The organism is Streptomyces sp. NBC_00096 (assembly GCF_045041305.1).
Taxonomy (GTDB): Bacteria; Actinomycetota; Actinomycetes; order Streptomycetales; family Streptomycetaceae; genus Streptomyces.
In genome coordinates this window covers 3,032,520-3,089,638 of record NZ_CP108221.1, presented here as the reverse complement: position 1 = coordinate 3,089,638, position 57,119 = coordinate 3,032,520, and the positions used below count along the sequence as shown (strand labels likewise).

General features: G+C 68.5%; 46 protein-coding genes, 6 rRNA genes and 1 pseudogene (2 of these 53 cut by a window edge). 26 read left to right on the top strand and 27 right to left on the bottom strand.

Annotation, left to right across the window (positions count from 1 at the left end):
- From OG904_RS13425 to rrf (OG904_RS13410), 4 genes are all read left to right on the top strand, one after another.
- On the top strand, nucleotides 1–532 hold the 3' portion of the coding sequence (locus OG904_RS13425; RefSeq protein ID WP_405490619.1) for a MarR family winged helix-turn-helix transcriptional regulator. Its footprint begins 5 nt before the window's first position; only the last 532 of its 537 coding nucleotides appear in the window; its start codon lies off the left edge, out of view; it ends in the stop codon at nucleotides 530–532.
- Nucleotides 533–1,123: 591 nt separating this feature from the next.
- Nucleotides 1,124–2,648, top strand: a 16S ribosomal RNA gene (locus tag OG904_RS13420).
- A gap of 286 nt (nucleotides 2,649–2,934) precedes the next feature.
- A 23S ribosomal RNA gene (locus OG904_RS13415) occupies nucleotides 2,935–6,058 on the top strand.
- A 73-nt stretch (nucleotides 6,059–6,131) separates the two neighbouring features.
- Nucleotides 6,132–6,249, top strand: a 5S ribosomal RNA gene (gene rrf / locus OG904_RS13410).
- Together the 16S, 23S and 5S rRNA genes form the textbook arrangement of a ribosomal RNA operon.
- Before the next feature lie 60 nt (nucleotides 6,250–6,309).
- Here rrf (OG904_RS13410) and OG904_RS13405 read toward each other — a convergent pair.
- Nucleotides 6,310–7,152, bottom strand: a complete 843-nt coding sequence (locus OG904_RS13405; RefSeq protein WP_405490617.1) for an alpha/beta fold hydrolase — start codon at nucleotides 7,150–7,152, stop codon at nucleotides 6,310–6,312.
- 113 nt (nucleotides 7,153–7,265) lie between these two features.
- On the opposite strand from OG904_RS13405, the gene OG904_RS13400 reads away from it, so the two are divergent.
- Both OG904_RS13400 and OG904_RS13395 read left to right on the top strand, forming a co-directional pair.
- Nucleotides 7,266–7,622: a hypothetical protein gene (locus OG904_RS13400; protein ID WP_405490615.1), complete on the top strand. Its 357-nt coding sequence runs from the start codon at nucleotides 7,266–7,268 to the stop codon at nucleotides 7,620–7,622.
- Nucleotides 7,619–7,912 (top strand): hypothetical protein, encoded by a 294-nt coding sequence (locus OG904_RS13395; protein WP_405490613.1) that lies wholly within the window; start codon nucleotides 7,619–7,621, stop codon nucleotides 7,910–7,912. The genes OG904_RS13400 and OG904_RS13395 overlap by 4 nt, the downstream gene beginning before the upstream one ends.
- On the opposite strand, the gene OG904_RS13390 is transcribed toward OG904_RS13395, so the two are convergent.
- Complete coding sequence (locus tag OG904_RS13390) at nucleotides 7,902–8,603, bottom strand: Fic family protein (protein WP_405490611.1); 702 nt, start codon at nucleotides 8,601–8,603, stop codon at nucleotides 7,902–7,904. The two genes, OG904_RS13395 and OG904_RS13390, sit on opposite strands and share 11 nt — an antisense overlap.
- Nucleotides 8,593–9,282: a hypothetical protein gene (locus OG904_RS13385; protein ID WP_405490609.1), complete on the bottom strand. Its 690-nt coding sequence runs from the start codon at nucleotides 9,280–9,282 to the stop codon at nucleotides 8,593–8,595. The genes OG904_RS13390 and OG904_RS13385 overlap by 11 nt, the downstream gene beginning before the upstream one ends.
- Nucleotides 9,283–9,894: 612 nt before the next feature.
- Here OG904_RS13385 and OG904_RS13380 point away from each other — a divergent pair.
- From OG904_RS13380 to OG904_RS13365, 4 genes and pseudogenes are all read left to right on the top strand, one after another.
- A 16S ribosomal RNA gene (locus OG904_RS13380) occupies nucleotides 9,895–11,419 on the top strand.
- Between the two features lie 285 nt (nucleotides 11,420–11,704).
- Nucleotides 11,705–14,828, top strand: a 23S ribosomal RNA gene (locus OG904_RS13375).
- Between the two features lie 73 nt (nucleotides 14,829–14,901).
- A 5S ribosomal RNA gene (gene rrf / locus OG904_RS13370) occupies nucleotides 14,902–15,019 on the top strand.
- Nucleotides 15,020–15,137: 118 nt separating this feature from the next.
- A pseudogene (locus tag OG904_RS13365) lies at nucleotides 15,138–15,617 on the top strand (GNAT family N-acetyltransferase); the annotation flags it as partial.
- Nucleotides 15,618–15,692: 75 nt separating this feature from the next.
- Here the strand turns inward: OG904_RS13365 and OG904_RS13360 are convergent.
- The 8 genes from OG904_RS13360 to OG904_RS13325 form a co-directional block, all read right to left on the bottom strand.
- Nucleotides 15,693–16,646 (bottom strand): IS481 family transposase, encoded by a 954-nt coding sequence (locus OG904_RS13360; protein ID WP_405487595.1) that lies wholly within the window; start codon nucleotides 16,644–16,646, stop codon nucleotides 15,693–15,695.
- A 170-nt stretch (nucleotides 16,647–16,816) separates the two neighbouring features.
- Complete coding sequence (locus tag OG904_RS13355; RefSeq protein ID WP_405490607.1) at nucleotides 16,817–18,463, bottom strand: type VI secretion protein; 1,647 nt, start codon at nucleotides 18,461–18,463, stop codon at nucleotides 16,817–16,819.
- A gap of 1 nt (nucleotide 18,464) precedes the next feature.
- Nucleotides 18,465–19,880, bottom strand: coding sequence for an ATP-binding protein (locus OG904_RS13350; RefSeq protein WP_405490605.1), 1,416 nt, complete (start codon nucleotides 19,878–19,880; stop codon nucleotides 18,465–18,467).
- A 19-nt stretch (nucleotides 19,881–19,899) separates the two neighbouring features.
- The gene (locus tag OG904_RS13345) at nucleotides 19,900–21,462 is read right to left on the bottom strand and encodes an SCO6880 family protein (protein ID WP_405490603.1); all 1,563 of its coding nucleotides are present in this window, start codon (nucleotides 21,460–21,462) and stop codon (nucleotides 19,900–19,902) included.
- Nucleotides 21,459–22,742: a hypothetical protein gene (locus OG904_RS13340; RefSeq protein ID WP_405490601.1), complete on the bottom strand. Its 1,284-nt coding sequence runs from the start codon at nucleotides 22,740–22,742 to the stop codon at nucleotides 21,459–21,461. Before OG904_RS13340 ends, OG904_RS13345 begins: the two co-directional genes overlap by 4 nt.
- A 19-nt stretch (nucleotides 22,743–22,761) precedes the next feature.
- Nucleotides 22,762–23,601, bottom strand: a complete 840-nt coding sequence (locus OG904_RS13335; protein ID WP_405490599.1) for a hypothetical protein — start codon at nucleotides 23,599–23,601, stop codon at nucleotides 22,762–22,764.
- Nucleotides 23,602–23,686: 85 nt separating this feature from the next.
- Nucleotides 23,687–23,995: a hypothetical protein gene (locus tag OG904_RS13330; RefSeq protein ID WP_136213834.1), complete on the bottom strand. Its 309-nt coding sequence runs from the start codon at nucleotides 23,993–23,995 to the stop codon at nucleotides 23,687–23,689.
- Nucleotides 23,996–24,424: 429 nt separating this feature from the next.
- Nucleotides 24,425–25,261 (bottom strand): pentapeptide repeat-containing protein, encoded by an 837-nt coding sequence (locus OG904_RS13325; protein WP_405490596.1) that lies wholly within the window; start codon nucleotides 25,259–25,261, stop codon nucleotides 24,425–24,427.
- A 115-nt stretch (nucleotides 25,262–25,376) separates the two neighbouring features.
- Here OG904_RS13325 and OG904_RS13320 point away from each other — a divergent pair, with 115 nt between their 5' ends.
- From OG904_RS13320 to OG904_RS13305, 4 genes are all read left to right on the top strand, one after another.
- Nucleotides 25,377–25,985, top strand: coding sequence for a LysE family translocator (locus OG904_RS13320; protein ID WP_405490594.1), 609 nt, complete (start codon nucleotides 25,377–25,379; stop codon nucleotides 25,983–25,985).
- Between the two features lie 214 nt (nucleotides 25,986–26,199).
- Complete coding sequence (locus OG904_RS13315) at nucleotides 26,200–27,015, top strand: thioesterase family protein (RefSeq protein ID WP_405490593.1); 816 nt, start codon at nucleotides 26,200–26,202, stop codon at nucleotides 27,013–27,015.
- Nucleotides 27,016–27,306: 291 nt separating this feature from the next.
- Nucleotides 27,307–28,326, top strand: a complete 1,020-nt coding sequence (locus OG904_RS13310; RefSeq protein WP_405490592.1) for an NlpC/P60 family protein — start codon at nucleotides 27,307–27,309, stop codon at nucleotides 28,324–28,326.
- A gap of 213 nt (nucleotides 28,327–28,539) precedes the next feature.
- Nucleotides 28,540–29,265 carry a phosphatase PAP2 family protein gene (locus OG904_RS13305; RefSeq protein WP_405490590.1) on the top strand — a complete coding sequence of 242 codons (726 nt, stop codon included), beginning with the start codon at nucleotides 28,540–28,542 and terminating at the stop codon, nucleotides 29,263–29,265.
- A gap of 166 nt (nucleotides 29,266–29,431) precedes the next feature.
- Here OG904_RS13305 and OG904_RS13300 read toward each other — a convergent pair whose 3' ends face one another.
- Nucleotides 29,432–29,686 carry a hypothetical protein gene (locus OG904_RS13300; protein WP_405490572.1) on the bottom strand — a complete coding sequence of 85 codons (255 nt, stop codon included), beginning with the start codon at nucleotides 29,684–29,686 and terminating at the stop codon, nucleotides 29,432–29,434.
- A 71-nt stretch (nucleotides 29,687–29,757) separates the two neighbouring features.
- A complete protein-coding gene (locus tag OG904_RS13295; protein WP_405490570.1) occupies nucleotides 29,758–29,937 on the bottom strand; it encodes a hypothetical protein in 180 nt (59 codons plus the stop codon).
- 412 nt (nucleotides 29,938–30,349) lie between these two features.
- Between OG904_RS13295 and OG904_RS13290 the strand changes: the two genes are divergently transcribed.
- Together OG904_RS13290 and OG904_RS13285 are read left to right on the top strand one after the other, a co-directional pair.
- Nucleotides 30,350–31,189, top strand: coding sequence for a hypothetical protein (locus tag OG904_RS13290; protein WP_405490568.1), 840 nt, complete (start codon nucleotides 30,350–30,352; stop codon nucleotides 31,187–31,189).
- A gap of 150 nt (nucleotides 31,190–31,339) precedes the next feature.
- Nucleotides 31,340–31,486 carry a hypothetical protein gene (locus tag OG904_RS13285; RefSeq protein WP_328304365.1) on the top strand — a complete coding sequence of 49 codons (147 nt, stop codon included), beginning with the start codon at nucleotides 31,340–31,342 and terminating at the stop codon, nucleotides 31,484–31,486.
- 23 nt (nucleotides 31,487–31,509) lie between these two features.
- Here the strand turns inward: OG904_RS13285 and OG904_RS13280 are convergent, their stop codons facing one another.
- Complete coding sequence (locus OG904_RS13280; RefSeq protein ID WP_405497981.1) at nucleotides 31,510–31,956, bottom strand: metal-sensitive transcriptional regulator; 447 nt, start codon at nucleotides 31,954–31,956, stop codon at nucleotides 31,510–31,512.
- A gap of 261 nt (nucleotides 31,957–32,217) precedes the next feature.
- Here OG904_RS13280 and OG904_RS13275 point away from each other — a divergent pair, with 261 nt between their 5' ends.
- Both OG904_RS13275 and OG904_RS13270 read left to right on the top strand, forming a co-directional pair.
- Nucleotides 32,218–32,838 carry a DUF47 domain-containing protein gene (locus OG904_RS13275; RefSeq protein ID WP_073920857.1) on the top strand — a complete coding sequence of 207 codons (621 nt, stop codon included), beginning with the start codon at nucleotides 32,218–32,220 and terminating at the stop codon, nucleotides 32,836–32,838.
- Nucleotides 32,839–32,843: 5 nt separating this feature from the next.
- A complete protein-coding gene (locus tag OG904_RS13270; protein WP_405490566.1) occupies nucleotides 32,844–33,842 on the top strand; it encodes an anion permease in 999 nt (332 codons plus the stop codon).
- A gap of 124 nt (nucleotides 33,843–33,966) precedes the next feature.
- Here OG904_RS13270 and pstB read toward each other — a convergent pair whose 3' ends face one another.
- From pstB to mshD, 7 genes are all read right to left on the bottom strand, one after another.
- A complete protein-coding gene (gene pstB, locus OG904_RS13265; protein WP_328299559.1) occupies nucleotides 33,967–34,743 on the bottom strand; it encodes a phosphate ABC transporter ATP-binding protein PstB in 777 nt (258 codons plus the stop codon).
- A 29-nt stretch (nucleotides 34,744–34,772) separates the two neighbouring features.
- The gene (pstA, locus tag OG904_RS13260; RefSeq protein WP_405490564.1) at nucleotides 34,773–35,855 is read right to left on the bottom strand and encodes a phosphate ABC transporter permease PstA; all 1,083 of its coding nucleotides are present in this window, start codon (nucleotides 35,853–35,855) and stop codon (nucleotides 34,773–34,775) included.
- Nucleotides 35,855–36,844: a phosphate ABC transporter permease subunit PstC gene (gene pstC / locus OG904_RS13255; protein WP_405490562.1), complete on the bottom strand. Its 990-nt coding sequence runs from the start codon at nucleotides 36,842–36,844 to the stop codon at nucleotides 35,855–35,857. The genes pstA and pstC overlap by 1 nt, the downstream gene beginning before the upstream one ends.
- Before the next feature lie 133 nt (nucleotides 36,845–36,977).
- The gene (pstS, locus tag OG904_RS13250; RefSeq protein WP_405490560.1) at nucleotides 36,978–38,114 is read right to left on the bottom strand and encodes a phosphate ABC transporter substrate-binding protein PstS; all 1,137 of its coding nucleotides are present in this window, start codon (nucleotides 38,112–38,114) and stop codon (nucleotides 36,978–36,980) included.
- 279 nt (nucleotides 38,115–38,393) lie between these two features.
- Nucleotides 38,394–39,350, bottom strand: a complete 957-nt coding sequence (locus tag OG904_RS13245; protein ID WP_405490558.1) for a CHAD domain-containing protein — start codon at nucleotides 39,348–39,350, stop codon at nucleotides 38,394–38,396.
- On the bottom strand, nucleotides 39,331–41,661 hold the full coding sequence (locus OG904_RS13240; protein ID WP_405490556.1) for an RNA degradosome polyphosphate kinase: 2,331 nt from the start codon (nucleotides 41,659–41,661) through the stop codon (nucleotides 39,331–39,333). Before OG904_RS13240 ends, OG904_RS13245 begins: the two co-directional genes overlap by 20 nt.
- Before the next feature lie 481 nt (nucleotides 41,662–42,142).
- On the bottom strand, nucleotides 42,143–43,075 hold the full coding sequence (mshD, locus tag OG904_RS13235; RefSeq protein ID WP_405490554.1) for a mycothiol synthase: 933 nt from the start codon (nucleotides 43,073–43,075) through the stop codon (nucleotides 42,143–42,145).
- Between the two features lie 171 nt (nucleotides 43,076–43,246).
- Here mshD and OG904_RS13230 point away from each other — a divergent pair, with 171 nt between their 5' ends.
- A complete protein-coding gene (locus tag OG904_RS13230) occupies nucleotides 43,247–45,070 on the top strand; it encodes a bifunctional metallophosphatase/5'-nucleotidase (protein ID WP_405490552.1) in 1,824 nt (607 codons plus the stop codon).
- Between the two features lie 52 nt (nucleotides 45,071–45,122).
- Here the strand turns inward: OG904_RS13230 and OG904_RS13225 are convergent, their stop codons facing one another.
- Nucleotides 45,123–45,908 (bottom strand): alpha/beta fold hydrolase, encoded by a 786-nt coding sequence (locus tag OG904_RS13225; protein WP_405490550.1) that lies wholly within the window; start codon nucleotides 45,906–45,908, stop codon nucleotides 45,123–45,125.
- A gap of 127 nt (nucleotides 45,909–46,035) precedes the next feature.
- On the opposite strand from OG904_RS13225, the gene OG904_RS13220 reads away from it, so the two are divergent.
- Nucleotides 46,036–46,605, top strand: a complete 570-nt coding sequence (locus OG904_RS13220) for a TetR/AcrR family transcriptional regulator (protein ID WP_405490548.1) — start codon at nucleotides 46,036–46,038, stop codon at nucleotides 46,603–46,605.
- 75 nt (nucleotides 46,606–46,680) lie between these two features.
- On the top strand, nucleotides 46,681–47,724 hold the full coding sequence (locus OG904_RS13215; protein ID WP_405490546.1) for a phosphatidylinositol-specific phospholipase C: 1,044 nt from the start codon (nucleotides 46,681–46,683) through the stop codon (nucleotides 47,722–47,724).
- On the opposite strand, the gene OG904_RS13210 is transcribed toward OG904_RS13215, so the two are convergent.
- The 5 genes from OG904_RS13210 to OG904_RS13190 form a co-directional block, all read right to left on the bottom strand.
- Nucleotides 47,704–49,143, bottom strand: coding sequence for a sensor histidine kinase (locus tag OG904_RS13210; RefSeq protein ID WP_405490544.1), 1,440 nt, complete (start codon nucleotides 49,141–49,143; stop codon nucleotides 47,704–47,706). The two genes, OG904_RS13215 and OG904_RS13210, sit on opposite strands and share 21 nt — an antisense overlap.
- A complete protein-coding gene (locus OG904_RS13205) occupies nucleotides 49,140–49,871 on the bottom strand; it encodes a response regulator transcription factor (protein ID WP_405490542.1) in 732 nt (243 codons plus the stop codon). The genes OG904_RS13210 and OG904_RS13205 overlap by 4 nt, the downstream gene beginning before the upstream one ends.
- Nucleotides 49,872–49,923: 52 nt before the next feature.
- Nucleotides 49,924–51,153, bottom strand: coding sequence for a S1C family serine protease (locus OG904_RS13200; RefSeq protein ID WP_405490540.1), 1,230 nt, complete (start codon nucleotides 51,151–51,153; stop codon nucleotides 49,924–49,926).
- 149 nt (nucleotides 51,154–51,302) lie between these two features.
- A complete protein-coding gene (locus tag OG904_RS13195) occupies nucleotides 51,303–52,325 on the bottom strand; it encodes a LacI family DNA-binding transcriptional regulator (RefSeq protein ID WP_405490538.1) in 1,023 nt (340 codons plus the stop codon).
- A gap of 70 nt (nucleotides 52,326–52,395) precedes the next feature.
- A complete protein-coding gene (locus tag OG904_RS13190; RefSeq protein ID WP_405490536.1) occupies nucleotides 52,396–53,178 on the bottom strand; it encodes a response regulator transcription factor in 783 nt (260 codons plus the stop codon).
- Between the two features lie 469 nt (nucleotides 53,179–53,647).
- Between OG904_RS13190 and OG904_RS13185 the strand changes: the two genes are divergently transcribed.
- The 5 genes from OG904_RS13185 to OG904_RS13165 all read left to right on the top strand — a co-directional run.
- Nucleotides 53,648–53,902 carry a MoaD/ThiS family protein gene (locus OG904_RS13185; RefSeq protein ID WP_405490534.1) on the top strand — a complete coding sequence of 85 codons (255 nt, stop codon included), beginning with the start codon at nucleotides 53,648–53,650 and terminating at the stop codon, nucleotides 53,900–53,902.
- A 10-nt stretch (nucleotides 53,903–53,912) separates the two neighbouring features.
- Nucleotides 53,913–55,382: a hypothetical protein gene (locus OG904_RS13180; RefSeq protein WP_405490532.1), complete on the top strand. Its 1,470-nt coding sequence runs from the start codon at nucleotides 53,913–53,915 to the stop codon at nucleotides 55,380–55,382.
- A gap of 131 nt (nucleotides 55,383–55,513) precedes the next feature.
- Nucleotides 55,514–56,263, top strand: coding sequence for a DUF2993 domain-containing protein (locus OG904_RS13175; RefSeq protein ID WP_405490530.1), 750 nt, complete (start codon nucleotides 55,514–55,516; stop codon nucleotides 56,261–56,263).
- A gap of 158 nt (nucleotides 56,264–56,421) precedes the next feature.
- The gene (locus tag OG904_RS13170) at nucleotides 56,422–56,511 is read left to right on the top strand and encodes an Ms5788A family Cys-rich leader peptide (protein WP_350875872.1); all 90 of its coding nucleotides are present in this window, start codon (nucleotides 56,422–56,424) and stop codon (nucleotides 56,509–56,511) included.
- Nucleotides 56,512–56,704: 193 nt separating this feature from the next.
- A protein-coding gene (locus tag OG904_RS13165; protein ID WP_405490528.1) for a sulfurtransferase crosses the window boundary here: on the top strand, nucleotides 56,705–57,119 show its start. 431 nt of this gene lie beyond the right edge of the window; 415 of the gene's 846 nt are visible here — the first part of the coding sequence; its start codon is at nucleotides 56,705–56,707; its stop codon lies beyond the right edge, outside the window.

The window sequence follows — 57,119 nt, the reverse complement described above, 5'->3', positions numbered from 1 at the left end:
TGATACCCCCGACGGCACTGCGCCCGTCCACGAGCCGAGCCTCGACGAACAGATCGCCGTCTATCAGCGCGAGTTCCAGGACCTGGACCCCCAGGTCGAGAAGGTCGTCTCGGCCCTGAGCCGCCTGAACCGCCGGATGAACGTCGCGTACGGCCGCCAGACCGCGGCCCTGGGCATCAGCAACGCGGAGTGGGAGGTCCTCAAGGCCCTCGTCCTCTCCGGAGCCCCGTACCGGATGGGCCCGAGCGAGCTCGCGAAGCAGCTGGGCCTCACGCCGGCGGCGATGACCCACCGGATCGACCGCATGACGGCGGAAGCGCTGGTCACGCGCGAGCGGGACGAGAACAACCGCGTCCGCGTGATCGTGGAGCTCACCGCGGAGGGCCGCAGCAAGTGGCTGGACGCGATGCGCGCGGCGACGGTCTTCGAGGAGGACCTCCTCCAGGACCTCTCCACGGCGGAGCGCGGGGTGCTGGGCGACATGCTCACCCGCCTCCTGGACCGCGTGGAGGGCCTCCAGTCCCCGCACTGAGGCCGGCCCAAGTCCCGGGTTGACACAGGGCCCGTGGATCCGTAAGGTTCTTCGAGTTGTCCCTGAGCCGAAAGGTTTCGGAGACAACGAATCCCGCCGCCTCGTTGCGGCACCCAACTCAGCACGATCTCCCACCGGGAACGTATTCGGCATGCCCGAATTCATTTCCGAAGGTCGATTATGAATCGCCCGGGAAATCCACTAGAGTTCGGGAGTCGGAAGGGCCCAACAGCCCGGAAGACAAACCCCGCTGACTGGGAATCAGGCCCGAAAGAGTCTGATAGAGTCGGAGACACAAGAACGAAGGAAGCGCCCGGAGGAAAGCCCGCGAGGGTGAGTACAAAGGAAGCGTCCGTTCCTTGAGAACTCAACAGCGTGCCAAAAATCAACGCCAAAAGTTGATACCCCGTCCATTTCGGTGGATGAGGTTCCTTTGAAAAAGACCTGTGAGGTCGCGGCTTCGGCTGTGATGCTTGCGGGCAATTACACAGCGAGGACGCAGTGGACGGTCGGTCTTATTCCGACATGACTGTCCCGCTCTAAGTGCGTGTGCAACCGGGCAGCTTTTAATTAAGCACAGCCGGGTAAACATTCATGGAGAGTTTGATCCTGGCTCAGGACGAACGCTGGCGGCGTGCTTAACACATGCAAGTCGAACGATGAAGCCCTTCGGGGTGGATTAGTGGCGAACGGGTGAGTAACACGTGGGCAATCTGCCCTTCACTCTGGGACAAGCCCTGGAAACGGGGTCTAATACCGGATAACACTCCTGCCTGCATGGGCGGGGGTTAAAAGCTCCGGCGGTGAAGGATGAGCCCGCGGCCTATCAGCTTGTTGGTGGGGTAATGGCCCACCAAGGCGACGACGGGTAGCCGGCCTGAGAGGGCGACCGGCCACACTGGGACTGAGACACGGCCCAGACTCCTACGGGAGGCAGCAGTGGGGAATATTGCACAATGGGCGAAAGCCTGATGCAGCGACGCCGCGTGAGGGATGACGGCCTTCGGGTTGTAAACCTCTTTCAGCAGGGAAGAAGCGAAAGTGACGGTACCTGCAGAAGAAGCGCCGGCTAACTACGTGCCAGCAGCCGCGGTAATACGTAGGGCGCAAGCGTTGTCCGGAATTATTGGGCGTAAAGAGCTCGTAGGCGGCTTGTCACGTCGGATGTGAAAGCCCGAGGCTTAACCTCGGGTCTGCATTCGATACGGGCTAGCTAGAGTGTGGTAGGGGAGATCGGAATTCCTGGTGTAGCGGTGAAATGCGCAGATATCAGGAGGAACACCGGTGGCGAAGGCGGATCTCTGGGCCATTACTGACGCTGAGGAGCGAAAGCGTGGGGAGCGAACAGGATTAGATACCCTGGTAGTCCACGCCGTAAACGTTGGGAACTAGGTGTTGGCGACATTCCACGTCGTCGGTGCCGCAGCTAACGCATTAAGTTCCCCGCCTGGGGAGTACGGCCGCAAGGCTAAAACTCAAAGGAATTGACGGGGGCCCGCACAAGCAGCGGAGCATGTGGCTTAATTCGACGCAACGCGAAGAACCTTACCAAGGCTTGACATATACCGGAAAGCATTAGAGATAGTGCCCCCCTTGTGGTCGGTATACAGGTGGTGCATGGCTGTCGTCAGCTCGTGTCGTGAGATGTTGGGTTAAGTCCCGCAACGAGCGCAACCCTTGTCCTGTGTTGCCAGCATGCCCTTCGGGGTGATGGGGACTCACAGGAGACCGCCGGGGTCAACTCGGAGGAAGGTGGGGACGACGTCAAGTCATCATGCCCCTTATGTCTTGGGCTGCACACGTGCTACAATGGCCGGTACAATGAGCTGCGATACCGTGAGGTGGAGCGAATCTCAAAAAGCCGGTCTCAGTTCGGATTGGGGTCTGCAACTCGACCCCATGAAGTCGGAGTTGCTAGTAATCGCAGATCAGCATTGCTGCGGTGAATACGTTCCCGGGCCTTGTACACACCGCCCGTCACGTCACGAAAGTCGGTAACACCCGAAGCCGGTGGCCCAACCCGTAAGGGAGGGAGCTGTCGAAGGTGGGACTGGCGATTGGGACGAAGTCGTAACAAGGTAGCCGTACCGGAAGGTGCGGCTGGATCACCTCCTTTCTAAGGAGCACAGTACCGATTGCAGACAAATGTTCTGCACGGTCAGCTCATGGGTGGAACGTTGATTAGTTGGCACAGTCGGGTCTGAAAATTCCGTGAGTACTGCTTCGGCGTGGAAAACGGGTTTGAAGATGTGGCTGTGCTTGGCACGTTGTTGGGTATCTGAGGGTACGGCCGTGAGGTCATGCCTTCTGCGATGCCGGCCCCAGTGAACTTCATCTTCGGATGGGGGTGATGGGTGGCTGGTCGTTGCTTGAGAACTACACAGTGGACGCGAGCATCTGTAGGCCAAGTTTTTAAGGGCGCACGGTGGATGCCTTGGCACCAGGAACCGATGAAGGACGTGAGAGGCCGCGATAGGCCCCGGGGAGCTGCCAACTGAGCTTTGATCCGGGGGTGTCCGAATGGGGAAACCCGGCAGTCGTCATGGGCTGTCACCCACTGCTGAACACATAGGCAGTGTGGAGGGAACGCGGGGAAGTGAAACATCTCAGTACCCGCAGGAAGAGAAAACAACCGTGATTCCGGGAGTAGTGGCGAGCGAAACCGGATGAGGCCAAACCGTATGCGTGTGATACCCGGCAGGGGTTGCGCATGCGGGGTTGTGGGAATTCTTTTGATCGGTCTGCCGGCCGGTCGGCGAGTCAGAAACCGTTGATGTAGTCGAAGGACATGCGAAAGGTCCGGCGTAGAGGGTAAGACCCCCGTAGACGAAACATCAGCGGCTTGCTTAAGAATCTCCCAAGTAGCACGGGGCCCGAGAAATCCCGTGTGAATCTGGCGGGACCACCCGCTAAGCCTAAATATTCCCTGGTGACCGATAGCGGATAGTACCGTGAGGGAATGGTGAAAAGTACCGCGGGAGCGGAGTGAAATAGTACCTGAAACCGTGTGCCTACAAGCCGTGGGAGCGTCGCGCATTGAGTTTACTCAATGCGTCGTGACTGCGTGCCTTTTGAAGAATGAGCCTGCGAGTTAGCGGTGTGTAGCGAGGTTAACCCGTGTGGGGAAGCCGTAGCGAAAGCGAGTCCGAATAGGGCGATTGAGTTGCACGCTCTAGACCCGAAGCGGAGTGATCTAGCCATGGGCAGGTTGAAGCGGAGGTAAGACTTCGTGGAGGACCGAACCCACCAGGGTTGAAAACCTGGGGGATGACCTGTGGTTAGGGGTGAAAGGCCAATCAAACTCCGTGATAGCTGGTTCTCCCCGAAATGCATTTAGGTGCAGCGTCACGTGTTTCTTGCCGGAGGTAGAGCACTGGATAGGCGATGGGCCCTACCGGGTTACTGACCTTAGCCAAACTCCGAATGCCGGTAAGTGAGAGCGTGGCAGTGAGACTGTGGGGGATAAGCTCCATGGTCGAGAGGGAAACAGCCCAGAGCATCGACTAAGGCCCCTAAGCGTACGCTAAGTGGGAAAGGATGTGGAGTCGCAGAGACAACCAGGAGGTTGGCTTAGAAGCAGCCACCCTTGAAAGAGTGCGTAATAGCTCACTGGTCAAGTGATTCCGCGCCGACAATGTAGCGGGGCTCAAGCGTACCGCCGAAGTCGTGTCATTGCAGCTATAGGGCCAACGCCCGCTGTGATGGGTAGGGGAGCGTCGTGTGCCGGGTGAAGCAGCAGCGGAAGCTAGTTGTGGACGGTTCACGAGTGAGAATGCAGGCATGAGTAGCGATACACACGTGAGAAACGTGTGCGCCGATTGACTAAGGGTTCCTGGGTCAAGCTGATCTGCCCAGGGTAAGTCGGGACCTAAGGCGAGGCCGACAGGCGTAGTCGATGGACAACCGGTTGATATTCCGGTACCCGCTTTGAAACGCCCAATATCGAATCAGGCGATGCTAAGCCCGTGAAGCCGTTCCGGACCCTTCGGGGAATGGAAAGTGGTGGAGCCGGCGGACCAGACTTGTAGTAGGTAAGCGATGGGGTGACGCAGGAAGGTAGTCCAGCCCGGGCGGTGGTAGTCCCGGGGTAAGGGTGTAGGCCGAGGGGTAGGCAAATCCGTCCCTCATATAAGGCTGAGACCTGATGCCGAGCCGATTGTGGTGAAGTGGATGATCCTATGCTGTCGAGAAAAGCCTCTAGCGAGTTTCATGGCGGCCCGTACCCTAAACCGACTCAGGTGGTCAGGTAGAGAATACCGAGGCGTTCGGGTGAACTATGGTTAAGGAACTCGGCAAAATGCCCCCGTAACTTCGGGAGAAGGGGGGCCATCACTGGTGATCGGATTTACTCCGTGAGCTGGGGGTGGCCGCAGAGACCAGCGAGAAGCGACTGTTTACTAAAAACACAGGTCCGTGCGAAGCCGTAAGGCGATGTATACGGACTGACGCCTGCCCGGTGCTGGAACGTTAAGGGGACCGGTTAGTCACATTTCGGTGTGGCGAAGCTGAGAACTTAAGCGCCAGTAAACGGCGGTGGTAACTATAACCATCCTAAGGTAGCGAAATTCCTTGTCGGGTAAGTTCCGACCTGCACGAATGGCGTAACGACTTCTCGACTGTCTCAACCATAGGCCCGGTGAAATTGCACTACGAGTAAAGATGCTCGTTTCGCGCAGCAGGACGGAAAGACCCCGGGACCTTTACTATAGTTTGATATTGGTGTTCGGTTCGGCTTGTGTAGGATAGGTGGGAGACTTTGAAACCCCAACGCCAGTTGGGGTGGAGTCGTCGTTGAAATACCACTCTGGTCGTGCTGGATGTCTAACCTCGGTCCGTGATCCGGATCAGGGACAGTGTCTGATGGGTAGTTTAACTGGGGCGGTTGCCTCCCAAAAAGTAACGGAGGCGCCCAAAGGTTCCCTCAGCCTGGTTGGCAATCAGGTGTTGAGTGTAAGTGCACAAGGGAGCTTGACTGTGAGACCGACGGGTCGAGCAGGGACGAAAGTCGGGACTAGTGATCCGGCGGTGGCTTGTGGAAGCGCCGTCGCTCAACGGATAAAAGGTACCCCGGGGATAACAGGCTGATCTTCCCCAAGAGTCCATATCGACGGGATGGTTTGGCACCTCGATGTCGGCTCGTCGCATCCTGGGGCTGGAGTCGGTCCCAAGGGTTGGGCTGTTCGCCCATTAAAGCGGTACGCGAGCTGGGTTTAGAACGTCGTGAGACAGTTCGGTCCCTATCCGCTGTGCGCGTAGGAATATTGAGAAGGGCTGTCCCTAGTACGAGAGGACCGGGACGGACGAACCTCTGGTGTGCCAGTTGTCCTGCCAAGGGCATGGCTGGTTGGCTACGTTCGGGAGGGATAACCGCTGAAAGCATCTAAGCGGGAAGCCTGCTTCAAGATGAGTATTCCCACCTCCTTGAGAGGGTAAGGCTCCCAGTAGACGACTGGGTTGATAGGCCAGATGTGGAAGCCCGGTAACGGGTGGAGCTGACTGGTACTAATAGGCCGAGGGCTTGTCCTCAGTTGCTCGCGTCCACTGTGTTAGTTCTGAAGTAACGAACTGTGTCATATCCGGTTGGTTAACTTCATAGTGTTTCGGTGGTCATAGCGTTAGGGAAACGCCCGGTTTACATTCCGAACCCGGAAGCTAAGCCTTTCAGCGCCGATGGTACTGCAGGGGGGACCCTGTGGGAGAGTAGGACGCCGCCGAACAATTATTGTGGGGAAGCCCCGCACCAGCCTTTATGGGTTCGGTGCGGGGCTTTTCTGCGTTTACCGGTCTTTTTTGAGCATTGCCGAGAAGTCGGCGAATGCCGAGCGGACGGCGTGCGGGGCGTCGAGCCAGGGGAAGTGGCCGGCGCCTTCGATGCGGTGGTGGAGGATGCTCGGACCGGCGAAGGCCGGAGTCTCCTGCCACAGGCTCTGGTCGACGATGTGGTCCTCCGTGCCGCTGACGATCAGGGTCGGGAGGGTGCGGGGTGCCCAGCGGGCTTCGTACGTGTCGTCGAAGTGCGCGTCGGCCCAGGCCACCGCGGAGTTGTTGTACGGGAGACCCGCGAGCAGGGCCCGGCCGGCGGCCAGGGAACCCGGGAGGAAGTTCCACGGGGCCGCGGCCAGCGTCAGCGTGCGCAGGGTGTCGTCCGTCGGCTGGTCGGCGTACGCGGTGGCGGCTGCGGTGATCTCCGGATGCGGGTGGGACTCGGCGTAGGCCGCGAAGGCGGAACGCCAGCCGGCGTGCGGGGCGCTGCTGACCAGGGCCAGGCCCACGAGGTGTGGTGCGAGCCCGGGGGCGGAGAGGGCGAACATGCCCCCGGTGGAGTGGCCGACCAGGACGACCTGGTCCAGAGCCTCGGCGGCTTCGACGAGGACGTGGGGCCAGCGTTCGTACGGGTCGCGGTCCTGGCCGGCGGTGCGGTTCGAGCCGTCCCCCGGCAGGTCGACCAGCCAGGCCGTCCCCGGCAGCGGGGCCAGCCGTACGAGGTCTGCGAGTGATTCGGAGCCGAGGCCCGGTCCGCCCGGTACGAGCAGCCAGTTCCAGGGGCCGGGCCGCTGCGAGGCCCGGCGCAGTCTGACGCCCGACGGGGTCCACCACAGGTGGGGATGCTGCGCTGTCATGGGACCCACCGTAGGGCGACGGACGAACGGTCGGCCTTGAGGCTCCGTGCCGTCCTTTATCCGGCCGGATCGGGCCGGGCTGAGTATCCTGGCCGCATTCCCAGGAGGAGACGATGACTGCTCAGCAGCTGGAATCCGGCGGCCCGCTCATCCCCCAGCCGGCCATGACGCGGGAAGCCCTCCGCGATGCGGTGCGCCGGATCGACATGCCGAGCCTGGCGGTGCTCGACCGGGAATGCAACGAAGCGTTCGACCGTGCGGCCGAGACCGGGGCGATCAACCCCCTGCGGTTCTTCCTGATCAAATGGGCCACGCACGTGGCCATCCACCGCTGGCCCGCGCGGGCGGCCGCCCTGCACGACGCAGAACGCGTCGTCGGCGACCCGGCGGCCACAGAACCGCAGTTCCGGGCCGCGATGGAGACGAGCAGCCGCATCCTCGCCGAGGCCCAGCGGGAGATCGGCCTGTGAGCTCGTCGCGTGGCGAGGGAGTCGAGAACGACACCGGCTGGGCGTGGGAGTGCGATCCGAGCCGCGTATGGGTGCTCGGTGACATGGCCGCGGAGCAACAGGCCCTCGTAGCAGCCGTGATGGACGGTCTGGTGGACCTCGCCTCGATGGCCGTGGACCCCAAGGACGGCAGCCTTTACGAGGACCCGCACCCGATGCGGCTGCGTACGTACGAGGACGAGCACCTGATGATCTGGTACCAGACGATCCCGCATCGCAGCCGCGTCTACCTCAAGCGCGTCAACCTCTGAGGGGCGTTCGGCGCTCAACGGGCCGTTCCGGTCGCAGCACTTGATGCCCGCCGCCCCGGGTGAGGAGGGAGACCAGGTCTGCGAGGGAGGCGGCCCCGTGGGGGTCGTCCGGGTACCTGGCCGTCTGGAGCGGGCCTACGCGGGCCAGGTGGGTGTCCTCCCGGAGGAGTACGTAGGCCAGCGTCAGCAGAGCGGCCCGGCCGTTGCCGTCCGGGAACGGGTGGAAGAAGGCGACGTCGAGGTACACGCGTGCGGCGCGAGCCGGGAGGGGGAGCCCGGGGGCAGTGGCCTCGGCCAGGCAGCGGGCGAAGTCCGTGCGGGTGTGCGGGGTGAGGGCGTAGCGCTCGCGGCCGCCCTTCGCGTACGCGTCACCGTCCCGGAAGTGCGTGTCGGCGCCGAGTACCAGGCGCTGCCATCCGGCGAGGAGCCCGAAGGTGAGCGGGGCCCGGTGGATGGCGTCGTCGCGGACCAGGGCAAGGGCGGAGAGGAGGCGATCTGCCCGGGCTTGGCCCCGTGGGCGGGCGCACGCCTCGACCCAGGCCGTCAAGGAGTCCTGGTCCCCCGGGGGGTGCGGAGCCGGGTGAGGGTGCGTGGTGCCGGCGCTGAGTCCGTGCGCGGACCAGGGGACCCGGGCCCTGATCCGCTGCCAGGTGGCGAGGGAGTCGGGGAGGGCAGAGGGATCAGCGGTCACGGTAGGGGGGCTCCCCCGTCAGGCGTACGGCCAGGTCCTCGCCCACCGCTTCGATCACCGTTCGCCTGGGGCTCGTCCAGCTCTCGAACCGCCCGCCTATCGCCTGCTGTACGAGGGCGGCCGCCTGGTCGGGCCCGAGGCCGGTGGAGCTGAGGAACCACCCCAGCACCTGGGCGCAGTGCGTGTACCAGCCGCTCTCCGTCTGCGTCCGGTCGGCGACCATCGTGACGAGGCGTACGGTGGCCCGCTCCAGATGCCAGCTGCGTTCCTCGGGAGTCGCTCCTTCAGGGGGAGCCAGGTACCCGAACCGCTCGGCGAGGTCCTCCAGCCAGCCGCGCCACTCCAGGAGGGCCGCGACCACCTTTCCCGGGACCTCCTGCGACTCCCGCAGGGAGTGGGAACCGCAGCACCAGCTCCAGACGACGCCACCGTCCCAGTCACCTTCACCCATGGACCAGTTCCATCCGTAGGCCCACGGGCCGTACCGGGAGGACAGGTACTCGCCGGCTCCGTCGGCGAACCGGCTCCGCAGCTGCCAGTCCGCATCCGGGGGCGGTACGAGGGGAGAGAGGTGGGCGGTCACAGCGGCCTCCTCGCCGTCGTCCCAGGTGAAGGGGTGGCGGGCCGGGTCGACGTCCGACCACGTCAGTTCGCGTGGGTAGGGGTGGCGGTCGGTCAAACTGGCGCTCCTGGACGGCAAGAGGAGGAGATGGCAGCGCGAGGGTACGGGGGGAGGGGTGCCGGTGTCGCGCCGATTTTGACCGTGCGGGGGGCGTGATGTAGAGTCAAACGGTTGCCTGGAACTGGACAAGTTCGGCAGCCGGCCCCCAAAGAAGCAATTCAGAGTGGGCACCCTCGACTCCTCATCCAGGAATCCGAAGCCGGGAAATCCGGTGGAAAACTTCTGATAGAGTCGGACTCGCCGGAAAGGGAAACGCGAAAGCGAAGAACTGGAAAGCGAAACCCGCTTCGACCGGGAATCGGACACGAAAGAGTCTGATAGAGTCGGAGACACAAGAACGAAGGAAGCGCCCGGAGGAAAGCCCGCGAGGGTGAGTACAAAGGAAGCGTCCGTTCCTTGAGAACTCAACAGCGTGCCAAAAATCAACGCCAAAAGTTGATACCCCGTCCATTTCGGTGGATGAGGTTCCTTTGAAAAAGACCTGTGAGGTCGCGGCTTCGGCTGTGATGCTTGCAGGCAATTACACAGCGAGGACGCAGTGGACGGTCGGTCTTATTCCGACATGACTGTCCCGCTCTAAGTGTGTGTGTACCCGATTACGGGTAAACATTCATGGAGAGTTTGATCCTGGCTCAGGACGAACGCTGGCGGCGTGCTTAACACATGCAAGTCGAACGATGAAGCCCTTCGGGGTGGATTAGTGGCGAACGGGTGAGTAACACGTGGGCAATCTGCCCTTCACTCTGGGACAAGCCCTGGAAACGGGGTCTAATACCGGATAACACTCCTGCCTGCATGGGCGGGGGTTAAAAGCTCCGGCGGTGAAGGATGAGCCCGCGGCCTATCAGCTTGTTGGTGGGGTAATGGCCCACCAAGGCGACGACGGGTAGCCGGCCTGAGAGGGCGACCGGCCACACTGGGACTGAGACACGGCCCAGACTCCTACGGGAGGCAGCAGTGGGGAATATTGCACAATGGGCGAAAGCCTGATGCAGCGACGCCGCGTGAGGGATGACGGCCTTCGGGTTGTAAACCTCTTTCAGCAGGGAAGAAGCGAAAGTGACGGTACCTGCAGAAGAAGCGCCGGCTAACTACGTGCCAGCAGCCGCGGTAATACGTAGGGCGCAAGCGTTATCCGGAATTATTGGGCGTAAAGAGCTCGTAGGCGGCTTGTCACGTCGGATGTGAAAGCCCGAGGCTTAACCTCGGGTCTGCATTCGATACGGGCTAGCTAGAGTGTGGTAGGGGAGATCGGAATTCCTGGTGTAGCGGTGAAATGCGCAGATATCAGGAGGAACACCGGTGGCGAAGGCGGATCTCTGGGCCATTACTGACGCTGAGGAGCGAAAGCGTGGGGAGCGAACAGGATTAGATACCCTGGTAGTCCACGCCGTAAACGTTGGGAACTAGGTGTTGGCGACATTCCACGTCGTCGGTGCCGCAGCTAACGCATTAAGTTCCCCGCCTGGGGAGTACGGCCGCAAGGCTAAAACTCAAAGGAATTGACGGGGGCCCGCACAAGCAGCGGAGCATGTGGCTTAATTCGACGCAACGCGAAGAACCTTACCAAGGCTTGACATATACCGGAAAGCATTAGAGATAGTGCCCCCCTTGTGGTCGGTATACAGGTGGTGCATGGCTGTCGTCAGCTCGTGTCGTGAGATGTTGGGTTAAGTCCCGCAACGAGCGCAACCCTTGTCCTGTGTTGCCAGCATGCCCTTCGGGGTGATGGGGACTCACAGGAGACCGCCGGGGTCAACTCGGAGGAAGGTGGGGACGACGTCAAGTCATCATGCCCCTTATGTCTTGGGCTGCACACGTGCTACAATGGCCGGTACAATGAGCTGCGATACCGTGAGGTGGAGCGAATCTCAAAAAGCCGGTCTCAGTTCGGATTGGGGTCTGCAACTCGACCCCATGAAGTCGGAGTTGCTAGTAATCGCAGATCAGCATTGCTGCGGTGAATACGTTCCCGGGCCTTGTACACACCGCCCGTCACGTCACGAAAGTCGGTAACACCCGAAGCCGGTGGCCCAACCCGTAAGGGAGGGAGCTGTCGAAGGTGGGACTGGCGATTGGGACGAAGTCGTAACAAGGTAGCCGTACCGGAAGGTGCGGCTGGATCACCTCCTTTCTAAGGAGCACAGTACCGATTGCAGACAAATGTTCTGCACGGTCAGCTCATGGGTGGAACGTTGATTAGTTGGCACGGTTTCCTTGATGGATCACGAGTACTGCTTCGGCGTGGAAAGTGACTCACTGATGGGGGATCGTGCTTGGCACGTTGTTGGGTATCTGAGGGTACGGCCGTAAGGTCATGCCTTCTGTGATGCCGGCCCCAGTGAACTTCATCTTCGGATGGGGGTGATGGGTGGCTGGTCGTTGCTTGAGAACTACACAGTGGACGCGAGCATCTGTAGGCCAAGTTTTTAAGGGCGCACGGTGGATGCCTTGGCACCAGGAACCGATGAAGGACGTGAGAGGCCGCGATAGGCCCCGGGGAGCTGCCAACTGAGCTTTGATCCGGGGGTGTCCGAATGGGGAAACCCGGCAGTCGTCATGGGCTGTCACCCACTGCTGAACACATAGGCAGTGTGGAGGGAACGCGGGGAAGTGAAACATCTCAGTACCCGCAGGAAGAGAAAACAACCGTGATTCCGGGAGTAGTGGCGAGCGAAACCGGATGAGGCCAAACCGTATGCGTGTGATACCCGGCAGGGGTTGCGCATGCGGGGTTGTGGGAATTCTTTTGATCGGTCTGCCGGCCGGTCGGCGAGTCAGAAACCGTTGATGTAGTCGAAGGACATGCGAAAGGTCCGGCGTAGAGGGTAAGACCCCCGTAGACGAAACATCAGCGGCTTGCTTAAGAATCTCCCAAGTAGCACGGGGCCCGAGAAATCCCGTGTGAATCTGGCGGGACCACCCGCTAAGCCTAAATATTCCCTGGTGACCGATAGCGGATAGTACCGTGAGGGAATGGTGAAAAGTACCGCGGGAGCGGAGTGAAATAGTACCTGAAACCGTGTGCCTACAAGCCGTGGGAGCGTCGCCGTTATTCTTCGGAATGACGGTCGTGACTGCGTGCCTTTTGAAGAATGAGCCTGCGAGTTAGCGGTGTGTAGCGAGGTTAACCCGTGTGGGGAAGCCGTAGCGAAAGCGAGTCCGAATAGGGCGATTGAGTTGCACGCTCTAGACCCGAAGCGGAGTGATCTAGCCATGGGCAGGTTGAAGCGGAGGTAAGACTTCGTGGAGGACCGAACCCACCAGGGTTGAAAACCTGGGGGATGACCTGTGGTTAGGGGTGAAAGGCCAATCAAACTCCGTGATAGCTGGTTCTCCCCGAAATGCATTTAGGTGCAGCGTCACGTGTTTCTTGCCGGAGGTAGAGCACTGGATAGGCGATGGGCCCTACCGGGTTACTGACCTTAGCCAAACTCCGAATGCCGGTAAGTGAGAGCGTGGCAGTGAGACTGTGGGGGATAAGCTCCATGGTCGAGAGGGAAACAGCCCAGAGCATCGACTAAGGCCCCTAAGCGTACGCTAAGTGGGAAAGGATGTGGAGTCGCAGAGACAACCAGGAGGTTGGCTTAGAAGCAGCCACCCTTGAAAGAGTGCGTAATAGCTCACTGGTCAAGTGATTCCGCGCCGACAATGTAGCGGGGCTCAAGCGTACCGCCGAAGTCGTGTCATTGCAGCTATAGGGCCAACGCCCGCTGTGATGGGTAGGGGAGCGTCGTGTGCCGGGTGAAGCAGCAGCGGAAGCTAGTTGTGGACGGTTCACGAGTGAGAATGCAGGCATGAGTAGCGATACACACGTGAGAAACGTGTGCGCCGATTGACTAAGGGTTCCTGGGTCAAGCTGATCTGCCCAGGGTAAGTCGGGACCTAAGGCGAGGCCGACAGGCGTAGTCGATGGACAACCGGTTGATATTCCGGTACCCGCTTTGAAACGCCCAATATCGAATCAGGCGATGCTAAGCCCGTGAAGCCGTTCCGGACCCTTCGGGGAATGGAAAGTGGTGGAGCCGGCGGACCAGACTTGTAGTAGGTAAGCGATGGGGTGACGCAGGAAGGTAGTCCAGCCCGGGCGGTGGTAGTCCCGGGGTAAGGGTGTAGGCCGAGGGGTAGGCAAATCCGTCCCTCATATAAGGCTGAGACCTGATGCCGAGCCGATTGTGGTGAAGTGGATGATCCTATGCTGTCGAGAAAAGCCTCTAGCGAGTTTCATGGCGGCCCGTACCCTAAACCGACTCAGGTGGTCAGGTAGAGAATACCGAGGCGTTCGGGTGAACTATGGTTAAGGAACTCGGCAAAATGCCCCCGTAACTTCGGGAGAAGGGGGGCCATCACTGGTGATCGGATTTACTCCGTGAGCTGGGGGTGGCCGCAGAGACCAGCGAGAAGCGACTGTTTACTAAAAACACAGGTCCGTGCGAAGCCGTAAGGCGATGTATACGGACTGACGCCTGCCCGGTGCTGGAACGTTAAGGGGACCGGTTAGTCACATTTCGGTGTGGCGAAGCTGAGAACTTAAGCGCCAGTAAACGGCGGTGGTAACTATAACCATCCTAAGGTAGCGAAATTCCTTGTCGGGTAAGTTCCGACCTGCACGAATGGCGTAACGACTTCTCGACTGTCTCAACCATAGGCCCGGTGAAATTGCACTACGAGTAAAGATGCTCGTTTCGCGCAGCAGGACGGAAAGACCCCGGGACCTTTACTATAGTTTGATATTGGTGTTCGGTTCGGCTTGTGTAGGATAGGTGGGAGACTTTGAAACCCCAACGCCAGTTGGGGTGGAGTCGTCGTTGAAATACCACTCTGGTCGTGCTGGATGTCTAACCTCGGTCCGTGATCCGGATCAGGGACAGTGTCTGATGGGTAGTTTAACTGGGGCGGTTGCCTCCCAAAAAGTAACGGAGGCGCCCAAAGGTTCCCTCAGCCTGGTTGGCAATCAGGTGTTGAGTGTAAGTGCACAAGGGAGCTTGACTGTGAGACCGACGGGTCGAGCAGGGACGAAAGTCGGGACTAGTGATCCGGCGGTGGCTTGTGGAAGCGCCGTCGCTCAACGGATAAAAGGTACCCCGGGGATAACAGGCTGATCTTCCCCAAGAGTCCATATCGACGGGATGGTTTGGCACCTCGATGTCGGCTCGTCGCATCCTGGGGCTGGAGTCGGTCCCAAGGGTTGGGCTGTTCGCCCATTAAAGCGGTACGCGAGCTGGGTTTAGAACGTCGTGAGACAGTTCGGTCCCTATCCGCTGTGCGCGTAGGAATATTGAGAAGGGCTGTCCCTAGTACGAGAGGACCGGGACGGACGAACCTCTGGTGTGCCAGTTGTCCTGCCAAGGGCATGGCTGGTTGGCTACGTTCGGGAGGGATAACCGCTGAAAGCATCTAAGCGGGAAGCCTGCTTCAAGATGAGTATTCCCACCTCCTTGAGAGGGTAAGGCTCCCAGTAGACGACTGGGTTGATAGGCCAGATGTGGAAGCCCGGTAACGGGTGGAGCTGACTGGTACTAATAGGCCGAGGGCTTGTCCTCAGTTGCTCGCGTCCACTGTGTTAGTTCTGAAGTAACGAACTGTGTCATATCCGGTTGGTTAACTTCATAGTGTTTCGGTGGTCATAGCGTTAGGGAAACGCCCGGTTTACATTCCGAACCCGGAAGCTAAGCCTTTCAGCGCCGATGGTACTGCAGGGGGGACCCTGTGGGAGAGTAGGACGCCGCCGAACAATTATTGTGGGGAAGCCCCGCACCAGCCCTTATGGGTTCGGTGCGGGGCTTTTCTGCGTTTACCGGCAAGATATTTCGGATGAGTTCGGGGCGGCCGGCTGGTTAGGATCCCGAGGTATGAACCAGCACGTGATCAGGCCGGTACGGGCCGACGATTGGGCGAAAGTGAAGGAGCTGCGGATCGCAGCCCTGCGGGATCCGGCGGCGTCGGTGGCCTTCCTGGAGACGCTCGAGCAAGGTGAGGGCAGGACCGACGAGTTCTGGCAGGAGCGGGCCGCCGGGGCCTCGACGGGGCGTCGCGTCCGGCAGTTCGTGGCCGAAGCGCCCGACGGGAAATGGGACGGGTCGGTGAGCGTGCTCGTCGAGGACTGCGGGACGACCGATATTTTCGACGGGGCCATCGAGCAGACGCAGGGGCACCTCGTGGGTGTGTTCGTGCGGCCCGGGCAGCGGGGGACCGGGCTGACCGAAGCCCTCTTCACGGCCGCACTCGAGTGGGCCTGGTCCCTGGAGGAGCCGGCGCTGGAACGCGTACGGCTCTTCGTGCACGAGGACAACGCGAGGGCCGGGGCGTTCTACCGGCGCTTCGGGTTCGAGGCGAGCGGGAAGGTCGTGCCGATGCCGACCGATCCGTCCGCGAAGGAGTTGGAGTACGTGTTCCCGCGCCCCGGCCTAGGTGTGTTGTCCGGGGAGGTTGGTGACGCGGCTGGCGGGTGTTTGGCCTTGGATGCCGGTGTGGGGTCGGTGGTAGTTGTACCAGTCGATCCAGTCGGTGAACGCGGTCTGGCGTTCGGTGTCTGAGGTGTAGGGCTGCTGGTAGGCCCATTCCTCGAGCAGGGTGCGGTGGAAGCGTTCGACTTTGCCGTTGGTCTGCGGCCGCCAGGGCCTGGTCCAGCGGGGGCTGATGCCCAGATCGCGGCAGGTTTGGCGCCAGGTGTTCCTGCTGTAGGCCCAGGCGTTGTCGGTCAGGACCCGTTCGACGGTGATGCCTCGTTCCGCGAACCAGGCGGTCGCCCGTCGCAGGAAGGCGGCGCATGTGGGGGCCGTCTCGTCGGGGAGGTCTTCGGTGTAGGCGAGGCGGCTGTGGTCGTCGAGGGCGGTGTGGAGGTAGGCCCAGCCGGTGCCGGTCTTGTTGCGGCGGCCTTCGGCTCTGCCGAGGGTTCTGTGGCCGCCGCCGTCGGGGATCCGGCCGAGCTTCTTGACGTCGATGTGGATCAGCTCGCCGGGCCGGGCTCGTTCGTAGCGGCGGATGGGTTCGCCGGTGGCCCGGTCCAGAGCCGTGAGTGGTGGCAGGCCGTGGCGGGTGAGGATGCGGTGGGCGGTCGAGGGCGCGATCCCGCAGCGGGCGGCCAGCCGCAGGGGGCCGATCCGGTGTTCGCGCCGCAGTCGCAGGACCTGTTCCTCCACCTCGGCGGCGGTCCGGGCGGGCTGGTGGTGGGGCCGGCTGGAGCGGTCGCTCATTGCGGCGACGCCGAACTGCCGGTAGCGGGTGGCCCAGCGGGCCGCGGTGGTGTGGCTGACCTGGAAACGCTCCGCCGCCCGCCGCACAGGCCAGCCGTCGTCCACGACACAGCGGGCCAGACGAAGTCGTCCGGTCTCGGTCAGCGGGGCATTACGGTGAACCACGAGGGCCTCCTCGGATCGGTGCAGATGTCGCAATCCACACCGAACCCGGAGGCCCTCACCCATTCCAAGAACCCAGCACGCGTGTCACCAACGTGTCGGGACAGCACACCTAGGTCGTCTCTTTCGGATCACGCCGCGGGCTCGGCCGACAAGATCCGAAAGAGACGGCCCTAGCCGGCGGCCACGGGCAGGTCCGCCTCCGGCCAGCGGGAGCGGGCCTGTTCGCGGCTGCGGCACAGGGCGAGCAGGGGGAGCGTGCGGTCCTGGAGGAGCTGCGGGAGCTGGGGGACGGGGGCTACCGCGGCGACGTCGTCGAAGACGAGGGCCAGTGGTGGGTCGAGCCGACCGTCGGATGACCGTTCGGCCATGCGGCGGCCGTGCTCGACCACGCTGGAGGCGAGTGCGGTCAGCAGCGGCATCGCACCCGGGTGGGTACGGGGGTCTTCCAGGGGTTCGCCCACCACGTAGAGGGTGCCCCCTTCGGAGACGAACGATGCGAGGGCGAGGGAGTCGGTTCGGTTCGGGGTGCAGGACTCCCGGATGTGGATCGAGGAGAGGGCGTTCAGGGCGCGGGCCGTGAGGTGCTGGGCGAGTTCGCGGCGCTCGGGGTGGGCGGTGAGGGCGCTTTCGAGTTCGCCGGCCGCACCGGGGGCGGCTGTTGCCGCCTGGGGGTGGGTGCGGAGGATGCGGACCGGTTCCTGGGCGTTCGTGCCCTGGGCCCAGCGGTGGAGCTGCTTGAAGGGGAGGTTGCCCAGGGCCGCGGCCTGGAGCCAGCTTCGAAGGAGCGTTTCCGCGGTGTCGGCGAGGGCGGCGTCCATCCGGGCCTGGGGGCGGACCGGGGCGAGCAGGGCGATGGCGCGGGCGGCGGCGGTGGCGCGGTCCGCGCAGCCTTCCGTGGGGCTCCAGTGGATGCGGGCCGGGGTGTCGCAGAGGTGGGAGGGGTCGTAGAGGAGGACGGGGCCCAGTTTGGCGCGGGCGTCCTTCGTTTCCGACCAGAGGGTGGGGGAGGACGTGATGACGAGTACCGGGCCGGGGGCTGCCGCGATGGCTTCTGTGGCCGCGGTGTGGCGGGCCTGGGGTGGGGCGTATGCGATGCGGTGTGGCGGGGTCGGTGTGGGTGCCGGTTCCCGTGCCGGGCTTGGGCTTGGGGCGTAGCCGAAGCCGTAGCGGTACGCCTCGTCCGTGGAGGGTGCGGCGCCGTTGCCGGGGGATCCGCCCCCGGGCCCCCGCGCCTCAAACGCCCGCGGGGCTGGATTTGGCTGCGCCGCAGGGGTGGGTACGTGGGGTGCGGGGATCGTGGGTGCGTGCGGCGCCGTTGCCGGGGGCCAGCCCCCGGACCCCCGCGCCTCAAACGCCGGCGGGGCTGAGTTTGGCTGCGTCGGCGGACCTGAGGGTGGTTGCGCCAGGGGGCCCGAGGGTGGCTGCGCCGGCGGGGCTGAGTTCGGCTGTGTCGGTGGCTTGGTTCTGCGGTGGGATCTGGTGCGGGTGATGATGCCCAGGACGAAGATCGTCAGGACCAGGAGGATCAGGAGCTGGCTGATGAACAGACCCCAGAAGAGGCCCCAGTTCGAGAGGGCCTCGGGGGGTGTGTCGGGCCAGGCCGCCGGGATGTCGTGGGGATGAGCTATCAGCGAGCGGACCGCGGTCGGGGTGCGGGTGAAGGTGACCGTGTCCGGCCAGGAGCCCTTCGTGAAGAGGGCGGCGAGGCCGGTGGCCGTCCAGATCAGGACGGCCAGGCCGAGGAGGAAGGCCAGGAGGCCGACCAGCAGGCCGTCCGGGATGCCGCCCTGGGGGCGGCGGTCCGTGGGGTCGGGCATGTCAGGCCACCGTTGTTGCCGAGCCACCGCCGTTGCGGTGGCGTTCCATCAGGAGGGCACGTTCCTCTGTCTCCAGCTCGGCGGCGAGGAGGTCGTCGGGGAGGCGGTGCTGGGCGGAGGACTCGGTCATGGCGCGGTCGGTGAAGACCAGGGGGCGTTCGGCTTCGGTGATCAGGTGTTTGACGACCTGGACATTGCCGTTGACGTCCCAGACGGCGATGCCCGGGGTGAGGGTCGGGATGATTTCGACCGCCCAGCGGGGCAGGCCCAGGACCCGGCCCGTGGCCCGGGCCTCGTCCGCCTTCTGGGCGTAGATCGTGCGGGTCGAGGCCATTTTGAGGATCGCGGCCGCTTCGCGGGCGGCCGCGCCGTCGACCACGTCCGAGAGGTGGTGGACCACCGCCACGAAGGACAGGCCGAGGCGGCGGCCGAACTTGAGGAGGCGCTGGAACAGCTGGGCCACGAAGGGGCTGTTGATGATGTGCCAGGCCTCTTCGACCAGGAAGATGCGCTTCTTGCGGTCCGGGCGGATCCAGGTGTGTTCCAGCCAGACGCCGACGATCGCCATCAGGATCGGCATCGCGATGGAGTTGCGGTCGATGTGGGAGAGGTCGAAGACGATCAGCGGGGCGTCGAGGTCGATGCCGACGGTGGTCGGGCCGTCGAACATGCCGCGCAGGTCACCGTCGACGAGGCGGTCGATGACGAGCGCGACGTCGAGGCCCCAGGCCCGGACGTCGTCTATGGCCACGTTCATGGAGAGGGCCGATTCGGCTTCCGGGTGGCGCAGTTGTTCCACGATGTCCATCAGGACCGGCTGGCGGTGCGTGATGGTTTCCACGACGTAGGCGTGCGCGACCTTCAGGGCGAAGCCCGAGCGTTCGTCCAGGCCGTGGCCCATGGCCACTTCGATGATGGTCCGGAGCAGCGCGAGCTGACCCGTCGCGGTGATCGCCGGGTCCAGGGGGTTGAGGCGGATCCCGTCGTCGTTGGCGGCGATGGGGTCCAGGCGGATGGGGGTTATTCCCAGCTGCTGGGCGATGAGGTTCCACTCGCCGACGCCGTCCTCGCCCTGGGCGTCCAGTACGACGACCTGGCGGTCCCGGAAGCGGAGTTGGCGCAGGACGTAGGTCTTCTCGAGCGCTGATTTGCCGTTGCCCGACTCGCCCAGGACCAGCCAGTGGGGGGCCGGGAGCTGCTGGCCGTACAGCTGGAAGGGGTCGTAGATGTAGCCCTTGCCGCTGTAGACCTCACGGCCGATGATGACGCCGGAGTCGCCCAGTCCGGGGGCGGCGGTGGGGAGGTAGACGGCCTGGGCCTGGCCCGTGGACGTGCGGACGGGCAGGCGGGTGGTTTCCACCTTGCCGAACAGGAAGCTGGTGAAGGTGTCCGTCAGGGCGGACATGGGATCTCGCATGGGCGGCCATTCCCTCCAGCTAGCGTCGGATGCCGGTGGCGAACGGCAGGGTGTTGACGAAGGCGCGGTGGTGCTCGCGGTCACACCATTCGAGCTTCAGGTACGACTTGCCCGCCGAGGCGCGGATGGTGCGCTTGTCGCGGGCGAGGGCTTCGGGTGAACGCGAGGACACCGTGATGTACCCGACCAGGTTGACTCCTGCCGCACCGCTCGCGAGATCTTCACCCCGCTGGTCGAGCCGGCCGTGCGCGGCGATGTCCCGGGGGTCGACGGTGCGGTTCATCTTGGCGGCGCGGCTGGCGTCGGCCTCGTCGTTGGTCTTCTCGGTGAGCATGCGCTCGATGGCGATCTCGGTCGGTTCGAGGTCCATGGTGACGGCGACCGTGCGGATCACGTCGGGGGTGTGGACGAGGAGCGGGGCGAGGAAGTTCACGCCGACCGGGGTCATCGGCCATTCCTTGACCCAGGCCGTGGCGTGGCACCAGGGGGCGCGGGTGGAGGATTCGCGGGTCTTGGCCTGGAGGTAGGTGGGCTCGACGGCGTCGAGTTCGGCCGGCCAGGCGTTGCGCTTGGTCATCGCCTGGATGTGGTCGATGGGGTGGTCCGGGTCGTACATGGAGTGCACGAGCGAGGAGAGGCGGCCCTGGCCGAGCGGCTGGCGGACGCGGATGTCGGCCTCGGCGAGGCGGGCGCAGATGTCGGTGAGCTCGCGGGCCATGACGATGGCCAGACCGGCGTCGCGGTCGAGCTTGCGGCCCCTGTGGGGGGTGGCCGCGCGGGCGATGGTGTGGGCCTCGGCGGCGAGTTCGCGGGTGAAGTGGATGCAGGCGACGAGGTACGCGCGGTGCTGCTCGGAGGAGGTGGACACCATCGACTGGAGCTGGTCGTACGAATCGCGGAGCCAGACGGGGGCGTGGGTGTTGCCGCGGGCGGCCACGTCCTTGTCGTGGGCCTCCGGGTCGGCCGGCAGGGTGCGTACGAGCATCTGGAGGCGGGTGACGAAGCCGTCGCCGTTGGCCACGTGCTTGAGGAGGGTGCCGAAGCGGTCCACGAGGGCCTCTTGGTCCTCGCTGTCGCGCAGGCCGACGCCGGGTCCCTCGATCTCGATGGCGGCGGTGACGGTTCTGCGGTCCGCGTGGAGGAGGACGGCGATCTCGTCGGGGCCGAAGGGTGCGGCGAGCCAGTTGATGCGGCCGATGCCCGGGGGCGGGCCGACCTCGACCTCGCGGCCGTCGGCGGCGCGGATGCCGGCTTCCATGGTGCCGGAGCGGAACGTCGTGCCGCGGCGCAGGGTGCGCTTGTAGCTGCGGTTGATCTCGAACCAGCGGTAGAAGGTACGGCCGCGGTAGGGGACGTAGACGGCGGCGAGGGCGAGCATCGGGAAGCCGGCGAGGGTGACGATGCGCAGGGTGAGGTCGGGGACGAGCAGTCCGCTCATCATGCCGAGGAAGGCCCCGGCGATGATCAGGGCGATCTCGCCGGTCTCGCGGTTCTTGCCGACGATCGCGTTCGGCCGGGCCCGGCCGATGAGATACGTGCGGCGGGGCGCGACCGGGTGGATCTGGTGGGACTGGGTCGTCACCGCCCGTCACCTCCTGTTTTCCTCGTGCTGGAGCCCGTACGGGGCGGGGGTGCGGCGGCGGGGCCGGCCCCGCCGCTTCCGCCGCCGGAGCCGCGGCTGCTGTGTGCGGCCATGCCTCCGGAGATCTGGTTGGCGTCGCCGCCCGCTCGGTGGGCGCCGCCGCCTCCGCTGCCGCCTCCGCCGCGGCTGCTGTGGGTCTTGATGCCCTGGGAGACGAGGGAGGCCGGGGAGCTGATGACGGCGGCTGCCTGGGCGCCGTCGGTGGCCTTGCTGCGGTTGGTGCGGGCGGAGGCGATCTCGTCGCCGAAGCCGGGGACGAAGCGGTAGATCATCGCGGAGGCGAAGATCGCCAGGAGGATGATGGCGAGGCCGGAGACGACGGCGGAGAAGGCGTTGGGGCCCTTCTCGCCGGCCAGGGCTCCGGCGAGGCCGAGGACGATGACGATGACCGGCTTCACGAGGATGACGGCAATCATGATGCCCGCCCAGCGGCGGACGTGGCCCCAGAGGTTGCGGTCGACGAGGCCGGCGTAGACGACGGTGCCGAGCAGGGCGCCGACGTAGAGGAGCGCGGCGCGGATCACGAGCTCGAGGCAGAGGACGCCGGCGGCGAGGACGGTGACGAGGGCGACGACGATCAGCATGATCGGGCCGCCGCCGATGTCGTCGCCCTTTTTGAGGGCCTCGGCGAAGGAGCCGAAGAAGACGTCGGTCTGGCCGCCGGTGGCGGAGGCGATGACCTCGGTGACGCCGTCGGTGGCGGAGACGACGGTGTAGAGGATGAGGGGGGTGAAGGCGGAGGCGAGGACGGTGAGCCAGAGGAAGCCGATGGCTTCGGACATGGCGGTGGTGAAGGGGACGCCGCGGATGGCTCGTTTGGCGACGGCGAAGAGCCAGAGGACGAGCGTGAGGATGGTGGAGGCGGCGAAGACGATGGCGTACTGCTTGAGGAAGGCGCCGTTGGTGAAGTCGACGTTGGCGGTGCCGTTGACCGCTTTGCTGAGTTCGCCGACGATCCAGGCGGCGGCGTCGGCGCAGCCCTTCGCCAGGGAGGAGAGGGGGTTGAGGGCGTCTGCGGGGTCTGCGGGGGTGAGGCCCGTGCGGGGGGCTCCGCCGGTGGAGCCGGTGCCGCGTTCGCAGTAGTCCTTGGCCGGGCCGCGGATCAGGTCGCAGGGGTTGTTGCTCGCCTGAGGCGTGGGCGATGGTGTGGGCGTCGGTGCGGCTACGGCACGTGTGGCCAGGAGGACGGCAGAGGTCTGCACGGCCGTTGCGATGGCCATGAAGGACAAGCCGCGACGGTTAGCGCGCATAGGTGAGCCCCCCGAACTGAGACACGGCTGCGGCCATCTCTTCGGCCGAGGCGGCCGCTTGATCACGGCCCACGGGGGCCGGGCCGTCCTTCTGCGTGAAGTTGGAGACTTGCCAGTCCCCATTGCTCCAGCGGAGATCGAAAGTGTTCGTGTACCAGCTCTCGGCGACGGGGTTCTTGGACCCTTCGCCGGCGAGGCCGAACAGCGTCGAATACCAGACGGACACGCTCGCGGTGTCGCCGCTGAATCGCTCCGTCTTCGTGCCCACCGGGTTGGTCCGGGAGATGAAAGTCAGACCCTTGGGGGCCTTGCCAGTGGCATCGAGACCGATGCGGGCAAGGAACTCCTGATTCGAATAGACCCGGTCCACGTCACCCTGGCGCGCGGCGGCGACATCCGGCAGGTATACGGCCTGCACGATGGCACGCCTCCGGATCGGATCGAACATGCCGTCGGAACCCAGTGCCACCGCGTAGTTCGCCGCCGCCGACTGGGCGCCCTGTTCGGTCTGGGCGAAGCCCTTGGGGATGCCTGCCGATTTGCCGTCCACCGGGGGGACCCCCGTGGCTGCCGTGGGGTTGGTGGCCGGGGGTTTGTCGGCGGTGGGCGGCGGGGTCTGGGGGGTGTGGGACTGGTTTGCGAAGGCGATGGCTGCGATGAGGAGGACCACTACGCCGACGACCGTGATGAGGCCTCTGGAGGCTCGGGGGGTGCGGCGGGAGGGGCCGTAGGGGTCCGAGGACTCCGGGAAGCGGGTACGGGTCTGGCCGGTGCCGCCGACCTCGCCGTGGCCCGCGCCGCCGCCACCGTATTGGTCGTCGGTGCTCATTCGGTGTTCGCCCCCTCCGCGTCGTACGACGGTAGCGCTGGTATCCGCGCAGGCGCGGCGTGGTGAGTCCTCATCAGGGCTCTGGCTAGACGGCCATTCCGTAGACGATCGTGAAGAGGGTGCCGAGGGAGCCGATGATGAAGACCCCCGTCAGGCCGGCCACGATGAGGCCCTTGCCCTGTTCCGCGCTGAAGGTGTCGCGCAGGGCGGTCGCGCCGATGCGCTGTTTGGCCGCGCCCCAGATGGCGATGCCGAGGCAGAGGAGGATGGCGACGGCCATGACCACCTCGACCATGACCTTCGCTTCGTTGCCGAGACTGCCGAACGGCCCCCAGTTCGGGGCGATTCCGCCGATGATGGTGGTGATGTCGCCTTTTTCGGCTGCCAGGATCATGTAACTCACCGCCCCTGTATGGGTAGTTCCGGCGACCCGTGCCCGGACGGCAGGGGTCACGCACTATCTTCCCTGATGAAACCGCCGTCGGATGTCGACTTGACTGCTCTCTTTACCCGATCTGTCGCCCCGGGGACCGTCCGCGGGCCCTGACCTGGGGTCGGGCGGCGTGTGGGGGAAAGAACGTATGGTCACTCTGTGTATCACGAGGGGTGACTCCGGGCAATGATTCCGGTCCCGCCGTACGGGGCGGCTGCTCAGGGGGCGCCGTTCGGCTCAATGGGCGGGTGTTTCGTTCGACCATCCCGATGACGTTTGTCCGACATAAGGCGTGGAACGATCAGGAGCTCAGTGCCGCGCTCTCCGATGGGCGTCTCGTGCCCGCTCGGCCGGCAGTCCGTCGTCAAGCAGGCCCTCACGGCCACCGCACTACGTGAGCCAGTGCGCGGGGCGGGCCAGGGAGTCCGGGATGCGTGTCCCGGGGTTGCCGCGGGCCGCGCTCAGCTGGGACTGGGTGAGGAAGAGGGCGTCCCGCAGGTCGGCGTCCCGCAGGTCGGTGTCGCGGAGGTCCGCGCCGATCAGGTCGGCGGTGCGCAGGTCGGCGCCGCTGAGGTCGGCGGCGATCAGGTAGGCGCCGCGCAGGTTGGCTCCGCGCAGGTCCGCGCCGGAGAGGCGGGCGCCCATCAGGTCGGCACCGCGGTGGTTCTTCCGGCGGCCCGCCGCCTTGGCCCGTACGAGTTCGCTGGCCTTGAGGAGGAGGGAGTTGACCTGCTGGCGCAGGGGGGTGATGTCGAGGTCCGCGAGGGCCTCCGGGGTCGCTTCGGTCCACCGGGTGGTGTCGGCCAGGGCGGTGCGCAGGTCGGCGTGGACCGGGCCGGCGGCGGGGAGGGTCAGGGCCTCGGAGATGTAGAAGAGCAGCTCGTGCAGGTGCCGCATCACCGGGAAGACCTCGAACATCGCGCCGGCCGTGCCCGGGTGGGTGCGCCAGTCGCGGCCGCCGAAGGTGACCTGGGAGACCTGCTGGCCCGCGCCGAAGCAGTCGAATACGGTGCAGCCCGGGAAGCCCTCGTCGCGCAGCCGGGTGTGGATGCCGCAGCGGAAGTCCTGCCGGAGGTTCTTGCAGGGGGTGCCGGCGGGCTTGTTCACGGCGAAGTCGGTGGACTTGGCGAAGGGCAGGGCGACGCAGCAGAGCGCGAAGCAGTTGGTGCAGTCCGCCCGAAGGAGGGGGAGGGGGAGCGGGGCGGAGGGAGGGGGAGGCTTGGGCACGTCCCCATTGTCCTCCGTGTCTCTTCGTGGGGGAGCAGGGGAGCGGGGGAGTAGCGGCGTATTGGGATGCGGGACGGTCTTGATCGCGGACGGTGGGTGCGGAGAGCATCGGCGCATGACAGAAGTGATCGCAGTCGCCGTCATCACCTTCCTCGCGGTGATCAGCCCCGGGGCGGATTTTGCCATGGTCGTCCGCAACAGCTATCTCTACGGGCGCCCCACCGGCCTGTTCGCGGCCGCCGGCGTCGCGGCCGGGGTGCTGGTCCACGTCTCCTACACGATGCTCGGGGTCGGTCTGCTGATCGCCTCCTCCACCGGGCTCTTCACGGTGATCAAGCTCGCGGGCGCCGCGTACCTGGTGTGGATCGGGATACGGACCTTCCGCGCGCGGGCCGAGGTGACCGTGGACCTGGAGGAGGGGAGCGGGCTGACGCCGTTCGGGGCGCTGCGGACCGGGTTCCTGACCAATGTGCTGAACCCCAAGACCACGCTGTTCGTGGTGTCCACCTTCACCCAGGTGGTCGGGCCGGGGACCGCGGTGTGGCAGCAGGCCGGGTACGGGCTGTTCATGTCGGCGGCGCACCTGGGCTGGTTCTCGGCGGTGGCGCTGTTCTTCTCCAACTCCCGGCTGCGCGACCGGATGCTGAGGGCGCAGAAGGCGCTGAACCGGGCCATCGGCTCGGTGCTGGTGGGGCTCGGGGTGGGGCTGGGCTTCGCCCGCTGAGTGCGGCGGGGCGGGGTGCGGGCGGGTGCGGCCCGGGGGGCCGGGGGCGGCCCGAGGTGGCCGGGGGCGGCGCCGGTTCGGCCCGTGGCGGCCGGGGGCGGCGCAGGTGCGGCGCACGTGCGGCCCCGGGTGTGGCCGGGTGCGGCCCAGGTGTGGGTGAAGTACCGCAGGAAGGTCTGGCGGAGCCGTATTACCTGTCGGTAGCGTGGCCGGCATGGGTGCCGAGGGAGCTGTCGAGGGCGATGTCGCCGGGTTCTACGAACGGATCGACGCGGGACGGTTCCTGGCGACCGGTTACACGCGCGGCCCGTGGGACCCCGGCTCCCAGCACGCAGGTCCCCCCGCCGCGCTGCTCGGGCGGGCGATCGAGGAACGGCCGGGCGGGCGGGAGGACATGCGGATCGCCCGGATCACGTACGAGATCCTGCGCCCGGTGCCGATCGGCCCGCTGGAGCTGACCACCAGCGTGCTCCGGGCCGGCCGGGGCACCGAGGTGGTCGAGGCCGCGCTCGCCCCCGCCGGGGCCGCGCCCGTGATGCTGGCGCGGGCCCTGCGGATCCGGATGGCGCGGGAGTCCGTACCGGCCGTGGCGCCCGGGCCGGAGCTGCCGCCGCCCGGGGAGGTGGGGGTGACCCCGTTCTTCCCGGTGCCGTGGGAGAAGGGCTACCACTCGGCGATGGAGACCCGGTTCACGCGGGGCGCGTTCGTCGAACTCGGGCCCGGCACCTGCTGGATGCGGATGCGGGTGCCGCTGGTGGCCGGGGAGGAGCCCAGGCCGCTGGACCGCGTACTGGTCGCGGCGGACTCGGGCAACGGGATCAGCTCCGTCATGGACTTCGGGAAGTACCTCTTCGTCAACGGCGACCTGACCGTGCACCTGCACCGCCATCCGGTCGGGGAATGGGTGTGCGTGGAGGCGCGTACGAGCGTGGACGCGGCCGGCATCGGCCTGGCGGACGCCCGGCTGCACGACGAGAAGGGCCCGATCGGGCGGAGCGCGCAGAGCCTGTTCGTGGCGCCGCGGGGATAGCCGCGCGGGTGGCCTCGGGGATGGCTGCGGGGGTGGCTGCGGGGATGGCCGCAAGGCCACCCGTGGGGCCGGCCGCGAGAGTGGCTACGAGAGGGGCCGCGGGGCCGGCCGGGGAGCCGGGACGGGTGCTCGCGGAAGTCTTCGTATCGTCTGATGAGTTCGGCCATTTGCCGGGTCCGTGCTCCAACTCCTTGCGCTGCAACGGTTTCTGTGGCGGCCCCCGGACGGGATGATTCGACACGAGGTGGCAGGAGCCCCGGGAAAAGCCGTTCGATGGGGGAAGGTTGGCGGGTGCGCAGACTCTGGGTGGTCGGTGGAATCAGCTTCGGGGCGTGCCTGTGCTTTCTCGCCCTGCTCGTGATCGGTACGTACTCGGCGGCCGCGGGCATCGCGAGCGGCGCCGGCGGGCGTGCCCTGGGGCTCGCGAAGGGGGCCGTGCCGGGGAAGTACCAGCCCCTCGTGCAGAAGTGGGGCAACCTCTGCCCGACGCTCAGCCCCGCGGTCCTGGCGGCCCAGCTGTACTCGGAGAGCGGGTGGAACCCGGGTGCGGTGAGTCCGGCGGACGCGCGGGGCATCGCGCAGTTCATCCCGGGGACCTGGGCGACGCACGGCATCGACGGGGACGGTGACGGGGACCGCGACATCTGGGATCCGAACGACGCGATCCCGTCGGCGGCCTCGTACGACTGCGAGCTGGCGCGCTACGTGAGCAAGGTGCCCGGGGACGCCGTCAGCAACATGCTGGCCGCGTACAACGCCGGTCCCGGCGCGGTGACGCAGTACCAGGGCGTCCCGCCGTTCCGGGAGACCCAGGGGTACGTGAAGACCATCACCACCCTCGCCAAGAGCTTCGAGGCCCCCGTCGGGCGGGTGGCGCCCTCGCAGCAGGCGGCCGGGGCGATCTACTTCGCGCAGAAGCAGCTGGGGACCCCGTACCTGTGGGGCGGGAACGGGACGGCCGACCAGGACGGCCGGTTCGACTGCTCGGGACTGACGAAGGCCGCGTACGAGTCGGTGGGGATCGAGCTGCCCCGCGTCGCGAACGACCAGTACAACGCCGGTCCGCACCCCTCGCGCGCGGAACTGCTGCCGGGGGACCTGGTGTTCTTCTCCGACGATCTGACGAACTCCCGGGAGATCCGGCACGTCGGGCTCTACGTGGGCGGCGGGTACATGATCAACGCCCCGTACACCGGCGCCGTGATCCGCTTCGACAAGATCGACACGCCCGACTACTTCGGTGCGACCCGGGTGACGAAGGACGGTGCGGAGGCACTGCCGAGGCGCGAAAGCACCGGCAACTCAGCGTGAACCCAAGGCCCTGAGCTGCGACGATGAGTCACTCTTCGATAACGTTGGGGTGATCATTCGGTGGAGAGTGGAACGTAGCAGCCAGAACGGGCGTTCCATGGGGCACGGGGACGCAATCATCGGGAACACCGGACTGATCACCGGGGGGCGAAGGGCCGCACGCAGGGGTGCGGCCGCAGGCGTACCAAGGCAAGGGCAAGGGGCCGCATCACCATGGCTGGACTCACAACCGGTGGGCCGAACGTGGATGTAAGCCTGCTGTACGAGATCAACGGACTGGCCGGGCGGGCCCCGAGCTGGCTGGACCGGGCCGTGTCCGTCATCGGCGAGTACGGGATCCTGCTCGCCCTCGTGCTCCTGATGCTGTGGTGCTGGCGCGGGGCGCGCCGGCAGGACGAGGCCGCCGCCGTCGAATCCCTGGCCGCGCTCGTGTGGGCGCCACTCGCCGCCGGGGCCGCGCTGCTCCTGAACGTCCCGCTGCGGGAGTTCGTGGGCCGGCCGCGGCCGGCCGCGCAGCACGGCGGGGTGGAGGTGCTGGATCCCGGCGCCGGGATCGGCCACAGCGCCTTCTCGTTCGTCAGCGACCACGCCACGCTCGCGATGGCGCTCGGGGTGGGGCTGTTCATCGCCCACCGCAGGCTCGGCTACTTCGGGATCGGGCTGGCCCTGGTGGAGGGCTTCACCCGGGTCTACATGGGCCTCCACTACCCGACCGACGTCATCGGGGGGCTCGCGCTGGGCACCGCGGTGGTGCTGCTGCTCGCTCCGCTCGCGATGGCGCTGCTGACTCCGGTGGTGCGGGCGGTGGGCCGGTCTCCGCGGCTGGGCGTACTGGTGCGGGCGCGGGGCCGTGTGACGACCCGGCCGGTGGACCTCGCGGCGGCCGCGGCCGCGGCTCCGCCCGTGGGGCGCGAGCACGAGAGCGACCTCGCCGCCTGAGGGCGCGGCGCCCCGGGCGCGGTCCGGGTGCGGCCTGGGCGCGGCCTGGGCGTTCAGTCGATCCCGTACGAGTCCCAGACGGTCAGCAGCACGGCCGCCAGGAGGCACAGTGCCGCGGCGCCGAAGCAGAGCCGGATCGCGGGCGGGCGGGTGCGTGGGGGCCGGGTCACGGGTCGCCGCCGCCCTCGGTGCCGTCCGGATCCGCGTCGGAGCGACGGTAACGGGAGCGCAGCCACAGCCCGGTCGCGGTGGCCGCGGCGGTGGTGACGCCGATGGCCAGGGCGATGTCGCCGGGGCCGTCTGCCGTGCCGACGGGGCTGGCCCGGGCGGGGGCGGCCGAAGCCGAGGCCGGGGCGGTCGGGGTGAACGCGATCAGCAGGGCCCAGAGGAGGGCGGCGAGTCGGGGCGCGGGTCCGGGCATGAGTCAAGGGCATCCGCTCCCGGGCGGGTCGGCCAGCCGGGCCGTCCGATCGGGGGAACGGCGGGCCGGGGCTACTGCGACGTGTGGCCGGTGGCGTCCTTGCGGGCCAGGTCACGGGAGCGGCGGGCCGGGCCGCGCCAGCCGCAGGTGCAGAGGGCCAGGCAGAACGCGCCTCGCTCGGAGGTGCTCGTGGTGTGACCGGCGGGTGGCAGGTCGGGGGCCGGTCCCAGGGGGTCGCGGGGCAACGGCACGGCGGCAAACGGAGGGACAAGAGTCGCTTCGGTGTGCAGTTCCACGGGACCACGGTACCGGGCGGGGCCGGGCCGGGGGAGGGCGCGGCTGCCGGGGAGGAGACCGTGACCGGAACCTGTCCGTGCGGGTGGGTGCGCACCGGCTCCCCGCGGGGCTGTCCCCTTCCCGCCCCTTCCCGCCCCTTCCCGAAACCGAGGCTGCGCCCCGGACCCCCGGACCCCCGGACCCCCGGCCACTGGGGGCTCGGACCGGTTCCCCCAGCTCCGCCCCCGCCCCCCAGCGCGCGCCCCCGGGCTCCCCCGCGGCCGCGTAGGACCGGGGGTGGGCCGTGACGGGAGGGGTGGGGAGTCGTTAAGCGGAGTGGGTGGGGGCCTCGGGCAGACAGTGGTCACGCGTTGGGGGTTGGCGGCGATGGTGGTGCACCAGCACAGGTGGAGGCCGGGGCGCGCGGGTCGGGTGACGGGCGCGGTCGGCCTGGTCCTGACGGTGGCGGCGTTGAGCGGGTGCGGCGGCGAGGCGGTCGCCGGCGATGACGCCCGCCCCGGCGGCGACCCGGCGGCGACGGTCCGCGCAGCCGCCGACGCGCTGGCCGCGACCGGGAGCGCGCAGGCCCGTACCGCCATGGAAATGGCGACCGGCGGCACCCGGGTCACCATCCGGGGCGAGGGCGGGGTCGACTTCAAGAACCGGATGGGGCAGCTGCTGGTGATGCTCCCCGCCGACGCCAAGGGCCAGGCCGAGCACCGGCCCATCACCGAACTGCTCGTGCCCGGCGCGCTCTACATGAAGAACCGGGGCGCGGGCGTCCCCGACGACAAGTGGGTGCGGGTCGACACGACGGCCCTCGCCGACGGGAACCTCGTCACGGGCGGGGCCACCGACCCGATGGCCGCCGCCGAGCTGCTGCGCGGCGCGCGGGAGGTGACGTACGTGGGGGAGGCGGAGGTGGCCGGGACCAAGGTCCGGCACTACCGGGGCACGACCGACATCGCGCGGGCCGCGGCGGACGCCTCCCCGGCGGTGAAGGGGGCACTGGAGGCGGCGGCGAAAGGGTTCAGCAAGGGTGCGGTGCCGTTCGACGCGTACCTCGACGCCGAGGGCCGGCTGCGGAAGGTCTGCCACCGCTTCACCTACGTGAACAATGGCGTGATCGATGTGTCCTCCACCACGCTGCTCTACGGCTTCGGGACTCCGGTCACCGTCGTATTGCCGCCGGAAGCGGACATTTACGCCGGGAAGATCGCCGACTAGTCGGCCGGACCGGTGAGGGCGGCGCGATCGGACCATGGCCGGGTATCCGGAAATGGTCCATCCGTGTCATGTGCGCCGCGCCGTGCGCTCCCTAGGCTGGGAAACCGAGCGCCGGCGACCGGACGACGACGGCAGAGAGAGGTGACACGCGTGACTCCCGCAGGCGGTTCGACGGTGCAGGACCTCGTGGCTCTCGCGGAGATCGAGCTGTGCGGGGAGCTGATCATCGCGGCCTCGGCCGCGAACGAGGACCGGCTCAGCCAGGACCGGATCGATGAGGTGCTGATGGGGCGGTAGGCCGCCCCGTCCCGTGACCCCGGTCAGGTGCGCAGCAGGCGGGCGATCGCCTTCGTCGCTTCCTCGACCTTGGCGTCGATCTCGGCCCCGCCCTTGACGGCCGCGTCCGCGACGCAGTGCCGCAGGTGCTCCTCCAGCAGCTGGAGCGCGAAGGACTGCAGTGCCTTCGTGCTCGCCGAGACCTGGGTGAGTATGTCGATGCAGTAGACGTCCTCGTCGACGAGGCGCTGGAGGCCCCTGATCTGGCCCTCGATCCGGCGCAGTCGCTTGAGGTGCTCGTCCTTCTGGTGGTGGTATCCGTGCACCGCGCCCGTGCTCGCGCCCGTGTCGGTGACCGCGCCCGTGCTCGCGCCCGTGTCGGTGACCGCGCCCGTGCTCGCGCCCGTGTCGGTGACCGCGCCCGTGCTCGCGCCCGTGTCGGTGACCGCGCCCGTGCTCGTGCTCGTGCCCGTGTCCGTACCAGTGCCCATGTCGGTACCCGTGCCGGTTTCGGTGCCCGTTTCGGCTCCGGAGCCCTCCGCCTGGATGGCAGTCATGCGTCCTCCCGTGGTCCGGATCGAGGAGTGCATACCCCTCATGGGTATAGGGTACCGGCCCCCGGCCGCGGGAGCGGGGGGACCGTGGTCCTCACTCTGCCTGATGGAGGACACTGGGGAACCGCCGGTTAGCCGTGGCCGGGGGATGCGCCTAGCATCAGCCTGACCGAATCCAATGCACCCCGAGGACCTCACGTGCGATTTCGTCTGACCCCCAGGGAGACGAGCTTCTACGACATGTTCGCCGCATCCGCGGACAACATCGTCACGGGCTCGAAGCTCCTGATGGAACTGCTCGGAGCGGACTCCTCCGCCCGAGCCGAGATCGCGGAGCGGATGCGGGCAGCGGAGCACGCGGGGGATGACGCGACCCACGCGATCTTCCACCAGCTCAACTCCTCCTTCATCACGCCGTTCGACCGCGAGGACATCTACAACCTGGCGTCCTGCCTCGACGACATCATGGACTTCATGGAGGAGGCGGTCGACCTGGTCGTCCTCTACAACGTGGAGGAGCTCCCCAAGGGAGTCGAGCAGCAGATCGAGGTACTGGCGCGCGCGGCCGAGCTGACCGCCGAGGCCATGCCGCACCTGCGGACCATGACCAACCTGACCGAGTACTGGATCGAGGTCAACCGCCTCGAGAACCAGGCCGACCAGATCCACCGCAAGCTGCTCGCCCAGCTCTTCAACGGCAAGTACGACGCCATTGAGGTGCTGAAGCTCAAGCAGATCGTCGACGTGCTCGAAGAGGCGGCCGACGCGTTCGAGCACGTTGCGAACACGGTGGAGACCATCGCGGTCAAGGAGTCCTGAACCTCGTGGACACCTTCGCTCTGATCGTGACCATCGGTGTCGCGCTCGGCTTTACCTATACGAATGGTTTTCACGACTCCGCGAACGCGATCGCGACCTCGGTCTCGACCCGTGCGCTGACCCCGCGCGCCGCGCTCGCGATGGCCGCGGTGATGAACCTGGCCGGTGCCTTCCTCGGCAGCGGTGTTGCCAAGACGGTCAGCAAGGGGCTCATCGAGACCCCGCACGGGGACCGGGGGATGTGGATCCTCTTCTCCGCGCTGGTCGGCGCGATCGTCTGGAACCTGGTCACCTGGTACTTCGGCCTGCCCTCGTCCTCCTCGCACGCGCTGTTCGGCGGCATGGTGGGCGCGGCGCTGGCCGGCGGGATCGGCGTCATCTGGCACGGGGTGCTGGAGAAGGTCGTCATCCCGATGTTCCTCTCGCCCGTCGTCGGCCTGATCGCGGGCTACCTGGTGATGGTCGCGATCATGTGGATGTTCCGCAGGTCCAACCCGCACAAGGCCAAGCGCGGTTTCCGGATCGCCCAGACCGTCTCGGCGGCCGCCATGGCCCTCGGCCACGGTCTGCAGGACGCGCAGAAGACGATGGGCATCGTGGTGATGGCCCTGGTCATCGCCGACGTCCAGGGCGACGGCGACCCGATCCCGGTCTGGGTCAAGATCGCCTGTGCCGTGATGCTCTCGCTCGGTACGTACGCGGGCGGCTGGCGCATCATGCGCACCCTGGGCCGCAAGATCATCGAGCTCGACCCGCCGCAGGGCTTCGCCGCCGAGACGACGGGTGCGTCGATCATGTACACGGCGTCCTACCTGTACCAGGCGCCGATCTCCACCACCCACGTGATCACCTCGGCGATCATGGGCGTGGGCGCCACCAAGCGGGTCAATGCGGTCCGCTGGGGCGTCGCCAAGAACATCATCCTGGGATGGTTCATCACCATGCCGGCCGCGGCCCTGGTCGCCGCGGTCAGCTTCTGGATCGTGAACCTGGCCGTCGGCTGAGACGCCGCGCAGGGCAAAGAAGCGGGCCGGCTCCCCCCACCCAGGGGGAGCCGGCCCTTTTCTTTCTTCCGCCTTGCGGTGGCACCGCCATGCAGCACCGCAGGACGTCTTGCAACATCCCGGTTTAGCCGAAGCGGCCCGAGATGTAGTCCTCGGTCGCCTGCACGGACGGGTTGGAGAAGATCCGGTCCGTGTCGTCGATCTCGACCAGCTTTCCGGGCTGGCCGACCGCGGAGAGGTTGAAGAAGGCCGTGCGGTCGGAGACGCGCGCCGCCTGCTGCATGTTGTGCGTCACGATGACGATCGTGAAGCGCTCCTTGAGCTCGCCGATCAGGTCCTCGATGGCGAGGGTGGAGATCGGGTCGAGGGCCGAGCAGGGCTCGTCCATCAGGAGGACCTGGGGCTCGACCGCGATGGCGCGGGCGATGCACAGGCGCTGCTGCTGGCCGCCGGAGAGGCCGGAGCCCGGCTTGTTCAGGCGGTCCTTGACCTCGTTCCAGAGGTTGGCGCCCTGCAGGGACTTCTCGACGATGTCCGTGAGCTCGGACTTCTTGAAGGAGCCGTTCAGGCGCAGGCCCGCCGCCACGTTGTCGAAGATCGACATGGTGGGGAAGGGGTTGGGGCGCTGGAAGACCATGCCGACCGTGCGGCGGACCGCGACCGGGTCCACGCCGGGGCCGTACAGGTTCTCGTCGTCCAGGAGCACCTTGCCCTCGACGCGGCCTCCGGGGGTGACCTCGTGCATGCGGTTCAGGGTGCGCAGGAAGGTGGACTTGCCGCAGCCGGAGGGGCCGATGAAGGCCGTCACGGAGCGGGGTTCCACGGTCATCGAGATGTCGTCGATGGCCTTGTGGGTGCCGTAGAAGGCGGACAGTCCGCTGACGTCGATTCGCTTCGCCATGGTGGTCACTTCGCTTTCATGTGGTCGCGTCAGCGACCGGTCTTCGGGGCCTTCCAGCGGGCGATGCCGCGGGCCACCAGATTGAGGATCATGACGAAGGCGATCAGGACGAGCGCTGCGGCCCATGCCCGGTCGTAGGAGGCTTCACTGCCGACCTTGTACTGCTCCCAGATGTAGAGGGGGAGCGAGGACTGAGGGCCTTCGAAGGGGTTGTTGTTGATCAGCTGGGAGCCGAAGACCAGCAGCATGATCGGGGCGGTCTCACCCGCGATGCGGGCGACGGCCAGCATCACGCCGGTGGAGATGCCGCCGATGGCGGTGGGGAGCACGACCTTCAGGATCACGCGCCACTTCGGTACACCGAGGGCCAGGGCGGCCTCGCGCAGCTCGTTCGGGACGAGCTTGAGCATCTCCTCGGTGGAGCGGACCACGACGGGCATCATCAGGATCGACAGGGCCATCGCGCCGGCGAAGCCGGAGGGACCGAAGCCGAGCAGCAGGTTCCAGGTCGTCAGGATGAACAGACCCGCGACGATGGAGGGGATGCCGGTCATGACGTCCACGAAGAAGGTCACGGCCTTGGCCAGCGAGCCCCGGCCGTACTCGACCAGGTAGACGGCGGTCAGCAAGCCGATGGGGGCCGCGATCGCGGTGGCCAGGGCGACCTGCTCGATGGTGCCGAGGAGGGCGTGGTAGACGCCGCCGCCGGCCTCGAAGCTGGTCACGCCGTTCATCGAGTGGCCGAGGAAGTCCCCGTCGAGGACCTTCATGCCGCGGCTGATGGTCGTCCACAGCAGCGAGAGCAGCGGGACGAGGGCGAGGACGAAGCAGACCCAGACGACGGAGGTCGCGACCCGGTCCTTGGCCTGGCGGCGGTTCTCGATCAGCGAGCTGGCCGTGTACGTGATGACCACGAAGAGGATGGCGGCGAGCAGGCCCCACTGGATCCGGCTCTGCAGGCCGAGGAGGGCGCCGAGGCCGCAGCCGAGGGCGATGGAGAGGACCGAGATGGCGGCCGGGGCCCAGCGGGGCAGGTTGCCCTGCGTCAGGCTGGTCGGGGCGACGGACTTGCGGGCCCGGGAGGGGCGCGGGTCCTGGAGTGCGTGGCTCATCAGGCGTTCGCCCCCGAGAAGTCCTTGCGACGGGCGATGATCAGCCGGGCGGCGCCGTTGACCAGCAGGGTGAGCAGGAAGAGCACGAGGCCGGAGGCGATCAGGGCGTCGCGGCCGAACTCGTTGGCCTCGTCGAACTTCGCGGCGATGTTCTGCGCGAACGTGCCGCCGCCCGGGTCCAGGATGTGGCCGGAGATCAGGAAGCTCGGGGAGAGGACGGTCGCGACGGCCATGGTCTCGCCCAGCGCGCGGCCGAGGCCGAGCATCGAGGCGGAGATGACACCGGAGCGGCCGAAGGGCAGGACCGACATCCGGATGACCTCCCAGCGGGTCGCGCCGAGGGCCAGTGCGGCCTCCTCGTTCATGCGCGGGACCTGCAGGAAGACCTCGCGGCTGACGCTGGTCACGATCGGGAGGATCATGATCGCGAGCAGGATGCCGACGGTGAAGAGCGAGCGCGCGACGCCGACCTGGGTCTTGTCGAAGACGTAGGTCCAGCCCATGTACTCGTCGAGCCACATGTTCAGGCCGCCGAGGTACGGGACGAGGAAGAGCGCGCCCCAGATGCCGTAGATGATCGACGGCACTGCGGCCAGCAGGTCGACCACGTAGGCGAGGGGCGCGGCCAGCTTGCGCGGCGCGTAGTGCGAGATGAAGAGGGCGATGCCGACGGCGATCGGAACCGCGATGGCCATCGCGATGATCGAGCTGACGACGGTGCCGAAGAGCAGGACGGCGATGCCGAAGACGGGGGGCTTGGCCGACGCGTTCCAGTCGAACGTGGTGAGGAAGTTGCCCTCGTTGTCGGCCAGTGCGATGGAGGCACGGTAGGTGAGGAAGACGGCGATCGACGCCATGATCACCAGGAGCAGGATGCCTGAGCCCTTGGAGAGCCCGGCGAAGATCTTGTCACCGGCTCGGCCGGTGGACCTTGCGCTCTGGGGGACCGGCGGAGCCGTGTCTATCTGGGTGGGTGTGGTGGAAGCCATGGTCTTTCCGGTCTGGATGGGGGGCAGGCCCCCCGGGCGGCGGTGCACCGGATCCCCTGGGTGGAGGGGAGGGTCCCCGGGCCGGTCCGCTCCCCGGACGGGGGGAGCGGACCGGTGGTCCGGGGGGTCAGGTTCAGCTGAGGGTCGCGATGATCTCGCGGACCTTGGTGTTGATCTCGGCCGGGATCGGGGCGTAGCCGTTCTCGGTGAGGACCTTCTGGCCCGCGTCGGACGCGGTGTAGTTCAGGAAGGACTTCAGGGTCGGGAGCGTGTCGGCCTTGTTGCCCTTGTCGCAGACGACCTCGTAGGTCACCAGGACGATCGGGTAGGCACCCTCGGTCTTGGTGGCGTAGTCGAGCTTGAGCGCCAGGTCGGAACCGGTGCCGGAGACCTTGGCGGCGGCGATGGCCTTGGAGGCGTTCTCGCCGGTGGCCTTGACCGGGGCGGCGGCGCCCGTGTTCACGTCCACGGTCTTGATGCTCTGCGAGGAGGCGTAGGAGAGCTCGAAGTAGCCGATCGCACCGTCGACGGCCTTGACCTGCGAGGCGACGCCGGCCGAACCGGAGGCGGCCTGGCCACCCGGGGCCGGCCACTTCTTCGCGGCCTCGTACGTCCAGGCCTCGGGCGCGGCGGCCTTGAGGTACTTGCCGAGGTTCTCGGTGGTGCCCGAGTCCTCGGAGCGGTGGAAGGCCTGGATCGCGGTGGAGGGAAGCGTGACGCCGGGGTTCAGCTTCTTGATCGCCTCGTCGTCCCACTTCTTGATCTTGTCGTTGAAGATCGCGGCGAGGGTGGGGGCGTCCAGCGTCAGCTTGTCCACGCCGGCGACGTTGAAGCCGATGGCGATCGGGCCGCCGACCATCGGCAGGTCGATGCCCTGGCCGCCGGTGCAGATCTTCTTCGACTCCTCGACGGCGTCGGGCTTCAGCGCGGAGTCCGAACCGGCGAAGCCGACCGTGCCCTGGTTGAAGGCGACGACGCCCTCACCGGAGGAGGAGGACTTGTAGTTGACCTCGACGCCGGAACAGGCCGCCATGTAGTTCTTGATCCACAGGTCGACCGCGTTCTTCTGCGCGGAGGAGCCGGAGGCCAGCAGCTTGCCCTTGGCGTCGCCGCACTTGATGTCGCTCGCGGCGGCGGAGGGCTTGCCCGTGGCAGCGCCGTCGGTCTTGGTGTTGTCGTCCGAGCCGCACGCCGTGAGGACCAGGGCGCCGGACACGACGAGCGCCCCGAGGGCGGAGGCACGAAGCATGTTCTTGCGCTGAAGCTTCACTTTCGGGTGTTTCCTTCCAGAAGCCGCCGGCCGCTTTCTGTGTCGGGGCGGCGTGCGAAGAGGACTACGTCTTGGTGCTGGAAGGAACCACCCGCCTGGGCGGCCGCTCACTCCCTGCGTCTACGAAGTTAGGCAGATCAGGTGAAGCGGCCGACCGGGGTAAGTGAACGGATGGTGAACCGTGGCGGACGGGGCGGTGTGTCCGGGCGGGTTCACCGCCGGACGTCATCTCCTGTTATCCCGCCGTTACCGCGGCGTGACCGATGCGGCTCGCGCGGCTCACACGGCGGCCTGGCTGGAATCAGCCAGCTGCCAGATGTGCTGGAAGGTGAGCCGGGAGGCCTCCACCTCGTGCCGCTGGTCCGCGTGCAGCACCCCCAGGGCGTAGGCCGTGGCCGGGGCGATGCGGGGGGTGCGGGCGGCCGTGGCCGAGGCGGCGGCGGCCTCCGCCGCGTCGCGGTGGCGGGTCAGGGCCTCGCCCGCGGCGGTCAACCGGGCCACGTCGTCGCCCAGCGCCTCCCGTGCGTACCGGTGCACCCGCAGGAGGCGGCGCACCTCGTTCCACGAGCCGTCGTGGTCCGCGTCGTACGGGTGCGAGGGTGAGGGTTCGGGCAGGGAGGCGACCGCCGTGAACAGGCGGGAATGAGCCACTTCCGCGAGCGGGACCAGTACGTCGTCCACCCGGCCCCGGGCGGCCACCGGATCCAGCGGGACCTCGGAGGCCAGGACCGCCACCGCGTCCGCGACGGCATGGAAGCGGGAGGAACCCAGCGCCTGGAGGGTCGCGGAGTGCGCCCGCGTACGGGCCAGCGTGAGCTGGCGCTCCAGCAGTGCGCCCGCCCGCGCCGAGCCCACGGTCAGCTGCCCCGCCGTGCCCCTGGGGGCCGGCACCTCGGGGCTTCCCGACAGCCGGTGCAGCGCGTCCATCAGCCGCACCAGCCGGGCGGCGTACGCGTGCTCGTCGGCCAGCGTCGCCGAGAGCCAGACCAGCTCCGTGCGCAGCGAATCCGCCCAGGAGGAGTCGGCGACCGCCCTGAACGTGGACAGCGACGAGGAGATGCGGCGCGCGGCCCCCCGCAGGCTGCGCGCCGCCTCGCTCCCCTCGGCGGTCCCGCTCGCCGCGCCCTCGTCGTGCAGGCGCAGCCCGCGCAGGAAGGCGGTGGCCTGCGACCGCAGGTACGTACCGAGTACGGTGCCTGCCGCCGTCGCGGTCAGGTCATGGTTTGGCTGAGCCACGCCGGCGCCTCCGGGCGTCAATGAGCATCTCCTGAACGTGTTGCAGGGGCTGGCCCTCGCCGTCGGTGCTGTGCCGGGTCCATTCGCCGTCCGGGCCCAGGTGCCAGGAGGTCGTGGAGTCGGACATTCCGGTGGCCAGCAGCCGGTCCAGCGCCGCACGGTGGGCCGGGTCGACGACCCTGACCAGGGCCTCGATGCGGCGGTCGAGGTTGCGGTGCATCATGTCGGCGCTGCCGATGTACACCTCGGGTTCGCCGCCGTTGCCGAAGGCGAAGACCCGGGAGTGCTCCAGGAAGCGGCCGAGGATCGAGCGGACCCGGATGTTGTCCGAGAGCCCGGGGACCCCGGGGCGGATCGCGCAGATGCCGCGGACCCAGATGTCGATGGGCACGCCGGCCTGCGAGGCCCGGTAGAGGGAGTCGATGAGCGCCTCGTCGACGATCGAGTTCATCTTGAGGCGCACGTACGCGGGGCGGCCGGCCCGGTGGTGGGCGGCCTCCTTGTCGATCCGGGAGATCAGGCCGTCGCGCAGCGAGCGCGGGGCGACTAGCAGCCGGCGGTAGGTCTCGCGGCGCGAGTAGCCGGACAGCCGGTTGAAGAGGTCGGAGAGGTCCGCGCCGACCTGCGGGTCGGCGGTGAGCAGGCCGAGGTCCTCGTAGAGCCGTGCCGTCTTGGGGTGGTAGTTGCCGGTGCCGACGTGGGAGTAGCGGCGCAGCGTGTCGCCCTCCTGGCGGACGACGAGCGAGAGCTTGCAGTGGGTCTTGAGGCCGACGAGCCCGTAGACGACGTGGCAGCCGGACTCCTCCAGCTTGCGCGCCCACTTGATGTTGGCCTGCTCGTCGAAGCGGGCCTTGATCTCCACGAGTACGAGGACCTGCTTGCCGGATTCGGCGGCGTCGATCAGGGCGTCCACGATCGGGGAGTCGCCGGAGGTGCGGTACAGCGTCTGCTTGATGGCGAGGACGTCGGGGTCGGCGGCGGCCTGCTCCAGGAAGGCCTGCACCGAGGTGGAGAAGGAGTCGTAGGGGTGGTGCAGCAGCACGTCCCGCTCGCGCAGCGCGGCGAAGATGTCGGGCGCGGAGGCGGACTCGACCTCGGCGAGGTCGCGGTGCGTGCCGGCGACGAACTTCGGGAACTTCAGCTCGGGCCGGTCCAGCGAGGCGATCCCGAAGAGCGCGGTCAGGTCCAGCGGACCGGGCAGCGGGTACACCTCGGAGGGGTTGACCTTGAGCTCCTGCACGAGGAGGTCCAGGACGCCGGGGTCGATGGACTCCTCGACCTCCAGGCGGACCGGCGGGCCGAAGCGGCGCCGCATGAGTTCCTTCTCCAGGGCCTGCAGGAGGTTCTCGGCGTCGTCCTCCTCGACCTCGAGGTCCTCGTTGCGGGTCACGCGGAACATGTGGTGCGCGAGCACCTCCATGCCGGGGAACAGCTCCTCCAGGTGCGCGGCTATGACGTCCTCCAGCGGGACGTAGCGCTGCGGGGAGGCCTCCAGGAAGCGGGACAGGAGCGGCGGGACCTTGACGCGGGCGAAGTGGCGGTGGCCGCTGACGGGATTGCGTACGACCACGGCCAGGTTCAGGGAGAGGCCGGAGATGTACGGGAACGGGTGCGCGGGGTCCACGGCCAGCGGGGTGAGCACCGGGAAGATCTGGTTGCGGAACAGCGTGAAGAGACGGGCCTGCTCCTTCTCGGTGAGGTCGGGCCACCGGATGAGGTGGACGCCCTCCTCGGCGAGCTGCGGGGAGATGTCCTGCTGGAAGCAGGCGGCGTGGCGGGCCATGAGCTCGCGCGAGCGGGTCCAGATCTGGTCGAGGACCTCACGGGGCTGCAGGCCCGAGGCCGAACGGGTGGCGACGCCGGTCGCGATGCGGCGCTTGAGGCCGGCGACGCGGACCATGAAGAACTCGTCGAGGTTGCTCGCGAAGATCGCCAGGAAGTTCGCGCGCTCCAGGAGCGGGGTGGCCGGGTCCTCGGCGAGCTCCAGGACGCGCTCGTTGAAGGCGAGCCAGCTGCGCTCCCGGTCGAGGAAGCGGCCCGGGGGCAGCTCACCGGACTCCTTGTCGTCGTAGGCGTCCAGGTCCGCGTCGAGATCCGGTTCGAGATCGACGTGCGGGCGGTGGGCGGCTATGGAGCCCAGGCGCGCGTGGGCGCCCGTGGCCGCGCGCGCGGCCACGGCCTCGGGGGAGGCCGCGGCGGCGGCTGCGCGTGCCGAGACGTCCGCGGCGGTGGGCGCGGACGGGGACGCGAACTTGTGCGGCGGCTGCTGGGCGGGGACCTCGGAGGGGGCTGCGCTGGGCTTCTGGCTCATGACTCCATTCTTCCGCGCACGCGGCAGGACAGGCGCGTCGGAAGTGTCGGCCGTCAGTCGGAGTCGGGGCTGCATGGGGTCAGCTTCGCGAGCGCGCATTAATGCCCGGTTAATGGCGTGTGGCTTCCGGGGGCCGGGAGGGAGGCCGTCGGCTGCGCCGGGCGGGTGGCTACGCCGTTCGGGGCGGGGGTGGGGGCTGCGTCCCTCCGGACGCGCTTCGGGTTGCGCCCCGGGGGCGGGCGTGCGGGTGTGCCGCTGCGCGGGGCCGTCCCCTACCCTCCCTTCCACCGTTCCCCGGGCGGAGCCCGGACCCCCGGGCCCGGGCTGCGCCCGGGGCCCCTGGGGCTCCGCCCCAGACCCCGCGCCTCAAACGCCGGCGGGGCTGGATTTGGCCGGCGCCGGCCTGCGTGTGCGGGGCGCGGCAGGGCTGGATTTGGCCGGCGCCGGCCTGCATGTGCGCCGGCCTGCGTGTGCGGGGCGGTCAGCTTTCCGTGCGGTACATCAGGTCCACCTCGTGGGTGGTGAAGCCGAGGCCCTCGTAGACGGCCAGGGCCGCCGGGTTGTCGGCGTCCACGTAGAGCATCGCGGTGGGGAGGCCGGCCGCGGCCAGGTGGCGCAGGCCGGTCGCGGTGAGGGCCTTGCCGAGGCCGCCGCCCTGCGCGCCGGGGCGTACGCCGAGGACGTAGACCTCGCCGAGCCGCTGCTCGGCGTGGACCTTCGTCCAGTGGAAGCCGATCAGCTCGCCGTCGCGCTCCGCGAGGAAGAACCCCTTGGCGTCGAACCAGGGCTGCGCGATGCGGTCGTTCAGGTCCCGCTGGGTGAGCGAGCCCTGCTCCGGGTGGTGGGCGAAGGCCGCCGCGTTGACGGCCAGCCAGGCGGCGTCGTCGGAGCCGGGCACGAAGCCGCGTACCGTCACGCCGGGCGGCAGGACGGCTTCCGGCAGCGGGTCCGCGTCCGGGCCCAGCGGGCGGCGCAGCTGGCGCAGCTCGCGGAAGAGGGTCAGGCCGAGCACCTGCGCGAGGTGGCGCGCCGCGGACTTGCCGCCGTGCGCCCACACCCGGATCCGCTTGCCGGAGGCGGCCAGCAGGGCGGTGCCCAGGGCCCGTCCGTGGCCGCGCCCGCGCATCGCGGGGTGCACGACGAGCTCGGCGGCGGGGGCCTCCACCGGGTCGGTGTCCTCCAGTTGCCCGTAGCCGGCGAGCCGGCCCTGCTCGGTGAGCAGGAAGTGCCGGATCCCCTCGCGGGCTCCGCCGCGCAGCTGGAGCCGGCCCTGCTCGGACACGGCGGTGGTGCCGTCGGTGCGGGCCGCGTCCTCGATCAGGGCGAGGACGGCGTCGGCCTGCTCATCCGTCAGTTCGTCGAGGGTCTGGATCTGCCGTCCCGGCTCCAGGACCACTGCTGTGTCGTCAGTCATGGAGTCGAGCCTACGACCACGGTGGGGGCCTGGTGGGGGTGCGGCCCGGACGGCCACCGGTCTTCTGCGTGTAACCAGCTCGATACCCGGTACCCCCTGTCGCGCTACGCGCGTTGACTCTAGGCTTCGGCAGACCTCCCAAGATGTATCACTGTCCATAAAGGGGACTAAATGTCAGCGACGCCACAACGGCACCGCCGAGCCCGCCGGTTGACCCTCACAGCCCTCGCCGTCACGACGGCCGCCGGTGCGATGGTCGCCGCCGCCCTTCCGGCCGGAGCCGCGAGTGGTGGCGGTGACGGCCACGACAGCGGCCGCACCGTCGACGTTCAGATGCTGTCGTTCAACGACCTCCACGGCACGCTGGAGCCCCCGCAGGGCTCCTCGGGCAACGTGACCGAGCGTCAGGCCGACGGCACCACCAAGGCCATTCCCGCGGGCGGTGCCGAGTACCTGGCGACCGGCCTGCGCGAGGCCCGCAAGGGCCACCCGTACTCCGTCACGGCGGCGGCCGGCGACATGATCGGCGCGAGCCCGATGGTGTCCGGCCTCTTCCACGACGAGCCGACCATCGAGGCGCTCAACGACCTCAAACTGGACGTCACCAGCGTCGGCAACCACGAGTTCGACGAGGGCAAGACCGAGCTGCGCCGCATGCAGTACGGCGGCTGCCACCCGGTCGAGGGCTGCTTCGAGTACGGCAAGACGTTCGGGGGCGCGGACTTCAAGTACCTCGCGGCGAACGTCGTCGAGGAGAAGACGAAGCGCCCGCTGATGAGCCCCACCTTCATCTGGAAGAAGGGGGACGTGAAGATCGGCTTCATCGGCGTCACCCTGGAGGGCACGCCCGACGTCGTGACCGCCGACGGGGTCAAGGGCCTCAAGTTCGGCGACGAGGTCGAGACGATCAACAAGTACGCCGAGGAGCTCAACCGGCAGGGCGTGAAGTCGATCGTGGCGCTGGTCCACGAGGGCGGCCTGCCCGCGAGCGGCGCGTACAACTACGACTGCGACGCGCCGGGTGCCGGCGCCGGGATCTCCGGTGCCATCGTCGACATCGCGAAGAACGTCTCGCCGAAGGTCGACGCCCTGGTCACCGGCCACACGCACCAGGCGTACGCGTGCACCATCCCCGACCCGGCGGGCAACCCGCGCACGGTCACCTCGGCCGCCTCGTACGGCCGGCTGTTCACGGACACCACCCTCACGTACGACCGCAAGACCAAGGACATCGTCCGTACGCCGGTCAGCTCGCCGAAGCCGGTCCAGAAGATCGTCAGCCGGGACCAGCCCAAGGCCCCGGACCTGACCGCGCTGATCCAGCGCTGGAACGCGCTGGCCGCGCCGATCGCGAACCGTCCGATGGGCTGGATCTCCGGCGACATCCCGGGCCGCGGTTCGGAGGCGTACGAGAAGCCGCTCGGTGACGTGATCGCCGACGCGCAGCTGGAGGCCCTGGCCCCGGCGGCCAAGGGCGGCGCGCAGCTCGCCATCATGAACCCGGGAGGCATCCGCGCCGACCTGGCCTACAAGGCGGCGGGCGCCGAGGGCGACGGGGTCGTGACCTACGGCGAGTCGTACACGGTGCAGCCGTTCACCAACATGATGAACGTCGTGGACCTGACCGGCGCCCAGCTGGTCACCGCGCTCCAGCAGCAGGTCAGCGGCCCGGTCAACGGCCCGAACCCGAAGATCCTGCAGATCTCCAAGGGCCTGACCTACACCCTGGACACCACCAGGGCCGGTGCCGACCGCATCCTCGTGGACTCGGTGAAGCTGAACGGCGTGGCGATCGACCCCGCCAAGACCTACCGGGTCGCGATGAACGAGTTCCTCGCGGGCGGCGGTGACGGTTTCACCGTCCTGAAGGAGCACAAGAACAAGCTGGTCGGCGCCTCCGACCTGGACTGCTTCAACGCCTACCTGGCCGCGCACTCCTCGGCCGCCGCGCCGCTGGCTCCGCCGGCCGCGGACCGGATCACGGTCATCAAGTAGTACTTCCATCCCCTGAGGGGCGGCGGGCCACCGGCCCGCCGCCCCTTCGGCGTCACGCGAGGCCGGCCAGGAAGGTGCGGACGGCGTTCGCGAAGCCCTCCGGGTCCTGGAAGGGCACGAAGTGCTCGGTGTCCAGGGCGGTGTACGAGGTCCCGGGCCGCCGGGAGACCATCGCGTCGGCCAGCTCCTGCGGGAGCACGTCGCTGCGCAGGCCGTGGATCAGCAGCGCCGGGCAGCTGCTCGCGAGCCAGACGTCCCAGCGCGGGCCGTCGCCCTCGGCGAGGGTGGCCAGGGTGGCCCCGGGGTGGAAGGGCAGCCGCCAGCCGGAGCCGTCGTCCAGGGGGCGCAGGAAGGGCCCGACGCCCTCGCCGAGCGGGCCGAGGGCGGCCACGAGCTCCTCGCGGGCCGGCGCGGTGTACGGCAGGACGTGCAGGAAGTCCCAGAAGGACGGGCCGTCCTGGCGCGGGGTCTCCACCGGGGCGTCGACGTTGACGAGGGCGGAGACCAGGTCGGGCCGGGCGGCGGCCAGGTGGTAGGCGTTGATCCCGCCGAGGGAGAACCCGAGCACCGGCACGGGGCCGCCGGGGGCGAGGTGCTCCAGCAGGGCCGCGGCGTCGGCCACGTAGCCCTCGCGGCCGTACTCGGAGGCCAGGTCGGAATCTCCGTGGCCGCGCTGGTCGGGGGCGATGACGCGCCACTCGTCGCCGAGGGCGGCGGCCAGGGCGGTGAAGTGCGCGCCCTCGGAGAGACCGCCGTGCAGGGCGAGCAGCGGGCGGCCGGCCCCGCCGAAGTCCAGGTAGGACAGGGTACGGTCGTCGATCTTCAGCTCGTGGCGCATGGCGTTGCTCTCCCCTGTGTTCCGGTCGGTCGGTGCTTCGGGCATCAGCCTGCCAGGAATTGGGCAAGCGCACAATACGGTCGTGTAGCGCGCTTGCCCAAAACCCTGGCGCGGATACGATCCCGGCATGGGAAATCGCGAGGACCTGCTGGCCGGAGCCCGGCGCTGCCTGGAGGAGAAGGGGTACCTCCGCACGACCGTGCGCGACATCGCCTCGGCGTCGAAAGTGAGCATGGCCGCGATCGGCTACCACTTCGGCTCCCGCGAGGTGCTGCTCAACCAGGCGCTGTTCGCCGCCATGGAGGAGTGGGCCGCGGGCTCCGGCCGGCTCGCCGGCCAGGGCGACACCGCCCGGGAGCGCTACGCCGACACCTGGGACCGCAAGATCCGGGACTTCGGCGACATGCGCTGGCTCTGGACCGCCTCCGTCGAGGCCTTCGTGCACGCGCAGTCCTCGCCCGAGCTGCTCGCGATCCTGGCCGAGGGGCAGCGCCACAACCGCCGCATGGTGGCCGCGCAGCTGCGCGGGGTCCCCGTCGAGGAGGTGGCGGAGGAGGACGTGCGGAGCCTCGGATCGGTGCACATCGCGCTGCTGACCGGGGTCATGGTGCAGTGCCTGACCGACCCGGAACACGCCCCGGACGGCCGGTCCCTCGCCCAAGGGCTGCGCGCGATGGCGGAGTTGCTCGAAAGCTGATGCCTACCCGTGGGTAGCAATGCCTGGCTCCGCACGCCATAATCCGGCCACCACTGGGTCGGCAAAGGGGCGGGCATGGGCGTGGGCACGGGCGCGGGCATGGGTGTGGATGCGGGCGCGGGTACGGCCGTGGACATCGATGCGGGTACGGGTACGGGGCTGCGGCGGCGCGGCTTCCTGGCGGGGGCGGCGGCCCTGGGCGGCGCGGCCCTGCTCGGCGCGGGCGCCGGGACGGCCTCGGCCGCTGGGACGGCCACGGCCGCCGGGACCGCCGGGACCACCGCGGGCGCCGGGACCACCACGGCCGCCACCGGAGCCACCGCCAAGACCGCGAAGGCACTCGGCACCCAGGACTGGATGGCCGGGATCGGCGACTCCACCGCCCTGCAGCGGATGACCATCCCCGGCACCCACGACTCCGGCGCCCGCCAGGGCGGGCTCTACGTCGCCTGCCAGAACACCTCCATCGCCGAACAGCTCGACTCCGGGATCCGCTTCCTGGACGTCCGCTGCCGGGTGAGCGGCGGATCGTTCGCGATCCACCACGGCTCGTACTACCAGAACCTGATGTTCGGCGACGTGCTCGTCGCCTGCTGGAACTTCCTCGCCGCGCACCCCTCCGAGACGGTGCTGATGCGGCTCAAGCAGGAGTACTCCGAGGAGAGCGACGCCACCTTCCGCGCCGTCTTCGACGACTACCTGAACAACCGGGGCTGGGCCCCGCTGTTCCGGATCGCGAGCTCCGTCCCCACCCTCGGGCAGGTCCGCGGCAAGGTCCTGCTGCTCCCCGACAACGGCGGTCTGCCCGGCGGCCTGCGCTACGGCGACGGCAACGTCTTCGACATCCAGGACGACTACATGGCCGAGCCCTTCGGCAAGCGCGGGAAGATCGAGAACCAGTTCCGCAAGGCCGCCCAGCAGCCCGGAAAGTTCTTCATGAACTACACGAGCACGGCCGCCGCCCTGCCGCCCCGCTGGAACTCCGACCGCCTCAACCCGCAGGTGCAAGCCTTCGTCGACGGCTCGGAGCTGGCCGGCCGGACCGGGCTCGGGATCGTCCCCATGGACTTCCCCAACACCCGGTCGGGCCTGGTCGCCTCACTGATCCGGCACAACTGACGGCTGCGCCGGGGGCGGAGCCGGGGCTCCCGGGATGCGGAGCACCGCCTCCGCGCCCGGCCCGCCGTCGCGCGGCGCCCGCAGCTCGGCGGTGCCGCCCGCGCGCAGCACCGTACGGGCCACGATGGACAGCCCGAGGCCGCTGCCGGGCAGGGCGCGGGCGGACGGGGAGCGCCAGAAGCGTTCGAAGACGTGCGGGAGGTCATCGGCCGGGATGCCGGGACCGCGGTCCCGTACGGTCAGCTCGCCCGCCCGCAGCGAGACGGTGACCGCGCCGCCCGGCGGGCTGAACTTCACCGCGTTGTCCAGGACGTTGACCACCGCCCGCTCCAGGGCCGCCGCCTCGCCCCGTACGTACCAGGGCGCCAGGTCCGAGTCGAACGCCAGCTCCGGACCGCGCAGCCGGGCCCGCGACAGCGCGGCGCCCGCGATCTCGTGCAGGGCCACCACCCCCAGCGGGCCGGGGGCGGCCGCGTCCGGACGGGACAGTTCCTGCAGGTCGCCGATGAGCGAGGCCAGCTCCGTCATCTGCGCCTTGACCGAGGCCAGCAGCTCCTTGCGGTCCTCGGGCGGGATGGCCCGGCCGGTCTGCTCGCTGCGCGCCAGCAGTTCGATGTTGGTCCGCAGTGAGGTGAGGGGGGTGCGGAGCTCGTGTCCGGCGTCCGCGATCAGCTGGGCCTGGCGCTCCTGGGAGGAGGCCAGCGCGGCCGTCATCGAGTTGAAGGAGCGCGACAGGCGGGCGATCTCGTCGTCGCCCTCGTCGGGGATCCGGACGGTCAGGTCCTCGGTGCGGGCGATGTGCTCGACGGCGCCGGTCAGTTCGTCGACCGGGCGCAGCCCCGTGCGCGCCACCCACAGGCCGGCCGCGCCCGCGCCCAGGACGCCGACGCCGCAGACGAACAGCAGGACCCAGGCCAGGGTGGACAGCGGTTCGGTGACGTCCGAGAGGGGCTTGGCCACCGAGATGGCCGCGTTCTGCACGTTCGGCCCGGAGGTCAGCTCCACGGGCTGGGTGTAGATGCGTACGGGGGTGCCGTCCGTGGTCTTGCCGTCGTACAGCGTCGCCCCGCGCAGCCCCTTGGCCACTTCGAGGTCGTAGCCGGAGACCGGGAGGGTGTTCTTGCCGTCCACCCAGCAGCGACCGCCCGTGGGCAGCACGATCTGCACCTGCGCGCTCAGGTTGTTCTCGAAGGGGCCGGGGACCTTGTCCTGGCACCTGATCTGGTTGAGCGTCTGACTGGCCTGCGCGCGGGCGTTGGTGGAGCGCAGCGAGCTGTTCAGCTGCTGGTTGAGCTGCGTGCGGACCATGAACCAGCTGACGCTGGCCACGGCGGCGACGGCGAGCGCCACCGCGACCGTGACGAGCAGCGCGAGGCGGGAGCGCAGCGGGAGCCCGCGGAATCTGGCGGCGGGACTCACTCGGGCCCGCCCTCGCCCGCGCGCAGTACGTAGCCCACCCCGCGCACGGTGTGGACCAGGCGGGGCTCGCCCCCGGCCTCGGTCTTGCGGCGCAGGTACATCACGTACACGTCCAGGGAGTTGGAGCTGGGCTCGAAGTCGAAGCCCCACACGGTCTTGAGGATCTGCTCGCGGGTCAGGACCTGGCGCGGGTGCGCGAGGAACATCTCGAGCAGGGTGAACTCGGTACGGGTCAGCTCCACCGGGCGTCCGGCGCGGGTGACCTCGCGGGTGGCGAGGTCCATGCGCAGGTCGCCGAAGGTCAGCGCGTCCTCGGGGTGGCCGTCCCCGGCGGCGGGGGAGGCGTAGGAGCTGCGGCGCAGGAGGGCGCGGACGCGCGCGAAGAGCTCGTCCAGCTCGAACGGCTTGACCAGGTAGTCGTCGGCCCCGGCGTCGAGTCCGGTGACGCGGTCGCCGACCGTGTCGCGGGCGGTCAGCATCAGGACGGGCGTGGTGCTGCCCGCGGCGCGCAGCCTGCGGGCAGCCGTCAGACCGTCCATCCGGGGCATCTGGATGTCCAGGATGATCAGGTCGGGGGTGTACGAGGCCGCCTTGTCGAGGGCGTCGATCCCGTCGACGGCGGTCTGCGTGCCGTACCCCTCGAAGGCCAGGCTGCGGCGCAGGGCCTCGCGTACGGCCGGTTCGTCGTCGACGACGAGGATGCGCTGCTGGTCGCCTTCGGCGGTCATACGGGTCCCCCAGTGGTGGTGGTCGGTCTCCTAACAGGCTCGCACGGGCGGGCTAGAAGGAGGTCCCGAAACCGTTGGCCGCGCTGCCGCCGCCGTTGTCGGCGCTGTTGCCGCTGCCCGTGCCGCCGGGGCCGCCCTTGCGCAGGGAGGGCAGGTCGGCCTTGATGGTGTTGACCGGGATGGCGAAGCCGAGGCCGACGCTGCCGGCGGAGCCGCTGCCGCTGGAGGGGGAGTAGATCGCGGAGGGCATGCCCACGATCTCGCCGTTCATGTTGACGAGGGCGCCGCCGGAGTTGCCGGGGTTCAGGGAGGCGTCCGTCTGGATGGCCTTGTACGAGGTGGTGTCCGAGCCGGTGTCCCCGTTGAACTGCTGGCCGCCGTAGGAGAACGGGTAGCCGCCCTGGGGGGACTGCTGCTTCTCCGACTTCGGGACGTTCACCTCGCGGTTCAGCGCGGAGACGATGCCGCTGGTGACCGTGCCGGTGAGGCGGTCGGGGGAGCCTATGGCGACGACCTCGTCGCCGACCCTGAGGTTGTCGGAGTTGCCGAGACTGGCGGCCTTGAGGCCGCTCGCGCCCTCCAGCTTGATGAGGGCGAGGTCCTTGTCGGGGTCGGTGCCGACGATCTTCGCGTTGTACTTCTTGCCGTCGCTCATCGTCACCTGGACCTGGCTCGCGCCGTCGACCACGTGGTTGTTGGTGACGATCTCGCCGTCGGCGGTGATCACGATGCCGGAGCCGGTGCCCTGGCCGGAGGCGGTGCGGGTGTCGATGCGGACGACGGAGGGGCTGACGTTCTCGGCCACGCCGGAGACGGTGCCGCTGTTCGACTGGGAGATGGTGCTGCCGTTGACGCCGGTGCCGGCCCCGTTGGACTTGTTCAGCATCTGCTGGACGGCTGCGGCCGTTCCGCCGCCGATCACCGCGGCCGCGAGGGCGACGGCGGCGAGGAGGGCGACCGGGCGCTTGGCGCGGGCGTGGCCCTGCGGGGCGGCGGGGGCCGTCGGGGCGTCGCCCCAGGAGGCCCAGCCGCCGTTGCCGCCGCCGTTGCTCCCGGTGCTCCCGCCGTCGGGCTGGAGGACGGTCTCGCCCTGGATGACGGGGGGCTGGTGCGCCTCGTGCCAGCCGGGGGCGGGGGCCGGGGGGTACGCGGGCGGCGGCGGGTAGCCGGCCTCCTGCGCGAGCCGGTCACGACCGCGTTGCCAGTCCTCGCCCCAGGGGGCGGCCTGCTGGGGGCGGTTCTCCTGGGGGTACTCGCCTTCGCGGCGGAGGTTCTCGGTCATGGATATGACTCTGTCCGCTGATCATGAGAGCTTCCTGAGTCCCGGCTGAGAAGCCCGACAGAACCGTGTATGCCCGATATAAGTGCGGGCGTGCGCCGTCCCTCCCCCGGACCCCCGGGGGCGGGTCCGGCGGAGTCCGGGGACGCCGGTCAGCGGCAGCCGCAGGAGCGGCGGATCACCAGGGCCGAGGGGAACTGCTTCAGGCGTTCGCGGCGGGAGCCGGCCACCCGCAGGGAGTCGTCCAGGACGAGGTCCACCGCCGCGCGGGCCATCGCCGGGCGGTCCGAGGCGATCGTCGTGAGCGGCGGGTCCGTCAGGGCCGCCTCCTTCACGTCGTCGAAGCCGGCCACGGCCAGCTCCCCCGGCACGTCGATGCGCAGCTCGCGCGCGGCCCGCAGCACGCCGATCGCCTGGTCGTCCGTGGCACAGAATATTGCCGGGGGCCGGTCCGGTCCGGCCAGGACCTCCAGGGCAACCTTGTAGGCGTCGTAGCGGTTGTACGGGGCCTGGAAGAGCCGGCCCTCCACCGAGCGGCCGGACTCGAGCATCGCCCGCCGCCAGCCCTCGACGTGGTCGGCCACCGGGTCGCCGACCTCGGGGGTGTTCTCGACGCCGCCCAGGCAGGCCACGTACGGGTGCCCGTGCTCCAGCAGGTGCCGGGTGGCGAGCTGGGCGCCGCCGATGTCGTCGGTGACGACGGCGACGTCGTCGATCGCCTCCGGGCGCTCGTGGAGGAGGACGACGCGCGCGTCCCACGCCTCGATCTCCGTGGCGGCGCGCTCGCTCATGCCCTGGCTGACCAGGATCAGTCCGGAGACCCGCATGCCGAGGAAGGCCCGCAGGTAGTGGACCTCGCGCTCGTCGCGGTAGTCGGAGTTCCCGACCAGCACCATCTTTCCGCGCTCGGCGGCGGCCTGTTCGACCGCGTGCGCCATCTCCGCGAAGAACGGCTGGCGGGCATCGGGGACGATCATGCCTATGAGGTCGGTGCGCCGCGAGGCCATCGCCTGCGCGACCCGGTCCGGGCGGTAGCCCAGGTCCTTGATCGCGGCGAGGACACGCTCGCGCGTGGCCGGGGCAACCGGCCTGGGTCCGTTGTTGATGACGTAGCTCACGACGGCGGTAGAAGTACCCGCAAGTCGTGCCACGTCATCCCGCGTCACCTTGGCCACGCGCGGAAGTCTACGCGGGGTGACCTACCTCTGGGCAGGGCGTCCGGAGGAGGTCGTTCCCTCGATCTCCCTAGTCCATCCGGGTGAGCGGCGCGGCAGCCCGCAGGGCGGCCTGGGAGGCAGCCTCCGCCGCGGCCTTCGCGGCCGCCTGCGCAGCCGCTTCCGCCGCGGCCCGTTCCACCTTCTCCGGGGTGACGAAGCGGTACCCGACGTTGCGGACGGTGCCGATCAGGGACTCGTGCTCGGGCCCGAGTTTCGCGCGCAGACGCCGTACGTGCACGTCGACCGTGCGGGTGCCGCCGAAGTAGTCGTAGCCCCACACCTCCTGGAGGAGCTGGGCGCGGGTGAAGACCCGGCCCGGGTGCTGCGCGAGGTACTTGAGCAGCTCGAACTCCTTGAAGGTCAGGTCCAGGACCCGGCCCTTCAGCTTCGCGGAGTACGTCGCCTCGTCGACCGACAGGTCACCGTTGCGGATCTCCATCGGGGAGTCGTCCGAGCCGAGCTGCTGGCGACCGGTGGCCAGTCGCAGCCGGGCTTCGACCTCGGCCGGTCCCGCGGTGTCGAGGAGGACGTCGTCGATCCCCCAGTCGGCGGTGACGGCCGCGAGGCCGCCCTCGGTGACGACCAGGATCAGCGGGCAGCCGGGGCCCGTGGAGCGGAGCAGCTGGCACAGCGAACGCACCTGCGGCAGGTCGCGGCGGCCGTCGACCAGGATCACGTCGGCGCCCGGGGTGTCCACTAGGGCGGGGCCCTCGGCGGGGGCCACCCGGACGGTGTGGAGCAGCAGGCCGAGTGCGGGCAGCACCTCGGTGGACGGCTGCAGGGCATTGGTCAGGAGCAGGAGGGAGCTCATGCCCGACCACCTGCCCGGGTCGGGCGGTGGGATGCGCGCAGGTGTGCGTGCACGGTTCGCTGGTCCATCACGTCGGTTCCTCCTCGGTCCCGTCGAGGACTTTCGCGGCACTGCTTCGTACGACTTGCCTGGTGTCCGTCCGGTCCCCGCGCCCTGAGGTCCGGATGGATGCCACTGTTCTCGGTCCGTTCAACGTGCTGAAAGCACAAAAGGACCCGGGGGCTACGTTGCCCGGATCCTCTCGCCAGCAGAATAGCCCACCCTCCCCGCCGGGGCCGAGGCTTGGGAGGTGCCCTCTTCTGTGGTTCCCACCACCTCCCGGGCCTGCTTATGCGCCGGTTTCACCGGATCGGTGGACCCCGTACGGGCCGCCTGGGCGCACCCGGGGCGCGCGGGGGCACGCCGGGATCGGCGGCGCGAGGGTTCATGATGGAGGCCGACGGCAGAGCGCCGACGAGAGGAGCGTGCAGTGGCAACCGGAACCATCCGCTACTGGGCGGCGGCGAAGGCCGCGGCCAAGACGGCGGAGGAGCCGTACTCGGCGCGGACACTGGCCGAGGCGCTCGACGCCGTGCGGGAACGCCACCCCGGGGAGCTGACCCGGGTCCTGCTGCGCTGCTCCTTCCTCGTGAACGAAGAACCCGTGGGCCTGCGCCCGCACGATGCCGTCGAGCTGACCGAGGGGGGCACCGTCGAGGTGCTCCCGCCGTTCGCGGGCGGGTGAGCGGAGTCCCATGAGCACGCCCGAGGAACAGCAGAGGCAAGAGCGGCAACGGCAGCAGGAACGGCAGCAGCAGGAACAGCAGCAGCCGGATCCCTACGGGACCCAGACCTGGCAGTCCCCGACGTGGGACACCTCGTACCAGCCGGTCCAGGCCCCGCTGGGCGGCGTACCGGCGCAGTACCCGGCCGAGTACCCCGGTGAGTACCCGGCGGCCCCGGCCCCGGCCCAGCCCCTCGCTCCGGAGGGCTGGTTCCGTGAGGAGCCGCAGGCGCGGGCCCAGGCCCAGCCCCCGGCGGCCGCACCCGGGCAGGAGTGGGCGCAGCAGCCGTACGCGGATCCCTACGCCGCTCCGGCCCGTCCGCAGGTCTCCGCCCCGGACCACTGGTTCCGCGAGGAGCCGCAGGGCGAGCCCGCGCCGCAGTGGGGGGAGACCGCCTACCCGCCTCCGTACCCCGGCCCGGCCGACCCGCTCCAGGGCCAGGAGCAGGGCCAGGAGCAGGGCCAGGGCCCGGCTGCCGCTCCGGCCCCCGGTCAGGAGTGGGCGGAGCCGGCCGCGTACCTCCCGCAGCAGGCGGCGGAGTTCCCGGCACCCGCCCCGGCGGCCGCAGCCGCTCCCGCACCCGCCCCGATGTCCGCAGGCGCACCCGACCCGGTGGCCGGTGAGCCCGCCGCGGAGGAGGAGCCCGCCTGGTCGCCCCCCACCCTGGCCGGCAACACCCTGCGCGCCGTGGACCCGGCCCAGGCCCGCGCCGAAGGCCGCTCGCCGATCATCGACCCCGGTCCGCAGGCGGCCATACTGACCGCCGCCCTGGGGCTGGTCCTCGCGGCCGCCGCCTGGCTCGGCGAGCTCGCGCTGCTCGCGCCCCTGATCGCCCTGCAGGGGCTCACCGCGGCCGGCTGGTTCCGGCTCAACGGCATGTGGCCGGCCCGTCAGGGCATCGTCCTGGCCTTCGCCGGAGCCCTCGTCGCCGATGTGGCGGTGCTCGCGGTGGACGAGGCGTACGGCCCCGGCGCGATCGTCGGCACGCTCGGCGCCTGGGTGCTGCTGACGCTGGTCCTCCAGCTGCGCAGCCACGCGGAGCCGGACGAGCGGATGTACGGGCTGATGGCCTCGGTGGCCTCGGCGGCGCTGGCCATCGTCTGCGCCGGGTACCTGGCGGCCGACGCGGCCGCCGCGAGCGTGGGCGCCGCCGCCGTGGCGGTGGCCGTCTTCGCCCGGGCACTGCCGCTGCCCACCGCCCCCTCGGTCGGCGTCTCGCTGGCCGCGGCGGCCGGCGCGGGCATCGCCGTGGGCGGGCTGACGTCCGTCGGCGCGGGCGGTGCGCTGATCGGCCTGGCGGCCGGGGTGTGCGCGCTGATCGGGCTGCGCGTGGCGGCGTACGACTACCCGTCGAAGTTCGTCCACATGACGGCGGGTGTCGCGCTGCCGCTGGCCGCGGCGGCCCCGGCCGTCTACCTGATCGGCCGGGTGGTGGGCTGAGGCCCCCGGGGGCCGCCCCGCCCGGCGGCCCCACCCGCACCACCCACCCCTCCCGATGGCATGTTCACGGCGCCCTGACGGCCGGTCATGGTCCACTAGGCAGCTCGAAGCGATCGTCTGGGGGTGGGCACGTGCGTGTCCTGCGTGTCGTAGTCATCATCGGAGTGGTCCTCGGCGCCGTGTTCGTCGGGCTGGACCGCTGGGCGGTCGGTTACGCCGAGAACCGGCTGGCCGACCGGATCCAGTCCCGTCAGGGCCTGACCGGGGGCGTGGAGGTGGACATCCACGGGTTCCCCTTCCTGACGCAGGCGCTCTCCCACGACCTCGACCGGGTCGACATGAAGGTGGCCGGTCTGGACGTGGCCACCACGGACGGCCACCGCACGCACCTGTCCCAGCTGCGCGTCGCCTTCCACGGGGTGAAGGTGAACGGCGACTACAGCGGCGGCACGGCCCGCAGCGCCGAGGGGTCCACCCTGGTCACGTACGCCGATCTGAGCGCGGCCGCCCAGCCCGGGGTGACGGTCGCCTACGGCGGGGCGCCGGGCAAGCTGAAGGTCACCGCGAGCGTGGAGTTCCTCGGCAAGACGCTCAGCCGCAGCGTGGTGTCGACGATCTCCCTCGTCGACACCAAGGACGCCGGGGCGAGCGGGTCGAACGGCTCGAACGGCTCGAAGGGCTCGAAGACCGTCCGCGTGCGCGCCGACGAGGTGCCGGGCGAGGGCCTGCCCGGGATCGAGACCGTGGTCCGCAAGAAGACCGACTTCGACCGCCGGCTCGACGGCGGTCTGCCCTCGGGCGTCCAGCTGACCGCCCTGACCTCGGACGAGGCCGGTGTGCACTTCACCCTGGGCGGGACGAATCTGGCCCTGGCCGAATAGTGAGACGGGGCGGTCCGATCCGCAGATGGGCGGGCCGCACCAGGGGTCCAGCGGCCTGCGGAGAGATCGTCCGGAGCGATCCCGTCCCACCATGCGGACGATCCTGTCTCGAGATATGACACAGCGGTGACAGGGCGGTCGATTCGTCCCTACGATCCATGGCTATGAAGCATCAGCAGGCGGACCTCACGAAGCGACGGGCAGTAGACCTGTGTCGCGTCGCCGCCATGCTCTGTCGATCCATGTGACGTGTGAGCGCATCCCGCTCCACAGCCGGACGACGGACGACGGTCTTCCGATTTCCGCGCCTTCCCGTGTGACCACCTCGTGCCTCCCGCCCTCCTGAAGCCTCCCCGCAACAGGATCCGTGGGCGCACCCGGAAACACGCCCCCAGAGCCACCAGCACCACCCCGCCGCACACTGCCCCGGAGGAGAACAACATGAGCCGCAGCGACGTCCTCGTAGACGCCGACTGGGTCGAGGCCCACCTGAACGACGCGAACGTCGTCATCGTCGAGGTGGACGAGGACACGTCCGCGTACGACAAGAACCACATCACCAACGCCGTCCGGATCGACTGGAAGAGCGACCTCCAGGACCCGGTCCGCCGTGACTTCGTGGACCAGGAGGGCTTCGAGGAGCTCCTCTCCGCCAAGGGCATCTCCAACGACGACACCGTCGTCCTCTACGGCGGCAACAACAACTGGTTCGCGTCCTACGCCTACTGGTACTTCAAGCTCTACGGTCACCAGGACGTCCGCCTGCTCGACGGCGGCCGCAAGAAGTGGGAGCTCGACTCCCGCGACCTGGTCGACGGCACCGAGGTCCCCAGCCGCCCGGCCACCGAGTACAAGG

Excerpts from the sequence above, each read along its gene's own strand:
- OG904_RS13280 (WP_405497981.1), bottom strand. The coding sequence starts at position 31,956 with ATGGGCACTGGTACGGACACGGGCACGAGCACGAGCACGGGCGCGGTC.
- OG904_RS13320 (WP_405490594.1), top strand. The coding sequence starts at position 25,377 with ATGACAGAAGTGATCGCAGTCGCCGTCATCACCTTCCTCGCGGTGATC.
- OG904_RS13240 (WP_405490556.1), bottom strand. The coding sequence starts at position 41,661 with ATGAGCCAGAAGCCCAGCGCAGCCCCCTCCGAGGTCCCCGCCCAGCAG.
- OG904_RS13305 (WP_405490590.1), top strand. The coding sequence starts at position 28,540 with ATGGCTGGACTCACAACCGGTGGGCCGAACGTGGATGTAAGCCTGCTG.
- OG904_RS13215 (WP_405490546.1), top strand. The coding sequence starts at position 46,681 with ATGGGCGTGGGCACGGGCGCGGGCATGGGTGTGGATGCGGGCGCGGGT.
- OG904_RS13180 (WP_405490532.1), top strand. The coding sequence starts at position 53,913 with ATGAGCACGCCCGAGGAACAGCAGAGGCAAGAGCGGCAACGGCAGCAG.
- pstB (WP_328299559.1), bottom strand. The coding sequence starts at position 34,743 with ATGGCGAAGCGAATCGACGTCAGCGGACTGTCCGCCTTCTACGGCACC.
- OG904_RS13220 (WP_405490548.1), top strand. The coding sequence starts at position 46,036 with ATGGGAAATCGCGAGGACCTGCTGGCCGGAGCCCGGCGCTGCCTGGAG.
- OG904_RS13405 (WP_405490617.1), bottom strand. The coding sequence starts at position 7,152 with ATGACAGCGCAGCATCCCCACCTGTGGTGGACCCCGTCGGGCGTCAGA.
- OG904_RS13315 (WP_405490593.1), top strand. The coding sequence starts at position 26,200 with ATGGGTGCCGAGGGAGCTGTCGAGGGCGATGTCGCCGGGTTCTACGAA.
- OG904_RS13230 (WP_405490552.1), top strand. The coding sequence starts at position 43,247 with ATGTCAGCGACGCCACAACGGCACCGCCGAGCCCGCCGGTTGACCCTC.
- OG904_RS13340 (WP_405490601.1), bottom strand. The coding sequence starts at position 22,742 with ATGGCCATCGCAACGGCCGTGCAGACCTCTGCCGTCCTCCTGGCCACA.
- OG904_RS13170 (WP_350875872.1), top strand. The coding sequence starts at position 56,422 with ATGGCTATGAAGCATCAGCAGGCGGACCTCACGAAGCGACGGGCAGTA.
- OG904_RS13355 (WP_405490607.1), bottom strand. The coding sequence starts at position 18,463 with ATGCCCGACCCCACGGACCGCCGCCCCCAGGGCGGCATCCCGGACGGC.
- pstC (WP_405490562.1), bottom strand. The coding sequence starts at position 36,844 with ATGGCTTCCACCACACCCACCCAGATAGACACGGCTCCGCCGGTCCCC.
- OG904_RS13225 (WP_405490550.1), bottom strand. The coding sequence starts at position 45,908 with ATGCGCCACGAGCTGAAGATCGACGACCGTACCCTGTCCTACCTGGAC.
- OG904_RS13350 (WP_405490605.1), bottom strand. The coding sequence starts at position 19,880 with ATGCGAGATCCCATGTCCGCCCTGACGGACACCTTCACCAGCTTCCTG.
- OG904_RS13190 (WP_405490536.1), bottom strand. The coding sequence starts at position 53,178 with ATGAGCTCCCTCCTGCTCCTGACCAATGCCCTGCAGCCGTCCACCGAG.
- OG904_RS13400 (WP_405490615.1), top strand. The coding sequence starts at position 7,266 with ATGACTGCTCAGCAGCTGGAATCCGGCGGCCCGCTCATCCCCCAGCCG.
- OG904_RS13200 (WP_405490540.1), bottom strand. The coding sequence starts at position 51,153 with ATGACCGAGAACCTCCGCCGCGAAGGCGAGTACCCCCAGGAGAACCGC.
- OG904_RS13300 (WP_405490572.1), bottom strand. The coding sequence starts at position 29,686 with ATGCCCGGACCCGCGCCCCGACTCGCCGCCCTCCTCTGGGCCCTGCTG.
- OG904_RS13335 (WP_405490599.1), bottom strand. The coding sequence starts at position 23,601 with ATGAGCACCGACGACCAATACGGTGGCGGCGGCGCGGGCCACGGCGAG.
- pstA (WP_405490564.1), bottom strand. The coding sequence starts at position 35,855 with ATGAGCCACGCACTCCAGGACCCGCGCCCCTCCCGGGCCCGCAAGTCC.
- mshD (WP_405490554.1), bottom strand. The coding sequence starts at position 43,075 with ATGACTGACGACACAGCAGTGGTCCTGGAGCCGGGACGGCAGATCCAG.
- OG904_RS13205 (WP_405490542.1), bottom strand. The coding sequence starts at position 49,871 with ATGACCGCCGAAGGCGACCAGCAGCGCATCCTCGTCGTCGACGACGAA.
- OG904_RS13290 (WP_405490568.1), top strand. The coding sequence starts at position 30,350 with ATGGTGGTGCACCAGCACAGGTGGAGGCCGGGGCGCGCGGGTCGGGTG.
- OG904_RS13330 (WP_136213834.1), bottom strand. The coding sequence starts at position 23,995 with ATGATCCTGGCAGCCGAAAAAGGCGACATCACCACCATCATCGGCGGA.